This is a genomic window from Pseudoalteromonas sp. Of11M-6, from assembly GCF_022347905.1.
Taxonomy (GTDB): Bacteria; Pseudomonadota; Gammaproteobacteria; order Enterobacterales; family Alteromonadaceae; genus Pseudoalteromonas.
This window is the reverse complement of sequence record NZ_JAKRFW010000041.1, coordinates 1-57,671: the sequence shown is the minus strand read 5'-3', so window position 1 is coordinate 57,671 and position 57,671 is coordinate 1. Positions and strand designations below refer to the sequence as shown.

Sequence of the window (57,671 nt, the reverse complement as noted above, 5' to 3'; positions counted from 1 at the left end):
GCTAAAAGTGAGGTTTTTTTAAAATTGTGCTAGAAATTAGCGGTTTGACGAAGAGGTTTTGTACAAAAATGCTGGTTGAAGTGGTGCTTTTATGGTCTATTGAAACAAATGCTGACGAGAGCATGGCGGGTTGGGACGCCATGCTCTGTGCAGACTTACTTATACATAATCACGTCTTTTAACGCTAAGTGTTGACCACATACTGCCAACCACTTCGTCCAATTGATACGACGTTGTTTAGTTGGTTGTGTTTGGTTAAACGTGTTTTGTGATGGGCTGCAAGGTGCAGCTGAATTAAGCATGTCTGGCTCCTAATAAACTATGATTGAAAACAAGGCTATTTTGCACGCAATTTGTTTAAATTTAAAACGATAAAAATTGATGTTTTCGGATAAAAATAACTAATGAATTAATGGTTTGTTCATTTTTATTTTAATGGCTTTTTTGCATGGTTATGCATAAGTGTGATTGTCTTTATTAGGCTGCATCCCAATTAATACGGGTGTTTGTGGTTTTTGTTTTTTATTTTTGGTTTTAGTTTTGGTTTTTTATTCATATAAGTTGAGTTTTTGTATTTAAGGGTTTTTATGCTGGTGGTAGTCAACCCTTTAGCGGGTGCTGAGGGGAAAGCGCAAATTGCATGGTTAAAGCAACAATTAAAACAACAACAGTTGACGGCAACTTGGTTTAATACCACTGGAAACTTTGTCGCAGATAGGGACGCAATTGCTCAAGCAGCTACGGCGGAAGTGAGCGTGGTGGTGATTGGGGGGGATGGCACTTTGCATCTAGTCGCCAATGCCATTGCTGAACGGGATAACACGCTTGCGCTGCTGCCTGCGGGGACGGGCAACGATTTTGCTCGGCAGTTTCATTATTCTAAAGCACAGTGGCGAGCAGCTGTATTTTCAGACAAGATCTCGAGTATTGACTTGGGTAAAGTGGACGGGCGCTGGTTTGTCAATGTTGCTGGGATTGGCTTTAACGCGCATGTCATGAATAACTTAGGACAAACCAAACGGTTAGGAAAGCTGAGCTATACCTATGCGGGATTAATGTCGCTGTTTACTGCCAAGCTCATTCGCTATCACAGCAATGCGTGGCCTGAGCAGGGTATGATGTTGTTACTTGCGAATGGCAAACACTTTGGGGCAGGGTTAACTCCTGCTCCTATGGCTTGTCTTGATGACGGTCAGTTGGAGCTGCTGTGGTTCACGCCGCAAACGCATTGGCAGCGGATGGTATTGTTTGTCAATATGCTACTTAAACGCCACATGGGTACAAGAAATGTGCACCACGGCCGCATTGCAGAGCTTTATATCGCACAAGAGGGGTATGACATTGAGGCTGATGGCGAGATTGTTGGGCGCACGCCTGCGACGATAACTTGCTGTCGCAAAGCTCTGAACATAAAAAAAGCGCCATTATAAAATGGCGCTGAAAAGTAAGAAGCTAAAGCATTGGTAAGACTTCAACTTCTAACTGGGGACCGAATGGACAACCAAGCGTAGATGCGATCTAAAGGCGTGAGTACAATCGCATTACCTAGGATGACCAAAATAAATCCAATAAAGGTGTTTTGCTGCCACTCAAAGCCTTCAAATAAGGTACTCAAGGCCACGGCAACAAAAGGAAATAACACTATCAAATAACTCGCTTTCTCAGGCCCAATATTCTTGAGTAGTGAGAAATAACAACCAAAGGCAATGACGGTGCCAAACACGCTGAGGTAAATCAGAGACCACCAATATGATGCCGGCGCTTGGTTGATAAACTGATGTTCACTAAAGGCGACGTAGGTTGCTAACATGACAGCGCTGTATAGCATGCCCCACGCATTTCCTGCCATAACATCAATTTGCTGATTGGAATTGCGCACGCTCACCATATTACCGAGTGACGCGACCACTGTTCCTAATAGAGCTAATGATAATCCCAAGAAGGCCTCGCTTTGCAAATCAAATGCGACCAAATCGTGCCAAAACAAGCTGACTATCCCAAGCGTGCCCAGTGATGCGCCAAAGTAAATTCGCTTTGCAATAGGTTTGGCAAAAAATAACTTAGTATTGACGATGTTAACGACCAATAATAATGAAAACGCAATTGATGCCATTGCTGACGTTAAATGTGCCTGAGCCCAATACAAGAAGAGATAGTTAGCACCAAAATTACACAACGCTAAGAGGATGAAAAAGCCGTGATCTCGGCGAGAAAATCGCATTGGCACACGCTTATAGATGACAAACGCCCACATACAAACCGCGGCGAGGCCAAAGCGGTAAAACAGCGACACAAACTCGTTGATGCTGCCAAGTTGGTACTCAATGGCAAGCCATGTTGATCCCCAAATCAACACAGTGATGGCGTAAAGAAATAGATTTTTCATGATCGGCTCTAGATTCAAACAGCAGTGGAAGTCTGTAGTTTACGCTGTTATTCTGTATAAGCTATATACAGAATTTGCTAATTTATACCTATACAGATTATTGCTTATGAGTACCGTTATTCAACGCCAACATTCCGCCTTTCTCTATCAGCAGGTGATCCAAATGATCTTGTCGATGGCAGAACAAGAATCTATTTTACCGGGCGAAAAGCTTCCCTCATTGCGTGTTATGGCGCAAAACTTTAATGTCAGTATCCCAACGGTAAAGCAGGCCTATCAAGCACTTGAAGATCAAGGAAAAGTCATTGCCAAAGAGAAGTCCGGCTACTTTTTATGCCACAGAGCCTCGCACAACGACTCACCGAAGCGTGCACGATTGCCCGCCAAACCTGTGGTGGTGAACAAGCAGGCGTTGATTGAACAAGTGTATAAGGGGATCCATCAGCCGCATGCAATCCCCTTAGGTATCGCCAATCCCATCGCCATTGCTGGTACCGAGCAGGTGCTTGCCAAAATTATGCGCCGCGCAATGAAAGAAGCAGGGAATGAACTCATTAATTATGGTCCTATGGATGGTTTAGATAGTTTAAAAAAGCAAATCGTGCGGCGTTATTTGGATATGGGCTTAGCAATAGATATGGATGAAGTGGTGATCACCAATGGCGCGCAAGAAGCATTGGCGATTGCGTTACAAGCGGTGACCAAGCCCGGAGACGTGATAGCGATTGAATCCCCCTGTTATTTTGGCATTGTTGAACTGGCTGAAAACTTAGGGTTAAAGGCCATTGAAATACCGGTTTGCCCGGATGATGGCATTTGGCTGAGCGACCTTGAACGGGCACTTGAAAAGCATGATATTCTAGCGTGTGTGTTTTCTACTAGTATTAGTAACCCGCTTGGTAGCTTTATGCCAGATACGAGGCGTGCGCAGCTGGTGGCACTATTAGAGCAACGTGACGTGGTGTTGATAGAAGACGATGTGTATGGCGATTTATATTTTACCGAGCAGCGTGGCATACCAGCACAAGCATTTAGCCAAAAGGGCTTAGTGATCACATGTGCGTCATTTTCAAAAACCGCAGCGCCCAGCTATCGAGTGGGTTGGATGGTCGCCAGTCAATTTAGTGCAAAAGCAAAGCGCATAAAACGTGCGTTGAGTTGCTCATCATCTTTAATGAATCAATGGGCACTGGCGGACTTTCTCAGCTCCGGAGGCTACGAGCGCCATTTAAAGTTGGTCCGCAAACGGTTAATTGAGAATCGAGATCGTATGATCCAAGCGGTGAATGTTGCGTTTGGTAGTGAGGTAAGAGTCAGTCGCCCGCAAGGTGGTTGTGTGCTGTGGCTAGACTTAGGTAAGCACGTTGATGGTGCCTTGTTGTTCCAAAAAGCCTTAGAGCGCGGGATCAGTATTACGCCTGGTACGCTATTTAGTGCCAGCAAAAAGTATCAAAATTGTATACGTATCAGTTATGGTTTGCCGTGGGATGTGTCGGTAGAGCAAGCGATTAAAATGCTGGGGAAATTGGCCGATGCACAAAGGAAAGGGTTGGCATAACGTATCTTTAATTAGATGTAAGTTATGCCAACGTCAGATTATTTAAATTTAAACAGTTGGTACTCTGACATGGCGGGGATAGACCTTGCGACAATAGCTTCGTTTTTCGCTATTTGTTCAAAATCGCCACACAGTGCGTCGGCTTTTTTCTCAATAGATTCTGCCTGTTGTTCAACTTTGGTTTCGATTTGTGTTGCGAAGTTTTCCATACGTTGTTCAAAGCTGCTCATATCACCGTTTGCATCTGACATTTCGTTGCCAATCGCAACCAGTAAGCTACCTATCGATTGCATCATGGCACCTTGTACTGCGGTCTCGATTTTTTCTTCAAACTGATTATCAAAATTTTGGCCAAACTCATCAAAGGTTTGCTTGCCCATCACAAACGCACCTTGCTGATAAAACGTATTTTGCACTTCTGTTTCAAGATCATCGATCACAGCATGGATGCTATCTAAACTGGTTAAATTAAAGGTGTGTGCCACTTCATTAAGGGCGACGCCCGCTAGTTTTATGCCCTCAAAAGCAATATCAGCCACTTGTGGTAGGCGGCCTCTTAGTTCATCACCATATTGCGTGAGCATCGTTTTTTGCTGTGTATTAAGTGCGATGCGCTCGCCATTGAGTGTCAGTTCGCCAAGGTTGTTGATCTCAGCTGTTTTGTTTTTGGCCGTTGTGATCACCAAGTTATCAGGTGTGATCCTAACGTCATTCTGAAATTCTACTTCACAATTGTCACCGCTAAACGTGATGTTATTTTTTTCGTGTGCAGCGACGGTGGTTGTCATCATTGTTGCTGCTGTTAGTAGTAAAATTTTATTCATGGTCGATCCTTATTGGCTCAGTTTCATGATTGTTGTTACAAGAACAGTGCCAAATATAAACCCAAGTAAAATCAATATATTGTGTTATATTGTTGAAAGTTAATGTGCTCTAAAAGTGATGAAATTGACTAAAATATAGTTGTTTTTGTCAAAATGAATTAGGCGATAAAAAATTTTTATTGTAAGGATAAGAAACTCTCACTTTTCAGAATGACAATTTAGCGCTAAATAGTGATCTTGAGAGACGGCTCTCATTTTATTAATGACTATTTTATTTTGGAGTTAGTTGTGGGTAAGACATTCTCTTACGATGCGCTTGATGATGATTTTGCAGACGATGAATTTGAAAAGTTGGGTCGTAACCAACATGACAAGCAAAAGCGTAAAGTCAAAAGAAAGCTAGACGACTACTTAGAGCAAAAACGCCTACGTAGAAATCTAGGCGATGATGATTTCGACTATATTGATGACTGATCATTAAACGTCATCTACGAGTCTAGCACTGACAGTAATTCAATTTGGCTGTGTGATTAAGCAGGGCTGTGGGTTACTCAATGCGATGTCTGAGTTATTGTGTCGTTGGTGATAGCCAAGCAAGTGACGAGATATTCAGATAGTAAGCAGCCGCAAATATGCGGCTGTTTTGTTTTGATTAATCTTTAAAAGATTTATGGCAGTCTTTACAGCCTTTTGCCCAATCTTTAAATGCAGAAGCAATCAGCTTTTTGTCACCTGAGTCAGCTGCAACAGCCAGTGCTTGAGCATACTCGGCAAATTGCTTGGCTTTACCATCGAACTCAGCTCTGTTTGACCAAACGGCTGGTAGGGCATCAGTATTGCCTTTGTCAGAACCGTCGATAAATGCTTCCCAAGGCATTTGCGATAATTGCGCAGCATTGTGAGCACGTTGTTTAAATACTTCGGCATCAAATGGTACTTTGCCTTTTAGCATGTCGCCCATATTGCCAATTTGGAAACGGATCAATTGGAAAGACGCTTTGCGGTATTCAATTGCATCATCAGCCGATTCAAACATAGTGTTAGCTTGTGCTGTTGCTGCAAGACAGCTAAATAGTGTGACGGTAAGTAGTTTCTTCATAGTAAACCCCTAATATTTTTCCCTATTTTCAATGTAAATTACAAATATAATCAAACAATTGCGATAAGTGCCCTGTGACGGAGGCAACTAGTTTTAAATAATCAACTCTCGATGTCTTTGAATATCATGCCCCTGCGCATACTGCGGGTGGCTAAAAAGATTTCTCCCAGCAAAGAGATAAACGCGCCAATAAGCAGCACCATAGCGGCGATAAAACAAGACGATAAAGTAATACCCAATGGCATACTGTACAAGTGTGACATGAACAGCAGCATAACCACTGCACACACAAGCAACGCACTGAGTACACTCATGCTAAATGCAACGTGAATAAAACGAGACCGTTTTAATAGTGCGCGCATTTCACGGCTAAAGTGCATTTTGAGCTCTTCATCTTGCGTGGTATTGATCTTGCGATCAAGTAAACGCGCCCTATCCGTGATCCGTGCTAAGCGGTTTGATAGTACCCCTAAGGTCGCAGCAATACCCGTAATTAAAAATACAGGGGCAACGGCGGTTTGGATAACTTTGGCCATCGTGAGAATGCTAACGACTTCTGGATTCATATAGTTACCTCGTTAATTCCAGTTTAGTTTTGATAAGGTGTTGGGTTGCTCACCGAGGAGGGTTTGCATCACTCGGTTGCGCTCATCAAGCAAGATGACTCTAGGAATGCCTTTATTGGCATACGTGTTGTACATATCTCGATTGGGATCGGCAACAAAATGGATGGGCAATTGCATGGTTTCGTTGAACTGCTCAAGTGTAGTGTTAGTTTCTTCTCGGCCAATGGCAACGATGGTTAACTCGGCCTGGGTGAGTAATTCAGATTGTTTTAGTTCACTCAATAAACGCTGCGAATCAGAGCACCAAGTCGCAAATAAAATCACCAGCTTTTTGTGATTAGCATCGAACCTAACGGCTTGGTTTTTGATATCCGTAAATTGCAAATGTTTAAAGGAGTCGCCAGTGTGGATATAGGTCTGATAGCCATCGTCTGCTTGTGGTTGTGCTTCGTTAGAGGCCTTACAGCCACTTAATCCGGTGGTGAGAACGGCACTAAGTAGTAACATTTTTATTGTTGTTTTCATGTCTATTCCTTGTTTCCGTGTCAGTGTTTTTGAAGTCTTGCGCGCATTTCAGTATATTGCCCCACTTAGATGATTTCTTAAAGTCCAATTTCTTATAGCCGTTGATATGATTTATCTTTCTTTATTTGGGCTTGCTTTTATTGCCGCAACCTTATTACCTGCGTCGTCGGAACTGGCGCTGAGTGGGCTCGTTGTGAAACAACAGGGTGAATTAGTTTGGTTATGGTTGGCTGCGACAACAGGTAATTTACTTGGTAGCTGTGTGAACTATTATCTTGGCTGGTTTATCGCTAAGTGGCGGGATAAGCGCTGGTTTCCGGTTTCTCAACAGCAATATGATAAGGCTTGTGGACTATTTAATCGTTACGGCAAGTTTTCATTGCTATTTGCTTGGCTCCCCATAGTCGGAGATCCTTTGACTGTGGTAGCGGGGTCTCTACGGACCTCTTTTGGGTGGTTTTTTGTGTTAGTCGCGCTCGGTAAAGGCGTTCGTTATGCACTGGTGATTTACCTTGCCTTACAGGTGATTTCTTAACACCAGAAGGCAAGGAAGTGAATATCAGGATCTTATCGCTTAGCTTCTGTACCAATCGAGTGTGAGTGACACTGAATCAGCAAACCGTAAAGCGTGCGGTTTATCTACGGTGACTTTTGCATATGTCACGTCTTGATGCTGATGACATTCAGCGAGTATGTCGGCCACTAATTTCTCAAGTAACAAAAAATGCCCTTCTTCTACCAGTGTGATGACAGCTTTGGTCACCGTTTTGTAGTTAAGTGCGTGAGCCACGTTATCATGATCTAAACATGCCGTATCCGCTGGGTAGTGAATTTCAATATTGATCACGACATCTTGCTTTTTTTCCCGCTCCTCGGGATTAAAACCAATAAAGGTACGTAGCCTTAAATTCGTCACCTTAATAATGGCATTCGACATAGCGTGCTTATCCTTTCACTAACTGTAAAAATTCGTTGCGGGTTTTGGGGTCGCTTCTGAAGTTACCAAGCATGACAGACGTTCGCATACTAGAGTTTTGTTTTTCAACCCCACGCATCATCATACACATATGTTTGGCTTCGACGATCACGCCAACGCCTTTTGCGCCGGTGACTTCCTCAACGGCTTTGGCGATTTGATGAGTTAGCTGCTCTTGGATTTGAAAACGTCGGGCAAACATATCAACAATGCGGGCAAATTTAGACAAGCCAAGCACTTTACCGTTAGGTATATAAGCGATGTGACAACGGCCAACGAAAGGTAGAAGGTGATGTTCACACATAGAGTACAACTCTATATCTTGGACCAGCACCATATCATCGGCATCCGAGCTGAATACCGCGTTATTGGTGATTTCATCCAGTGTTTGACGGTAGCCCTGAGTCAAATATTCCATCGCTTTCGCTGCGCGCTTTGGCGTATCTAATAATCCTTCGCGGTCTGCATCTTCACCCACGGCGTCAATAATCGTTTTATAACTCTGTTGTAATTTGTCTTGCATAATGCGTTACCTCAAATGGCGGCCACCGTCGATTTGTACCGTGCGTCCTGTCATATAGTTGCTAGAGAGTATCATGTCGACACTATTGATAACTTCTTTGCTACCAGGCTCAATTCCCATAATAGACTTTTTCAAGGTTTTTGCCTTGTACTCGTCACTATCGTCTTGATTAAAGATGATAAGAGAAGGTGCAATGCTATTCACTTTGATGCTAGGTGCAAACTTAGCGGCAAATGACCGAGTTAAGTTATCTAATGCAGCTTTACTTGCGGCATAGGCAATGTGTTTTGGACTGCCTTTTTCTACTACATAGTCAGTAATATGGATCACATCGCTGACATTATTGCTAGCTGTCAATAAGTCGCTCAAGGCATGATTGATCAAATAAGGGACTTTAGCGTGGATCCGCATCATATTGTCGAATAATGCTGAAAAATCAGGGTTGTTGGCTTCACAATCCCAGCTCGATGCATTGTGGATGATGGCACTGAGTGCGTCGGTATGGGCACGAATTTGGTTGTTGAGTTGCGTGATTGCTTCTGGCTCGTCAAAATCAGCCTTGATACAAATGGCACCTAGCGATGCTAGTTCATCGATAACTTGATGTTTGGTGCGATACGTCAATATGACGGCTTGCTGTTTAGCGAGAAAGTGTTTCACCAAAGCAAGTCCAATGCGCTGTGCGCCACCAGTAATTAAAATAGGTGCAGCTGCGGGGCTCATACGTTAATCACCTTGTGAATTGAGAAATTAAGGTTGGCAGGATGAATAACTGGTTATCTCCTGCCAACAATACTATTGTTCGTCGTATACCGTAGGAATTGGTTGACGCTTGTGTTGGGTGCGCTGATAAATGGCAATAAGTTTGTCGTTTACTTCACTGCTAACAGGCTTACCTTCAAGGAAGTCATCAATATTGTCATAGCTTAGTCCTAGCGCTTCTTCATCGGAAAGGCCTGGGCGGTCGCATTCGAGATCGGCTGTCGGTACTTTATGTACTAGTCCCGCAGGTGCCCCGAGAAAAGCCGCTAGTGCGCGAACTTGGCGTTTTGACAGGCCAAACAAGGGCGCTAAGTCGCAGGCGCCGTCACCAAACTTGGTGTAAAAGCCCGTGATGTTTTCAGCGCTGTGATCGGTGCCGACGACTAAACCGCGAGTCAGGCCTGCTATTTCGTACTGCGCTACCATGCGCTGGCGTGCTTTTACGTTTCCTTTAATAAAATCCACGCTGGCTTGTGAAGGCAGTGGCACGCTTCCACCCGCCATGGCTGCAAGTGCTTGCTCGTGCATGGCATCCGCCGCAGGCTTGATGTTGACTGTTAAGCGCTGACTCGGTTGGATAAACTCAAGTGCAAGTTGCGCTTCATCTTCATCAGCTTGAACGCCATACGGCAAGCGCATGGCAATAAATTTATAAGCCCCAGTACCATGTTCAGCATTGAGTTCATCGATAGCTAGCTGACATAGACGTCCACAAGTTGACGAATCAACTCCTCCGCTTATGCCAAGCACAAGGGTGAAGCAGCCAGAGGCTTGTAATCGTGCTTTTAAAAATGAGACACGTCGTTTGACTTCAAATTCCGGGTCAATAATTGGCTGAACTTTCATTTCGGCCATGATTGCTTCACGCATACTGGTTCCTCAATACTATCGGGGCGATAAACTTCTATTATGTTGGTGCTGACGCGCTTTTTAAAGCCCTAAATGTGCTTTGATGGTGGCGAGCTCTTGTTTTAATTGCTCAATCTCGGCAATTAAGCTTTCGATTTCGCTGTCATTTTGGGTGCCGGTTATGGCTTTTGCAGGCGCTGTTGATTCAACGACTTGGTCACCAAACAAGTGTTGATAACGACTTTCTCGTTTTCCAGGCTCTCTGGCAAGCTTAACTACATAATCATGTTCTTGCATCGCACTTAATGTCGCTTCAACGTCCTGTACGGAGCTGAACTCTGCGAGGCGGCCGCTGCGGGTACGCAATTCACCTGGAGTTTGTGGTCCACGCAGTAACAACAAACAGATAATCGCTTTTTGTTTCGCGTTGACTTTAAGGTGGCCAAAATCACTGTTACAAAAGCGCTGGCTGTACTTGTCGACGCGGCCAGAGAGTGCTTCGTCGCAGGTAATTAAGCGTTTTTCTTGTAGGCGAGTCAGTGTGTCTAGCACATCATTTTGAGAGAGTTCCATTACCGGCTCGCGATTCGACTTTTGATTACACGCATTGGTGAGGCCGTTGAGTGACATGGGGTATTGTTCTGGGGTGGTGACTTGCTTTTCTATTAAGCTACCCAGTACGCGTTGCTCTTGAGTATCTAATTGCATCACTTTCCTTATTTTTGTTGTTGCTGATGAGATGTATAACATCATCTTGATAGTAGCAATATAATACCAATATTTACTGTAGCAAAGTGTGCGAGCTAACTTTGTTGGGCCGTAGACGAAGGTGCCTGCATTGTTTGCTGTGGTTTTACTTGCAGAAGTTTGGCTTTTAGCTCATCAAAGTCAATGGGTTTGGTGAGGTAGTCATCCATACCTGCATTGAGGCATTTTTCTCTATCACCTTGCATCGCGTTGGCGGTTAGTGCAACGATCACGCTATTCTGATGGTTTTTTCCGGCAACACCTTGGCGGATCTGCTGTGTTGCCTGATAACCATCCATCACCGGCATCTGACAATCCATTAGAATAACATCGTAAGGTTTGTTAATCGATTGCAAGTGTGCAAGTGCTAACTCTCCATTTTCTTGGCAGACTACTTTTGCACCTAAACGTTCTAACATGGTTATCGCAACGGTTTGGTTTATCCGATTATCTTCCACTAATAAGATTGAGCGTGCTAACAAGGGTTCAGCACTGACCGGTGAATCGGCTTTGACGGATTTCGGCTTGTCTGGATCTTGATAATCAGCGTTGAACACCTGAAGTGCTGCATATGGCGTAATGGGGTAGTACACCCGCTCACAAGAGGAAAATAGCGAGAGCGTTTCACTACTTTGTTCTTCAACGGCAACCACATGAGCGATCTGTTGTTGTGTTAGCTGCGTTTTGAGTGCTTGTTGCTTTTTCCGTGGTATGGCATTGAGTAACTTGGCATCCAAAATAACAGCAAGATGTGAGGATGGTTGTTGTAGCTGAGTCATGAGCATATCAAGTTGCTGCACGTGTAAGCACGTGATATGCCAAGGCTTCAGTAGTTTACTATAGTCTTCATTGATTTCGCTTAATATATATAACGTTGAATTATCAGACTTTTCATGCTCGGTAATGGGTTTGGCAGCAGTTAGTAGCACATTACAGGAGAACGTGCTGCCAACGTGTTCTTTACTAAATGCTTGTAGGTCGCCACCGAGCAATTGAGATAATTGCTTTGCAATGGTGAGACCAAGCCCTGTACCGCCATATTGCCGAGTGGTTGATATATCTGCTTGGGTAAATGAATCAAAAACTTTATTGAGCTTTTCCTTTGATATACCGATACCTGTATCTTCTACACTGCACCAAAGCCGAGTTTGCTCGCCCGTTTGTTCTGTATGGCAGCTTAATGTCACTGAACCATCATGGGTGAACTTAATTGCATTGCTTAGCAAATTATTGAGAATTTGTTTGAGGCGATTCGGATCAGTTTGCGCGGTATGGACTTTCATACCTGATAAATCGATATGCAGCCGGTTATTGTTGGCATCAGCGGCGCGCACAAACCCAGACAGCATATTACTGAGCATCTCGATAAGATCGCACTCAACAAATTCTATCGTTAGCTTACCAGCCTCGATTTTGGAAAAGTCGAGAATATCATTAATTATAGTGAGCAAAGATTTCGCTGAACTATGTGCCAAGGAGAGCTGGTGGTGTTGAGTCGAAGTGAGTTGTGAGTGCATGACAAGCTCAACCATACCCATTACACCATTAAGTGGGGTGCGTATCTCATGACTCATGCTGGCTAAAAACTCAGCCTTCATTTTTGCGGATTGCTCTGCTAAATCTTTATCAATGATGGCTTGATTTTTTGCCTTTTGGTGGGCTTTATTGATAAAAAGGCTTCCTAACATGGCGGCGATAGACTTCATTAAACGGAGATCGCTTTGACCCCAAGCTGGACTTATTATGTCGTACTCTGCACAAAGAACGCCTAAGGTTTGGTTTTTATGACTGATAGGGCAGCAAAGCATCGCCTTAATTTCAAAAGGCTCAAGGTACGTTGTGGTGAGGGCCATTGTTGTTGGGTGGTTTTCAGCTTGTTCCGCGGCAATTATTTGGCCACTCTCAATTTCATTGAATAACGCAGGCGCTATTGCTTTTCGCCAAGGAGGAAAGTGCTCTAAGTTATCCATCGCTGCATTTGAAAAACACACTGGGATCAGCTGGTTTTTATCCTCATTAAATTGCCAAATGCTAACTTTATTAACCTCCACTCCTTTGCTACAGGTATCTGCACAGAGTGTGAGTGCTTTGCTGAGATGGTTATTTAAGATGGCTTCGTGAGAGCTCAAATGGGCAAGGAGCTCATTATTTTTGGCGAATTTATCATGTTCCATCTCCATGATTTTGCGTTTATGAATATTTTGAATGGAACCAAAAATGTGGTTAGTGCGTTTGCCACTGCGAATAGCGCGTGCTTTCACCAGCACCCATAAGTCATCCATCTTTTGGGTTTGGATGATAAATTCTTCTTCGAACTCATGGCCGGTTTTTATAAGTTCATCAATACAGTCTTGCAAGCGCTTTCTGTGCAAACCTGCTTTGAAAAACTCTGTCGTATTCATCCAAGTAGGCTGAAATTGCCTTGGCACGCAGAAAATACTACGGGTGACGTCCGACCAAATAATATCACGGGTTTTGACGTTAATTTCCCATGCGCCAACTTCTGCGAGTATGCCCATATTGGTCAGTGATAAGGCATTGCGTTGAAGTTGTGATAGCAGTCGAGTGATAAAGATAAATGCGGCAATAAAGATGACAATCAGCGCGATGATTGCTAAGCGAAAAGGCCATACTGCAGTTACTGCTGGTTGCCAGCCAATGCGGGGCACGGCGTAGAGTTCCCACTCACCGGAGGGCACATTAACACTAAATGCGATGGGGGCAAGCGAATGTATATTACTGTTGCCATAAAAATAATCACCTTCTCGGCCTTTGCCATCCACGCCTTGAATCGCAATCAGGTATTGACTTTCTAATGCGGTAAAGTTTGCTTGTTGATAAAGGTTATCCATATCGAGCACGACAGAGAGTAACCCCCAGAAGTGGGTTTTATCAGTGTAAACTGGAACTCTTGCGATTAAACCAGTCCCGCCCTGAAGTAATTCTAGTGGCCCTGCCATCACGATTTCGCGACTTTCTTTGGCGAGTAATGCGCCGTATTTTTGCGTCGGATGGGTTTGATAGTTTAGGCCTATGGCTTTTTCATTGCCTTTTAAAGGATAAATATAGTCGAGCCGCATATTTGGGGCTGCTCCGATATTGCGAAGGGTTCGGCTACTATCGAATAAGGGTTTTGCGAGCTGTTCGAAGCGAGCTTGAGATAGCTCGGATTGACCTGAAAGGGCAATGCCTAGCCCTCTGACAAGTTGTACATTTTTTGCCAGAATACCCTCTATTTTAGTGCGGTAGACATTCACTTCCTCGGTCGAGCGACTCTTTTCTATTGCGATTAAGCGGCGATAGTTTACTTGATCGACATACCATGCCACCGCAATGATCACGACCAGCAGAAGCCAGAAGCTATATTTCACAAAGCGAAATTTAAGTGGTGATGTCGATAGTTCAGAAATCATGGTGCTTTTGTGTTGAAGACGATGATTTAACTATAGTTCAGTCCTCACAAAGCGAAATCTAATTGAGCAAAATAAAACGTTTTAACTTGATTGTCTTATAACTGTGACACAGTCGAGAATATTGGTTTATTGGCCGATGACATGATATACCTTCCAACTGTATATTTAGCACATTGTAAAGGATAGCCATGCTTACTTGGATTAAACGAATTGTTGTCGTACTGCTGTTGCTCGTATTACTAGGGACAGCGACCATCTATGGTCTGTTGGCATTGAGCTTGCCAGCTCTCGATGGAAAAGGTAGTGCTACGACAATTGAAAATACCGTGACGGTAGCGCGAGATGCGATGGGACAAGCAGTGGTATCGGCGGACTCGCGAGCAGATGCGTCCTATGGTTTGGGCTTTGCGCACGGCCAAGACCGATTTTTTCAAATGGATTTATTACGTCGTAATGCTGCGGGTGAGTTGAGCGAGTTATTTGGTTCCGCTGCAATAGGTTTAGATGAAAGGATGCGATTTCATCAGTTTAGAAAGCGAGCTGAGTTAATTGTACGGTCCTTACCGAGTGCTTATCGATTAACTCTTGAGCGTTATACTCGTGGAGTGAATGATGGTCGAGCGCAATCTGGGTTCACCAGTTTTGAATATTTGCTATTGGGATCAAAACCTAAACCTTGGCAGCCAGAGGACAGCTTGCTAGTTATTTTCAGCATGTATCTAGATTTACAAACAGCCAACTATGAGCGTGATGAAGCCTTGATAGCCCTTAAGCAGCAATATGGTCAAGGTATGCTCGATTTCATTTTGCAGCCCAGCCACCATCAAGCCGCATTAGATGGTAGCGTAATAACGGCACCAACTGCCGCTATTCCAATCTTAGAGCCGCATCTGGCGCAAATTCAGCCCCAGCATATTGAAGATGTACCGTTATATGGCAGTAACAACTGGGCGGTAACCGGTGCGCTGACGAAAACAGGAGCGGCTATGCTATCGGACGATATGCATTTGGGTTTAAGCGTACCATCAATTTGGTATCGCGCGCAGCTAAACTATCAGGAACAGGGTAAAGAGGTACAAGTCACAGGCGTGTCGTTACCTGGCGCGCCTGCCATCGTTGTTGGTAGCAATAATCACATCGCATGGGGATTTACGAATGGCTATCTAGATGCTGCTGATTGGATAGAGCTTAATAGCGACACCAAAACACAGCAGATCGCTGAAGAGATTATGTTACCTAGCGGTGAGGTGCATACCTATCAGTTGGAAATGAGTGCGTTTGGCCCAGTAAAGCAGTTGGGTGATAAAAAGCTTGCGCTGAGTTGGGTTGCTCACCAGCCCTATGCAGTCAATCTAGAGCTCATTCAGCTTGAGCTGTTCTCTGAAGTTGGAGAAGCGACTGCACATGCCAAAAATGTGGGCATTCCAATTCAGAATTTGGTCGTGGTGGATAGTCAAGGTAGTGCAGCGTGGACGCCGATTGGCGCTATTCCTGCTCGCAAGTTTGCTCATGATACTGCGGTGAAGCAGGAAGAGTATGAATCCTCTTGGCAAAATAACGAGAGTATTCGCCCGGTGGTACAAGACCCTGAAAGCGGTAAGTTATGGACTGCAAACGCTCGAGTCGTGTCTGTCGCGGATAATCAACGCTTTGGTGATGGCGGTTATGCGCCAGGTGCACGCGCAGCACAAATTCGTGATGGCCTGATTAGTAAGCAAGTTTTCACCGAAGCAGATTTCTATCAGCTGCAACTAGATAACCAAGCGAAGTTTTTAACGCCTTGGCATGAGCGTTTAGTCACGCTATTGCAAACGCAAGACCCAAGCTCCTTTGATAAAGACTTAAAGTTACTTAAAGACTGGCAGGGCTGCGCGTGTGCTGATTCAGTTGGCTACACTTTGGTGAAAGCTTATCGCAATGCCTTGATAGACACATTATATGCGCCGTTAGAGCAGTATTTACAAACGCAGAGCCTGTCGCTGAAGTCTGTTAAAGGTTATTTCGAACCCGGTCTTTGGCAGCTTTTAACTGAGCAGCCAAATAGCTGGCTTGGCAGCTATAGCAATTGGAATGAACTTGAGCTGGCGGCATATCAACTAGCCAAACAAAAACTCAGTGAACGCTATGGCAGTAATATGGCCGCTTGGCGTTGGGGAGATGTGAATGCACTTAAGGTGCAGCACCCATTCTCCAAACAAATGCCTATGCTAAGTGGATTGTTAGATATGCCAACCACACAAGCCTTTGGTGATACCTTTATGCCAGCAGTGCAAGGTAAGTCATTCGGTGCATCACAGCGCTTTATTGCACAACCTGGCCATTTAGAAAATGCGATTTTAACGGTTGCTGGTGGCCAAAGTGGACATCCGCTATCACCATTTTATCGTACGGGGTTTAATGACTATGCTGGAGGAGGTAACACCCCTTTGTTACCGGGCAAAATAACTCATCAGATCGTCATTTCACCTAAGTAAGGCTTTGCACTGAACGTATCGGAGGGGTTAACTTACGCCCTCCGATACACGCAAAATCGGTGCTGCGGTAACACGGTTTCGACCTGAATGTTTGCTGTCGTAAAGCGCAGCATCTGCATGTTGAATGACGACCTCAAAAGTTTGACTAAGGTCCCAATTTGCAACGCCAAAACTCATGGTGACTTTAAGTATTTCGTTTTCAAAACTGGTGGCTTCGACGGCTCGTCGTAATTTTTCCATGCGCTGCATTGCCTCTCCACTAGAGCAAGGCGCCAGCACAATTAAAAACTCTTCACCACCCCAACGAACGGCAATGTCTGCAGGCTGAATATGTGCTTTGATTGTTTCGGCCACGCTTTTTAAGATTTGATCTCCTTTGTCATGGCCAAAGGTGTCATTGATTTTTTTAAAGTGGTCGATATCCGCCATCACCAAACATAAAGGAGAGTGAGTAGAGATACAGTTTTCTTTAGCATGGGTGATTAATTCGCGCGCATAGCGACGGTTGAACATTTGAGTGAGCGGATCGTGTGCAGCGAGTTCTTCTAATTTGTCTCTTTGTTGCACCGTCATTTTACGTATGTGGCTGATTGTGTAGATCATTGGAATACCACATATGAGCACATTGGCAAAATGGACATAGGGAATTAACTGTTGATAGCGATATTGATAGGCAACATCACCAAACAATAATTCTAAGACTGCGAATAGCGTGATCAACACAACGGAATAAATCACGGCATTGCGTAACCTGAGTTGGTAGTCTAACAACATGAGGCAAGACACTGTCCAGAGATAGTACTGAAACCCGAGTGACATGCCGAGATAGGCACACACCAGCGTCGCATGGACGGCGACTTCAAGGCAGAAAACCCGCAGTGCAATAGAGGGCTTACTCGCATCAATGAGTTTAATGCCAACGTACCACATCAGCACACTACCCACGTTGACCCAAGCAAGTATGTTCACCTCTAAATGCCAAAATACACCAATGAGGCCAGCGTGTAGCCACATGCAATACGCGGCCACACGTCGTAATAATGCAAATTTTAATGCTTCTACTTGGTCTGGTTTGCTATAAGGGTGGTATTTAGTCAAACGTAAGCTCTTGTGGTATTCACAATAAAATAAAGTATAGAAGCTCTATTGTGATTTGCCGTCTATTTGACCTAAGCTCTGGTTATTCGCTCAGCATCCAGCAAGGTTGGCTGTAGTAGAGTGAGAGATAGATGATAAAAGCTTTGGAGTTGATATGTCTGTAGAAAAAGCGCGGATCACGCTATGTAACCTAGAAAAGTCTGACTACGATCAGGTTAAATCATTAATGGATGAAGCCTATCCTGATCTCGGTGGTGCGTGGCCTAGTCATACGATATTTAGGTTGATTGACCAGTTTCCTGAGGGACAGATCGGTGTCAAAGACGGTGAGCGTCTCGTCGGTATCGCGCTGAGTGTTCAAGTTGACTATCAAACCTTTTCTAACCCGCATACCTATGAAGACATTGTTGACGCGCATAGCCGAATTTTTAGTGATAGTAATGCTGATGCGCTTTACGGGCTGGACGTAGTGATAGCCAAAAGCCATCGTGGTCTACGTCTTGGTCGACGACTGTATGATGCCCGTAAAGAGCTTTGTCGTCAGTACAACTTGCGTGCGATTTTAGCCGGTGGCCGTATTCCGCTTTATAAGCAATTCCGTGGCAGTATGTCGCCAATGGAGTATATCAACAAAGTCGATCATAAAGAATTACACGACCCCATTCTAAGCTTCCAACTCGCCAACGACTTCCAAGTAAAGCGACTGCTTAAACAATATTTGCCGGAAGATCAGGACTCCGAAGGCTATGCGACCTTACTTGAGTGGAATAACATTCTCTTTGAGCCCACCGATACCGTGATCGAAAGTAAGAAAACCATCGTCAGAGTGGGGGCAGTGCAGTGGCAGATGCGCCGGGTGGAATCGGTAGAGGAGCTAATGAAGCAAGTTGAGTATTTTGTGGACACGGTTTCGGATTACCAAAGTGACTTTATCTTGTTCCCTGAGTTCTTTAACGCGCCACTAATGGGGCTCGGAAGCTATAGAAATCAGACCGAAGCTATTCGTGCGTTGGCGACGTATACCGAGCAGTTTAGAGCCGCTATGTCGCAAATGGCGATTGAGTACAATGCCAATATTATCACCGGCTCTATGCCGCTACTTGAGGGCGACAAGCTCTATAACGTCAGTTACTTGTGTCACCGCTCTGGCAAAGTGGATGAACAACGTAAAATTCATATCACCCCTCACGAAGATTACGATTGGGTTATCAAAGGCGGTGATAAAATTGAAGTGTTCGATACGGATGCGGGCCGAGTAGGGATCCAAGTATGCTACGACGTGGAGTTTCCAGAGTTATCGCGGATCATGGCTGAAAAAGGGCTGGATATTTTGTTTGTACCATTTTGGACTGACACAAAAAACAGTTATTTAAGGGTGAGGCACTGCGCGCAGGCTCGTGCGGTTGAAAACGAATGCTACGTGGTTATCGCAGGAAGCGTTGGTAACTTGCCACAGGTAGAAAGCTTAGATGTGCAGTACGCGCAGTCAGCGGTGTTGACGCCATCGGACTTTGCTTTTCCTCATGATGCCGCGCTCAACGAAGCAACACCAAATACGGAAATGCTGTTATTTAGTGACTTAGACTTAGATAAACTCAAAATATTGCATAGTGAAGGAACGGTGCGTAATTTACGAGACCGAAGAAAAGACCTGTATTCTGTGGAGTTGAAACAAAAATAGTATGGCGTGGGTTTATTTAATTATGGCTGGCCTGTTTGAAATAGGTTGGCCCGTTGGTCTGAAAATGGCGCAACAAGCCGATACTCGTTGGCTAGGCATAGTGATAGCCGTTGGTTTTATGGCCTTGAGCGGCTGGATGTTATGGTTGGCGCAAAAGCAAATTCCACTGGGTACCTCGTATGCGGTGTGGACGGGTATTGGCGCGGCAGGCACATTCTTAGTGGGTATCTTTTTCTACGGTGACCCAAGTAGTTTTATGCGCTACTTGGGCGTGTTACTTATCATCAGTGGGGTCGTGGTACTTAAGTTAGCATAACCAAAATAGCCGCAATGGCGATGAGTAAGAGTCCCATTGAATCGCGCTTCTTTACCGGCGCTTTGAGCCACAAGAATGAGATAAGCAAAGTGAAAAACACTTCGATTTGGCCGAGTGTTTTCACGTAGGCGACATGCTCAAGGCTCATTGCGCTAAACCAACCTATAGAACCGATGCAACTGCTAACACTAATTGCCAGCGTCAGTTTACGACGTTGCCACAGCACGCGCCAAGAGTGTGGTTCGCGTATCGTCAAATACATACTCAACATCACAGTTTGGCAAACCAGCACTAACAGCAACACCCAGGCTGCACTGTGGGGGAAAGGTAGGCCCGATGCGATACTGGCTTCACGCACCCAAAGAGAAGTGAGCGCGAAGCTTGTTCCACAGGCAAGTCCTACTAGAGCAGTTTGACCATTGAAAGCACGCAGGCTAAACCCACTCAATAACAACACCGCGATGGCGCCGATAAAGACACCAAACCAACCGAGTAAAGTTAAGCTCGAGCCAAAAAAGAGTACGCCCAAAATCGCCGCCACGAGTGCCTCACTCTTCGCAAGTCCAGCACCTATGGCGTAATTATTTTGCTTAAACAGCACCACCATTAACCCCGTCGCGATGATCTGCATGACACTGGCCCCCAGCACAAAGGCTAAAAAGTCATCGTTAATGACGAGCGATTCTGCAGGAGTGATCTGATAAAGGCTCCAAAGATATAAGCCTGCAAGTGGGCTGGCTAAAATAAATCTTGCTAAGGTGACGCTGGCTGTGGAGGCGCTTTCACTCAATTTGCTTTGAAAAGCATTTCGCCAAGCCTGAGAAAAAGCCGCTAGTAAGGTGAACAAAATCCACATGAGAGGTGACTCTACAATGCTCGAATGTGTATCAGCATACCGGATAGGAGCGAGTCTGAATAAATGCATTTTCGTGATAGTGAAAATAATTCAATGTGTATTCAAGGTGCTACGGAAGCATTCTTGTGGTTGGCGTACTGCGACAATTTGCCACATGTTCAATTTTCAGTATCACGATATGATTAAGGTCGATGCTACAAGATTGGGCCATAGGTTAGGGTATTACGTATTCACTTATGGCTTTTCTTTTTAACGCTATTCTGCTCTACTGAGTTGAATAATCAAAAGGTTGAAGGAGTATCTTGTGGGTATACTAATCATCTGTGCAATTCTTGCTATCTTACTACCTTATTTTGCCAAAATTCCTGTGGCAGTGGCGATGAACAAAGAAGGGGGCTATGACAACAAGCTCCCGCGTGAACAGCAAAAGAAGCTGACAGGGCTGGGGGGCAAGAGCATTAGCCGCACATCAAAACTGTTTTGAGTCATTAGCTGTTTTTGCTGTCGCCTTAGCCGTTGCGTTTGGCACCCAAACCTACACTTCTCTAGTCGAATGGCTAGCCATAGGCCATATTGTCGCTCGAGCATTATATTGTGTGCTGTATTGGGCGAATATTGACGTGCTGCGCTCCATCGTATGGGCGCTAGGACTCGGCTGTGCTATCGCCATTATTGTGGTGTGTGGTTTATAGTTGTCCTTTGCGTGACTCTACACTTAGGCTAATTTAATTAACTCTGCTGAAATCTCTTTCACTTCAGCGGAGTTAACCTCTAGCTGTGTCAATGCTAAGTTTGCGATACGCACTCGGTATAAGTCGATAACCCGATAACCACAGTGATGTGCCATTCTTCTGATCTGGCGATTGAGTCCTTGGCGTAACACTATTCTGAAGCGGTCATGTGCGATTTGTTCAACGGTACAGGGTAGGGTTATTTGGCCCTTCACTGGCACGCCGGCTGCCATTTTAAGGCAAAAACCTGGATCTAGAGGCTTGTCGACTTGCACCTCATATTCTTTCTCTTGATGATGGTCTGGGTGGATTAACTGCTGACACAGTGCCCCATCGTTGGTGAGTAGTAGTAACCCCCGGCTGTCTTTGTCTAACCGACCTATTGGATAAACACGACACGATTTAGGTAGTACATGATAGATACTAGCCGGGTCATCTGGATTCACTTTGCAGTCTATACCAACAGGTTTATGGTAAACAAAGAGCCTTCTTGCTTGCGGGGGCGCGACCAGTTCACCATCGACCATAATGGAATCGGTCAAATTGATGTGATCTATGTGATTGGCCAAGCGACCATTTACGGTCACTCTTGCGCTGTCAATTAAGCGAGACGCTTGTCGCCTAGAGCAAACACCGCAGTGGCTGAGATATTTAGCCAAACGCATCGGATAGGACATAGACATTCACATGATCAAAATGAGATAACAGCGCGTATTGTAGGGCAACAGACTGTTTGGATCCACGTATGGGGAATATCAATGGCCATTGCGTTTTCAAAGTTAAAACAACATCAGCCGCTGCAAAAGGTAATAGTGCATTCCATTGATTTAGCGCTTTATCAAGTCAGTGTGCTTATTAATAACGTGGAATATTATGTCACGGAAGAAAATGGTGAGTTTTTAAAAGCACATAACCCGCTGCAAATTCAAAAACGCCTGCTTGATATTAGCTACATGGAAATGGTGATTAGACATCAAAGTGCTTATGACGAGATGATAGGGCACCCAGTGTCAGCCAATGACAATACATTAGAAGTGCCCTTTGGTCGTAATAACCTCTTCTAAGCGTTATTTGTGGTTCGTGAGTACTTCACTCACCGCGGTTGCAAAATCGCGTTGGTGGGCGATCCCCATGTTAATCAATCTAGTGTCTTTTAGAGCACAATTTTGTGGTCTTGTGGCATCGTCACTCGGTTGGCTCAGCGGCATGAGATCTTGCGTCGGTAGCTGCAAAGCCTGCGCCATGACCTGCGCCATTTCATATTTAGTGAATGCTTGATTGCCACTGATATGAATAATTCCACCAAGGCTAGGCTGTGCGATAACATCCTTGAGGGTTAGCGCAATATCATTGACATGGGTTGGGTAGCGAATGGCCCAATGATCGTGACTTGAAGCAGGGTTGGTCAACAGCTGCTTGGCAATAACGGTTACCGCAGATTCTTCCAGCGTTTTTACCTCGCCATATAATACAGGCACTCGCACTATGGTGTGTAGTGCGCTGTCTGCCAGTATTGCACGCTCCGCAGCTTGCTTAGTTTGACCGTAGAAGTTCACAGGATTAGTGATATCTGTTTCAACATAAGGTGCTGAGGTGCCATCAAACACATAGTCGGTACTAATAAAGAAAAATCGAATATCTCTTTCGCGGCAGGCTTGGGCTAAGAACTCGGTTGCTGCAACATTAAGTGCAAGCGTTGCCGCTTGGTCTCGCTCACAATGCTCAGGCCTGCGCTCTGCGGCTGCGTGAATAAGTACTTCTGGGCTGTGACTATCTAAGAAGTCTAAAACCGAATTGTGGTCAGCCAAATCAAGTTTGTGAAGTGGCGCGGCAGCTCGGCTGAAGCCACATCCTAAAATTTCATGGGTACTACTTAGCTCTTGGCAAAGCGCGCGGCCAAGTAGACCAGTTGCGCCGGTGATCATAACTTTAGACATAGATAACAGCATCCTTTTTAAATGTGCTCGTACAGTAACAAAGGCAAATGAAAAACTACAGGTTTGTGTCGATTTCCGCTAGGTTAAATGAGGAGCAATTAAACAGAGAGTAACGATGAATAATAAAGTTCTGTTGGTCAGTATGTGGATGCTGTCTACATCAGCAAGCGCAACGCAAGTATTTATGAAAGGAAGTAACTGCCTGCTTACTGAAAAAACACAACAGATAGAATTCGTTGCGCAAAGTTCAGGCTCGATTTATGCGGTTGCTGGAAGAGAAGCAAGTAGTGAACAAGTCCGAAAAGTAGCGGGTAAACTGAGCGATGATGTAAAGATGAAGCTATTCGAAGCGCTGTCAACTAAAGCACAAGCTTATTCGTACGGCGTCATTGTTGATAGAGTGGTACTCAAAGAGCGTCTCAAAGGCACCTCAAAAGAAGTGAGTGTCTCTGGTCGGATTGTAGCTTACCCAGTCACTACCTGTGAGACTTCGGAAGCCATCACGGCTAAAAACTATAACATGATAACCGCAACATCGTTTTCTGGTAAAACTCAGCGGATTGCCTTTAACGTGGAGATAGACCCAAACCCTAATGTACATGTGCCTAAACAGACGCAAGTTGATGATATGGTAATTTCACAAAAGCAAATCTTTGGTATTAGGTTAGGCTATACCTATACTGAAGCAGAGAAAAAAGTGGGGCGCTTTACCCTTGTCTGGCCACTTAATGAACGGCAAAAGCTAGCAATCATTGGTAGAAATCATGCGTTACTATTCGAAAACAATCTGTTTGTTGGTTATCAATATGCTTTCAATTTGTTGCCTGTAAGTCTTGCTAATCTTATTAATATTTACGACATTAACCTAGCCATTCATATTCAAGATGAAACCGTTGAAATCACGAAGGTTACATTGAGTGAGAAGGTGATGATGGCTATCAAAAACACTTTTCCTAGCGTGACGTTTTATCAAGAAGGAAAATACACCAAAGAGCCAAAAACTAAACTTTCTGGCTTACAGATTGGTGAGTTTAATGTCACCAAACCAGCCGCACTTAGTTGCTATAAAGGTCAGATCGAGATAGACGAGTTTGTACAACATCACCAGCAAAGCCTAGTTCAATGGCAAAGCGTGGATGCGAAAACGGTGTTTTACACTGGTTGTAACCAGTTAATCGAATTAAATAAGCTTGGAAAGGTGACTTCGCTCAAGTTACTTGAGCCTTGGTCGCTAAGCAATGCAAATCTAATTGGGCTTGCTGATATGACAAGTGTGCTCTCACCCTGGGAGTTTTATGGAGTGCATTATTTAGACCCTGAAAATAAAGCTTCTTTGATAGGAGAGATTGAGGACTTTTACGGCACAATTGAGGTCACAGCCGAGCTGTGGGCTGGCCACTTCAAATCTTATGATGGTCAGCTTGTTTCTGCTGAATTTGAGAAGATGTAGAAGTCATCACTCCTACATCTCCAATTCGTTTAAGCCGTTTGTTCTGTCAGTGGCTTTTCAGATTGTTTTTCCCAATGCTTGGTTTTAAGACCAAGCACACCGACAAATACACCAATACCGATCGTAAATAATGCAATTTGCAGATAAAGGTTGGGCAAGTCTTCGATATTATTAGGATCAAAGCTACCAGCGAGTAGACCCGAGAAGATATTACCAATGGAGTAAGTCAGTACGAAAACCCCCATCATTTGCCCTGCAAAACGTTTGGGAGATAACTTACTTACTGCGCTTAATGCCACAGGACTTAAGCAAAGCTCACCCACGGTGTGCAAAAAGTAAGTGGTGATCAACCACATCGGTGCTACTTGTAGGCCTTGAGCTGCATATTGGGAAGCGAAAAACATCACAATAAATCCGCTCGCCATGATGATCAGACCAATCGCACATTTCACGCTATAGGTTGGCGTGATCATGCGCTTAGCCAAGTTAATCCATAGCGCAGCAAAGAAAGGAGATAACACGATAATGAAGAAAGCGTTGGCTGATTGGAACCAAGCGGTTGGAATACTAAAACTGCCGACTAATCTGTCAGTGTAATCGCGGGCAAATAGATTAAGCGATGAGCCCGCTTGTTCAAAACCAGACCAAAAACAAGTGGAAGCAACGCAAACCAAAAAGAGAGCCCACATTCGGCGCTTTTCATTTTCATCTAGGTTTCCAGCAAAGTAGATATAACCATAGTACAAGAAAAACGTAATGGTGAAAGCGAAGGCTACATACTTTGCCAGTACCACAGGGTTTATCACTAATACGCCAGTAAATGCAGCAATGGTAACTGCTGCGACAGCCGCAATTGCAAGGCCTATAGCACTCCATGCTTTTACGCTCTCTTTTCCTTTCATGGGGTTAGTTGGCTCGTTACCGACAGTGGCAATATGTTTGCCTGTTAAACGATACGTGATAAGGCCGACTGCCATACCGACAGCCGCTGCGCCAAAGGCCCAGTGCCAACCAACATTTTCCATAAAGTAGCCGCACACCATATAACCAATCACAGAGCCTAAATTGATCCCCATATAATAAATGGCGTAACCACTGTCACGACGATTATCCTCATCATTATAGAGCTGCCCAACCATGGCACTGATGTTTGGCTTTAATAAGCCCGTACCACTGGCAACAAAGATAAGGCCCACAAAAAAAGAAAACTCGCTAGGAATGGCGAGAATAATGTGGCCACACATGATGATGATCCCGCCGTACCAAACCGCGCGTTGACCACCAAGGAGGCGGTCGGCTATCCATCCGCCAGGTAACCCTAAGAAATAAACCGAACCAGTGTAGAGGCCATATATTGCGGCTGCAGATGCGACAGTAAAACCAAGGCCTTCTTGTTGTAAGGTTGCCGTCATGAAAAGCACTAACATGGCACGCATGCCATAATAACTCATTCGCTCCCACATCTCGGTGAGAAACAGTGTAAACAGACCTTTTGGATGACCAAAAAAGCCTGTGTCACTTGTTGTGTCCTGTGATGACATATTTCACTTCCATTATTATCGTTTTTTGGAAGTCAATATTAGTACGTTATTCAAGCACCGAATGCAACCACATGAAAGGAAACATTACATCATCTTTTTTAACATTTGTATGTCATCGATTTCCACATTGGCTAATCCTTTGTACTGGTATGGTGCAAAGTGATTGCGAAGCCAAACACTAGGGCAGCCAGCACGGTGTGCTCCTTGTACATCGGTATCTAAGCTATCGCCAACATGCAGAAGTTGATGTGGTGCAAGGTTAAAATGCTGGCAGGCAAGCTGGTAAAGCTCAGGGTGAGGTTTAGCGCGGCCATCAATTCCAGCGCGAAGCACTAAGTCAAAACTATCGCGAAGATTAAATTTATCTATCTCGACATTACCATTAGTGATAGCAATAATGTGATATTGACTGCGTAACTGAGCAAGCAGGCTGATGACGGCGTCGCTGACCGTGATATTACTGCGGGCATCGGCAAAGGCTTGGTAGGCACGTAGTGCGTGCTGTCTACTTGTTGCGGTATCAAAGCCCAGTACCGTGAAGCCCCATTCAAGTGCCACTTGACGCCACTTTGTCACATCTTCTGCGAGCGCACTGTTTTGTTTGAGTGCTTCGTTTCGACACTGAGACCAGAATGATCGCCCCCTCGCTTGCCACTTGGGAATAGCATCCAGGTGCGCTGTCATGGCGTTAACGGCCGCAATGATAATAGGCCTGTTGTCGTATAGTGTATCGTCTAAATCAAAACTGATGGCGGCAATGTCTGAAATGGGCTTATTGAATCTCATTGTTACTCGTCTTTTTGCTTTTTCGCTCTTGGGTGAGCGCTATCATACACTTTTGCTAAATGTTGAAAATCTAAATGGGTGTAGACCTGAGTGGCTGATAAGCTGGCATGTCCAAGCATCTCTTGTACCGCGCGCAAGTCACCGCTGGATTCTAGCATGTGGCTGGCGAACGAGTGCCTCAGTTTATGGGGGTGAATAGGTGTACTAACCCCTTGTTTCAGACCCCATTCTTTCATTCTTGCGCGGACATGGCGAGGACTGATCCGGCGCTTTAATTTGCTCACAAAAAGCGCGGGTTCTTCCAATGTTGCAAATTGCGGCCTTATTTTGAGCCAATCAGCTAGTGCGTTTAGCGCTTTACCACCGACAGGCACAACACGCTCCTTGCCGCCTTTACCAAGCACGCGTATTTCACCGTCTTTGACATCCAATAGGTTTACACCAACCAACTCGCTTAATCGCAAACCACTAGAGTACATTAATTCCATCATGGCTTTGTCACGAATAGCAAGCGCATCATCTGCCTGTATCTCAAGAAGTTGTCCCATTTGGTCCACATCAAGGTTCTTTGGGAGTGGTTTTTGAAACTTAGGCCCTCGGATCCCCTGCGCGGGATTGACGACAGCCTGTTGCGATTGTGACTTGAGCTTGAGAAATTTATATAAGCTCCGAATACAACTGAGCTTAAGGTTGATGGTTCTTGGGCTGTAATTTTGACCGCGAAGCTTCATGCTGTAGCGGCGAATTTGCTCGCCACTGACTTCTAGCCAAGAGGAGGCGTGGTCACAAAAATATTGCGCTGCTTGGAGCAGCTGAGAGTTGTATTGGGTTAGTGTATGTTCTGAGTAGTGCTTTTCGTGGCGCAAGTGTGCCATAAAGGCGGTTACTGGTTGCGTCCAATCTTCCGATAGTGGTGTTAGGCTCATGCCAGCGCTTCGAGCTTAAGCGATAATGTTTGAATAAAAGCCGTGATCAACATATTGTCATGCTGTGGCGAAAAGTGTTCTGGTGAGCGGCTGGCAAAGGCCAGAATAAAGCGATCTTTGTCTGACGCATCAACGCGGTAAAGTGCTACCGATCCTACTTCAATATCGGCAAACAAGAGTTCAGCTTGTGACTGACTGAGTCGTCCTAAGTAGCAGTTGTTACTGCTCAGTTTAGCTGACACGAGTTCCAAAAGCGTATCATCGATGTTGATGAGTTTACATGCTTGGATGTCCGGGTGGTCCTCAAAGCGCTGTGCTAACGTATGATTGATTGCACTCAACTCAGTACAACGCATGATAGCCAATTGGCATTCACTCAGCTGCTTGAAAACCAGTTCGTTGGCTTTTGCGTAATGGACCATGTCTTTGATCTGCTGCTGTAGTGAGTTGACTTCGTCGCGGAGCATCCGCTGTTGGTGCAAAGCAAGGTTTGGAAGCCCTTGCTGCTGGTGGTGTAGCTGCAAATCCAATAGCACATAAGGGTGCCTGAGCAAAAAATCAGGATGCTTGCGCAGGTACTCAATGACTAATTGTTCAGTCGAATTTGCTTCTTTTATGGTCATATTGCGATTTGCCCATCAAAAACATGCTCCGCCGGTCCGGTCATTTTCACTACTTGACCTTGACCGCCCCAACGCACTTGAAGACTGCCACCTGGTAGGTCGACCCTAACGGTTTCTTCTAACTTGCCTTGCATTATGCCTGCAACTACGGCAGCACATGCTCCTGTGCCACAAGCAAGCGTTTCGCCAGCGCCGCGCTCCCAAACACGTAGCTTAACGTATTCACGAGAAATCACTTCCATAAAGCCAATATTGGCCTTTTGTGGGAAACGTTCATGGTGTTCAAGGAGTGGTCCAAGTGTAGCTACCTCTGCGGTTTCTACACTATCGACAATAATCACGCCATGAGGATTGCCCATAGAAACCGCGCTACAAAACACCGTATGTTCGTCGGCTCTTAAAATATAGGTGTTTTCTTGTTTGTTTGCACGAAACGGAATGGCTTGTGGGTTAAAGTTTGGTTTGCCCATATTCACGGTAACTTGGCCGTCTTTTTCGGTATAAAGGGTGATATTGCCGCCCTTTGTAGAGACACAAACCTTGTGTTTGTTCGTTAAGCCCTTCATGCGGACAAAACGAGCAAAACAGCGAGCACCGTTACCACACTGCTCAACTTCGTTACCATCGGCATTGAAAATACGATAATGAAAATCTAAGTCCGGGGAATAAGGCGCTTCAACCATCAACAGCTGATCAAAGCCAATTCCAAAGTGGCGATCTGCTAACTTCTTAATTTGGTCTCGAGACAAAAACACATTTTGGGTGACATTATCTATCACCACAAAGTCGTTGCCTAAACCATGCATTTTTGAAAAGTTTATAAACATAGAGTGGTTATCTTTTGGTATAAAACCATGGCCTCACTTTACTAATACTTTGCCATGGATACCTCGACTAGGGAAGCTGCTTGGCATTAAGCCTTGTTTTGCACCCCTAGGATGTATCCAAGTCGGATTATTGTGGCAGTAGTTGCTCAAATTGCCATAGAGATTCTAACGGCTCTCTTTGGCGGATTAGGTGGTGTTGGTTGTTATCAACCATGACCTCTGCACAGCGGGGGCGTGAGTTATAATTTGAACTCATGGTAAAGCCATACGCGCCTGCACTGCGCTGTACTAATAAGTCGCCAGCCTTAATTTTAAGTACTCGGTCTTTACCTAGAAAGTCACCCGTTTCACACACTGGACCAACCACGTCGTAATTTATCGCGTCAACGTCGTCTCGCGGTGTGGCTGGTACGATATTTTGCCAAGCCTGATAAAGCGATGGTCGTAACATGTCGTTCATACCAGCATCAACAATGGCAAAATGCTTATGCTCGGTTGGCTTAATAAATTCGACTTTAGTCACCAACACACCGGCATTGGCAGCAATCGCTCGACCAGGCTCAAAAATGAGTTCTAGATCATTGAACTGCGCCAATCGCGCTTTAATCTCTGCAGCGTAAGCACTCGGATGCGGCGGTTTTTCACCGTCATAGGGCACGCCAAGACCGCCACCGATATCGAGGTGATGCAAGTAAATTCCCGCTTTTTCAAGTTGAGAGATTAGAGTCAGCACTTTATCTAACGCCGCTAAAAATGGATTAACCTCAACCAACTGAGAGCCGATATGAAAGTCGATCCCAACCACTTTTAAACCCGGAAGGGCATACGCGAGCTGGTAAACATCAAATGCGGCTTTGATATCAATACCAAATTTGTTCTCTTTTAACCCGGTTGAAATATAGGGGTGAGTTTTTGCATCGATATCTGGGTTTACACGCAATGAAATTGGCGCAATTTTATCCAGTCTGGTTGCCACTTCACTGATGCGGTGAAGCTCTGCAATTGACTCAACATTAAAGCATTTAATCCCAGTCTCAAGCGCAAACGCAATTTCATCTTCCGTTTTCGCAACACCAGAAAAAACGACTTTTTGAGGATCTCCCCCTGCTTTTAGCACTCGCGCAAGTTCACCCTTCGACACGATATCAAAACCAGAACCAAGCTGAGCCAAGACGTTCAATACGGCGATATTTGAATTCGCCTTTACTGCGTAGCACACTAAGTGGGGATGACCGGCTGCGGCATCCGTAAAAGCGTGATAATGCCGCGCTAAAGTCTTCTTCGAGTAGACATAGCAAGGAGTGCCATATTGCTCGGCGATTGTGGTTATGGCGACATCTTCAGCGAATAGTTCGCCATCTTGATAATTGAAATAATCCATTTTAACGCTCCTGTTGTTCTGCTTCAGGCTGGTTTGCTTGTGCTGCTTTCGGTTGGTTTGATTTTTTAGCCTGTTGTTCAGGCAAATAAAGCGGACCGCTTTGACCGCAACCCGATAATCCGATTAAAGTAGTAAAAACAAGTGCCGTTACGCTAAATTTATAAGGTGTCGCTTTCATTAGATAATTCGTGTCAGTGCCTTTATAATCGCAGAGTAACAGAATTGATAAAAAAAGCAGCTTTTCGCTATTGAAATTTCGTCTTCATCAAATTGCTCAAATAGCGAGTTAAGCTTAGGCACCATGCCGCAGTGCGTCAGTAAGAGGAAATCACGATGACAGAAAGTGAATATCATGAGTTAGCCGATGCGCTAATGTTGACTATTGAAGAGCAGATCGATGATTGTGACGCTGATTTAGATTACGAATCAGCATCGGGAATTCTAGAAATTATTTTCCCTGACAAGAGCAAAATTGTTATCAACAAACAAGCACCATTGCACCAAGTCTGGGTGGCGACTAAGTTTAATGGTCATCACTTTGAGTTGCGTGGCGATCAGTGGATTGATAATCGCTCCGGTGCTGAGTTTTGGCAATTTATGAGCGACGCGGCGACTAAACAAGCAAATATCGCAATAGAGTGGCAGCACGATTAATGTTGGAGTTTGTAGATTATCCTGCCAAAGGACAACATAAAGCGAGTATTATTTGGCTTCATGGTTTAGGCGATTCAGGTAACGGCTTTTTACCCATTGCATCTGAGTTAAACCTGCCTGACGAATTGGGTGCACACTTTATTTTTCCACATGCACCAGAGCAGCCGGTCACCATAAATGGTGGTATGGTGATGCGTGCATGGTATGACATTAAATCATTTGATCTGGATAAAAGAGCGGATGAGCAAGGTGTGCGAGACTCATCAGCTCAGGTTGAAGCGTTAATTCAGGCACAGTTAGATAAAGGTATTCCAGCTAACCGTATTATCCTAGCTGGATTTTCTCAAGGGGGCGTGATTGCGCTCCATCTTGCACCGCGTTTAACTGTTAAATTGGCTGGTGTCATGGCACTATCAACTTATATGTGTGTGCCTGAAAAGCTCAGTGCAGAAGCACAGCAAAGCGAGCTTACTATTTTTATGGCGCATGGCAGTGCTGATCCTGTCGTGCCGATGTTTGCAGGTGAGCACGCATTTAACACGTTACAACAGCAAGGCTATGAAGTGAGCTGGCAAGACTACCCAATGGAGCATCAGGTCTGTCTTGACGAGTTAAAAGCCATTCGCGCTTGGTTAATTACGAGACTGAGCGATTAATATTAAGTGGTATAAGGTACTGGTGACAGATACAGGAGCAAAGCAATGTCACAAAAGATTGTCATAAAAACGTCGGTGAGTAAGCAACCCTCAGAGCCCTCAGCGGTGACCTATCAATGGCACTGGAAACGCATTTTTATGGCAACGGCAGCATTTGCTGGCATTGCGACCGCGGGGGTTTATGGTGTCGTGAATAACGTCAATGCAGATGAAGATGATACCCAAGTGGCAATATCAATGCATGCCACCATTGCAGAAACTGATACATCGCTGAATGACTCTCCTGCATCAGTAGACTCTAACGAAGAGCGTGAGGGCGAGCAGCCAAGTGCGGATACCTCACCCGATAGCGTTTTAACGACGCCCGAACTCACCCCTGCTGGTGCCGCGACGACCTCAATAGAGGTTGCTCAAGTCATTGCGTTAGACCAAGTGCAACAACAAACTTCTGAAGAAACAGAAACAGAAACAGAAACAGAAACAGAAACAGAAACAGAAACAGAAACAGAAACAGAAACAGAAACAGAAACAGAAACAGAAACAAGGGCTGAAGCTAAAAATCAATTTGATGCTGAAGCGCGCATCGCCAGTGTCGCGCTAGGGGCAAAAATCGACACGCAATTTATCAGCCGCGCTGTACTCACTACCATGATTGACGACCGCGAACCAACGAACGTGTTGAAAGACGTAATTGCGACCACTCAGTTTAGTGACAAGCTGTACTTTTTCACTGAAGTGCACGCGCTTAAAGATCAAGTGGTGTCGCACCTGTGGTTTCATCAAGACGAGCTGATGGCAGAAGTGGAGCTGCCGATCCAAGCCGCGCGCTACCGTACTTATTCAAGTAAGAACGTCATGCCGAGTCAAACCGGAGATTGGCGTGTTGAGGTGGTGACGCAGTCTGGACAACTGCTTGCCCAAAAGACGTTCCGCATTGTGGATAATAGTCAGCAATAATCTTACTCGCAGTATTGTGTATGGCAGCATGTGACTGACTGCCATCACCACATAGTTAACTCTTTGCAGCGGCAATAACGCTGCAATAAATGAAAGGCAAATCATGACAGAACAAGTTTCCATATTACGTATTGCAACGCGCAAAAGTGCTTTGGCGCTATGGCAAGCCGAATTTGTTAAGGCAGAGCTTGAAAAACACCATGCGAATCTAAAAGTAGAGCTCGTACCGATGTCGACGAAAGGCGACAAGATCTTAGATACGCCACTGGCAAAAATTGGCGGGAAAGGGTTGTTCGTCAAAGAGCTTGAGCAGGCCATGTTAGAAGGGCGCGCAGATATTGCAGTGCATTCAATGAAAGATGTACCTGTTGATTTCCCTGAAGGGCTCGAGCTGCATACTATTTGCGAACGCGAAGACCCAAGAGACGCGTTTGTGTCTAATACTTATACCTCACTTGCAGAGTTGCCTGAGGGCGCTGTGGTTGGCACATCAAGCCTGCGTCGCCAATGTCAAATTCGAGCAGCGCGTCCGGACTTAGTCATTAAGGATTTACGTGGTAATGTGAATACTCGCCTAGCCAAGCTAGATGCGGGTGAGTTTGATGCCATTATTTTGGCCGCGGCGGGACTTATCCGTTTAGAAATGGTGGATAGAATCGCAAGTTATATTGAACCTGAAGATTCATTACCGGCCAATGGCCAAGGCGCTGTCGGTATCGAATGTCGTAGCGATGATGCTCAAACCAAAGCATTCCTCGCACCGTTGGAGCACACTGATACACGTATTCGTGTACTTGCCGAGCGTGCAATGAACCGCCGTTTGGAAGGGGGATGTCAGGTTCCAATCGGTGCTTATGCAGAAGTCTCGGGCGATCAGGTACACTTGCGTGGCTTAGTGGGTGCTGTCGATGGCAGCGAAATTTTGCGCGGCGAATGCTCTGGTACGGTTGCAGAGGCTGAGCAACTTGGAATTCAATTGGCAGAATCCTTACTTGCGCAAGGTGCAGATAAAATTCTTGCTGAGGTTTATAGGGACGCTTAAATGAAAGTTGTGCTAACTCGACCCGTTGGCAAATCAGAACCTTTATCTGAGTTACTGACACAGCAGCAAATTAGCTCAGTGATTTGCCCAGTATTGCAGCTTAACGAAGTGGCGGTGAGTGACACTGCCAAAGCAATGATAAGCGAAGCCGAGTTAGCTGTTTTTGTCTCGCCAGATGCGGTGCGATACTTTCACCAATTAGAAGTTCCATTAGCCGGACATTGCGCAACTTTTGCTGTTGGCGAAGGTACGGCCGATGCTATCCAGCAGACCCTAAATATCAAGGCTAAATACCCTAAACAACCTGATTCCGAAGGCTTGCTTGCACTCCCGCAGCTGTCCTCTGTTGAGGGCAAGCGTGTATTGTTGGTCAAAGGGAAAGGCGGGCGTCCCGTTATTGCGCAAACTTTAAAAGCGCGGGGAGCCATCCTTGACAGTCTGGTGGTTTATGAACGCGTTGCCGTAAAAGACAATGCAGATAGCTGGTTAGACCACTGGCGAAGCCAGCAGATTGAAGGTATAGTCATTACCAGTAATAGTGCAGCGGATGCGATTTTTAATACGCAGTCGTCAGCAAGTAAAGATTGGTTGGCTCAGCGCACTTTCTTTGTTGTGAGCCAACGTATTGCTGAGCATGTACAGCAATCCTATAACATCGAACAGTCTCAAATTGTGGTATGTCATGGCCCTGATAATCGTGCCATCGCAGGGAGTATCATCGACTATACCAAGCAGCAAGGGCGCAAAATGACTCAGTCTGAATCGCAAACAAAGAATACAAATACCCAGCAAGCTGCAAAAGCAGCAGAGCAAACCGTAACGCCACATCACGCTAAGGCTGGTGTGAGTAAGGTTGCGCTCCTTGCATTATTAGTGGCACTGGGTAGTGGCGCTGGTGCTGGCTATGTTTATTTGCAACAGCAACAACAGTTGCAACAAGCGTTGTTAGCTAACCAAGCGATTAACGCTGAAAATCAGCTACTAAACACACAGCTGAGTGGCGCTAAATCGCAACTTCAGCGAGTAGAAAATGTGCTGGATTCGCTACAAGACAATGTCGCAAAGCGATTGGCTGAGCAGCAGCAACATGTGGAAACCCAGCTAACGCAGACGCTTGCCAAGGCGCAGCAGCAAGTAAGCGGTGCCGTGGCCTCTGAGGCATTGTATTTACAGCGCCTTGCTGCATTTAAGGTCGCGGCAGAGCAAGATTATCTTGGCGCAATCGCTATTCTGCAGCGCTTGCAAGAGAGCTTAGAGTCTGAGTCCAACACGGCTGCTGTTAAGCAGGCGATTGCTACAGATATTGCGGCTTTGAAGGCCTTACCTAAGCCACAAACGGAGTCACTTTACTTTGAGCTTCATGGTTTATTGTCTCAAGTTGATACGCTAACGATCAAAACCAAGCAGATTCCGCAAAAGGCAGCGAGTGAAGATGCTGCGCTATCGCAACAGGTTGATGATTGGCAAGCGAACTTAAAGCGCTCTTGGCGGGGGTTGGTTGATGCCTTTATTACCATACGCCACCATGATGAAGTGGTGATAGACCCACTCTTAGATAAAAACGAGCAGCTGCTTATACGCACGCAGCTGCGTGCTTATTTAACCCAAGCACAAACCGCATTAATAGATCAACAGGCGAGCATTTACTTCAGTGCGCTTGATAGTGCAGCCGACACATTGGCGCGTTATTTTGATACGCAACACGCGCCTGTGAGCGCGATGCAGCAGGCTTTAAACAAGCTGAGCCGCAGTGAAGTTCAGCGCCAAGAGTCGATTGAGCTTGCCACCCCAGCAGCAGTAAAAGGGTGGCTAAAATGATGGCAAAAATCATCACCTTCGCGCTTATCTTTATCGCGCTAGCCGCCAGTCATTTGCTCATTGATGAGAAAGGCTATGTGTTGATCTCTTTCAATCAAACCACGATTGAAGGCAGCATAGTGTCTTTCACTATCTTGTTGTTGCTTGTCATCACCGCTTTAGTGTTGTTGGGTAAGGTAGTGCGTTGGTCGTGGCATCGCCTAGTCAATACGAAAGGTCATTTTTCCAGAAAGCGCAAACTAAAAGCGCAACAAGCATGGAACGAAAGTTTGTGGCTATTTATTAACGGCGAAGTGGAACAAGCCGCAACTTTGTTGACGAAAACGCCGCAGCCGGATGAACGCCAAGACTATGTGCGTGCCATCGCAGCCAAAGCGGCGTTAAAACAAGGAGATGTTGTCAAAGCGAATACGGAGCTAGAAGCAATATCAGATGACAACCAAGGGCAGCTCGCGGCACTATGGCTAGAGGCAAATAATAGTGAACAGGCGTTGGCTTTACTTGATGATAAAATGTCTGCGGCTAAACCAACTTCTGCGGTGCTTAGCGGTTACATTTTAGCTTGCCTACAGGCTAAGCAACCCGAGCTGGCCGCTGCACAAATCGCGAAGTGGCACAAAAAGCTCAATTGGAGTGATACGCAGTGGCAGAGTGTGTTCGAGCGCATGTTTGTGATAGCCCCAGAGCAAGCAGACACTTTGTTTAATATGCTACCTAAGGCAGTAAAAGCGCATGCAATACCTGCTCTTAATAAGGTGAAGCTGCAACAGGGGCGCATAGCGGAAGTGTTGGGCGAGCTCAAGAAGCTGCTTAAACAAGGTCAATATCACCAGTTGGCGGACTATCTGCAACACAGCACGCAAAGTAGTAATGAACTCAAATTAGCACTGCAGCAGCAATTGAAAAAACATCCAGATGACAAGGAGTTGCTGTTCTCATTGGCTTGCCTTTGCAATGCTGAGGGGGATTATGAACTTGCTGCGAAGATCTTTGATTCTTTAAGCGCAAACCCTTGGGAAGCGCGCTGGAGTAAGCAAGCTCAGCTCGCCTACGAAAAAATGCATACCTACGAGAAAGCGTATTTAATCGCAAAATCGTAACGAAAAGCCTGCGCAGCAATGTGCAGGCTTTTTTGTACTAAAGTTAGCTATACTCAATTCTGACATATGTCCTTGCTATCTCAGTTTAGGTGCGTATGATCCCAGAAATTTTAACTGCAAATCGAGTCTCTTATGATCAATAACACACTCCCACTATTAGATTTACATCGCCACTTAGATGGTAACGTTCGTGCTACAACGATTTTAGAACTTGGCCAGCAGTTTAATATGGATTTACCAGCAACGGATCTCGAAGGTCTACGCCCGCATGTTCAAGTGTTGGACAATGCACCTAATCTAATGGCGTTTCTTGAAAAACTAGATTGGGGCGTAAAGGTACTAGGTGACTACGATGCTTGTCGCCGTATTGCGATTGAAAATGTTGCCGACGCAGTTGCACAAGGTATTGATTACACTGAGCTAAGGTTTAGCCCTTACTACATGGCAAAAACCCATAATCTACACCCGCAGGGCGTTGTTGAAGCCGTAGTCGACGGTGTACAAAGTGCAGTTAAAGGCCAAGACATTAAGGTTAACCTGATCGGGATTATGTCACGCACATTTGGTGTTGAGAAATGCCAATATGAGCTAGACGCGCTACTTGCCTTTAAAGAGCAGTTGGTTGCGATTGACCTCGCGGGTGACGAGCTGGGCTTCCCGGGCGAGCTGTTTATTGAACATTATAAGCAGGTTCGCGATGCTTACCTTGGTGTGACGGTACATGCTGGCGAAGCTGAGGGCGCGGTAAGTATCTGGCAAGCCATTAAAGAACTTGGTGCAACACGTATCGGTCACGGAGTTAAAGCAATCCATGACCCAGCTCTGATGGACTATTTACGTGATAATCGTATCGGGATCGAGTCTTGCCTAACCAGTAATATCCAAACAAGTACTGTCGAAAGTTTAACCACGCATCCATTGAAAGCATTTTTAGATCATGGTGTATTGGCAACCATCAATACCGATGACCCTGCGGTTCAAGGTATCGAGTTGGACAACGAGTATAGCCATGCAGCTGCGGCGGCAGGTTTAGATTTGAGTGATATCCATAAAGCGCAGCGCAATGCGGTTGAGATTGCCTTTTTAAGCGAAGCTGATAAAAAAGCGTTGCTTGCAAAGAAAGCGTAGGCTGAAATTGCTGTGTGGGATCACCCCGCACAGCTAAGATAACTCTCTTTTAGCGCCGCAACGACTTGGCTGCGTGTCACAATTCCAATCACTTTGCCTTCATTGAGTACGGGATAAACCTTAGGACTGTTTTGCTGCATACGTTGTGCAAGGTCGACAACGGTTGTTGCAGCTTCGATACTGAGGGCTGGCGTTGCCAGTAAATCTCTCAGCTGTACTTTACCATCACAAAAGTAGCTGGAATTAAGCAAAGGCTTGAGTAGCTGTTGCTCTGAAATAAATCCAACAAGATGACGCTGTTCATCTACCACTGGCGCACCAATTAAATGATGCTTTTGCAGTAAACTAATCGCGTCGGTTAGTTCGGTCTCGGCGGTTAACAGTGGGAAATCAGGTGACATGATGTCACGAACATAGAGTTTACTCATCATATTTCTCGCGGTGTTTGTGTGTAATATGAGAGTAGCGGGTGAGAGTGTTTTGGTAAAATGGATTGTTTTGATTGGTTTATTCTGTTTTTTCAATGTGTGACTAAACACCTGCCACACATTGGATAAATTGCTATTAAATAACTTGGCTTAAGTTACTTAACCTACGCACCAATAGCTGGCTATTGGAAGTGAATTCAACGCAGTTAGCGCTAAAACTGGCTGCTAGAAAGGCATTAATTATCCGCAGCTCAGGTTACTTAATAAACGCAAAAGCGTCGGCGTACATAAAGTCGCGCTCAGCACCATGATTGATAAAGTCATCACGCACGATACCTATCATGTCAAAGCGGCCAGCCATATAAATACTGTACGGTTCTAAAGAAACGATATCTTTCATCACAGCCTGATGAACGAAGCCGCGATGGCCTTGCCATGCTTCACTGGCATTTTCTACCACAGGAATAAACTGAAAGTGTTTATTTGAGGCGGCCCAAGCTTCCATCTCCGCTTTTGCATATAGCGCAGATTCTTCTTTTACACCCCAATAAAATAAAACAGGTTGGTCGTAACCTGTTTCAGCCAAGTGATCGGCCATAGATTTGACATAAGAAAACCCAGTGCCGCCGGCAAGTAGAACTAGTGGACGCGCTTGATCAACACGGATCTGAGATACGCCAAGGCCAACTTCTAATGTAACGGTTTGCTTTGTATCAAAAGCGTTACGTAGGTGATCTAGTGATTGCATGGCATAAGAGTCTGCGCCAGAAGCACCGATATGTAACTCTAACTGCTCTGTTTTTGAAGGGCTGCTGGCAATCGAGAAAGCACGTTTGTCTTTTTCACCAAGTACCAATTGCAGATACTGGCCGGCTTCGAATTGCACCGCTTCTTCAGGTTTTAATATAACTTTGTGAACAAATTCCGTAAGAGGTGTAATTGAGACAACCTCTGCTGCTAATACTTGCATGTGTTACCTTTATTAAGCACGTGGCTAAAGTCTGTGCACTCTAGCATAGCTGAGTGCACAATGTTAGATGATATATGTCATTTGATGGTGATCCCTAGGGTATCCCAAATTTCGTCAACGCGTTGTTTAACCTTGGGATCCATAACGATAGGCTCGCCCCATTCACGGTCGGTCTCACCCGGCCACTTGTTGGTTGCGTCCATACCTATTTTAGAACCAAGCCCGGACACAGGGGAAGCAAAATCGAGATAATCAATAGGCGTGCTTTCAACTAAGGTGGTGTCTCTTGCGGGATCCATACGTGTTGTTATCGCCCAAATCACATCATTCCAGTCGCGAGCATTTACATCATCATCACAAACAATGACAAACTTGGTGTACATAAATTGTCTAAGGAAAGACCATACGCCCATCATCACGCGTTTAGCATGACCCGGATACTGCTTTTTCATGGTGACGACCGCCATGCGGTATGAGCAGCCTTCTGGTGGAAGGTAAAAATCGACGATTTCCGGAAATTGCTTTTGTAAAATCGGCACGAATACTTCGTTGAGGGCAACACCAAGAATAGCTGGCTCATCAGGCGGGCGGCCCGTATAAGTGCTGTGATAAATAGGATCTTTGCGATGTGTCATATGAGTGACAGTCATTACAGGGAAGTCGTCAACTTCATTGTAGTAGCCGGTGTGATCGCCATATGGGCCTTCTGGCGCGAGCTCGCCCGGTTGAATATATCCTTCTAAGACGATTTCGGCACTCGCTGGTACTTGCAGTTCGTTTGAAATTGATTTAACGACCTGCGTCTTACTACCACGCAGTAGACCTGCAAATGCGTATTCGCTCAAAGTATCGGGAACCGGAGTTACCGCACCTAAAATCGTCGCGGGATCAGCGCCAAGTGCAACAGATACCGGATACGGTTCGCCGGGGTGCTCTTTGCACCACTCCTGAAAATCAAGCGCACCGCCACGATGTGATAGCCAGCGCATAATAATTTTGTTTTTACCCAATAGCTGTTGACGATAAATCCCTAGGTTCTGACGCTTTTTATAAGGACCTTTGGTTACCGTTAACCCCCATGTAATTAAAGGTGCGGCATCACCAGGCCAGCAATGTTGAATAGGTAGTTTAGTGAGATCAACCTCATTATCGCTCAGTACAACTTCCTGACATGGGGCTTTTTTCACTTCTTTGGCTGGCATATTCAACACTTGTTTGAATACCGGTAGCTGGCCAATGGCTTCTTTAATTCCCTTTGGTGGATCGGGTTCTTTTAAAAAAGCGAGTAACTTGCCGACTTCTCTTAGTTCACTGACATCGCTTTGTCCCATCCCCATTGCGACGCGTTTTGGTGTGCCAAATAGGTTAGCCAGTACCGGAATGTCATAACCAACAGGGTTTTCAAATAGGATAGCGGGTCCACCTGCTCGCAGCGTTCGGTCTGCAATTTCAGTCATTTCTAGTTTGGTGGAAATGGGCTGCTTGACGCGAACAAGTTCTCCTTGTTTTTCAAGCTGGGCTATAAAATCTCGTAAGTCTTGGTATTTCATCGGCGCACTGTGAGTTGAGTTTGGCCTAGTATATCAACTAGGCATATTTTTCCTAGCTGTACGGATGGGATGGTGAAAAGGTTTAGTGACTCACTTTTGCGTCTAGACTATTGCGAAATAGACTACACTTTCAGAGCGTATCGGCTTGTCAGTACGCCGGAGCAAGTGTATAAATTGTTATAAAAAGATGTGTGTGTTGAGTTGTTTTGATATGAAACAAGCAAAAATCGACTTTCGATGTAGCTCACATACCCTTTGCGCTATAGTCGCCGCGGTTGCATAAAACGATATCCTGAGGGGTCTGAGTTTGAAGTTGATGTCAAAATTGCTCGGGGGGCTGCTGTTGCTGTTTTGTATTTCAGCACCAGCTAACGAGTTACCATATTATACTTTTTCTAATCATAGCGCGGTGATGTTGATCATCGAGCCCACGTCTGGAAAAATTTTGGATGCCAATAAGGCTGCTGCCGCATTCTATGGTTATAGCGAGGCGGTACTAGAATCAAAAGTCATTCAAGATATCAACTTATTTACCGCCGAGCAGGTTGCCAATGAGCGTCAAGCGGCATTAAATGAAGGCCGCAATTATTTTATCTTCCAACATCAAACTGCAGACGGTAGTACTAAAACAGTGAGTGTTCACTCAACGCCGTTTGAAGATAGCGATGGTAAACCAAGGTTACTTTCTATCATTCAAGATATGAGTGAGCAGCGTAAGCTACAGCAAGATCTTTGGCATTACCAAGCCAATCTTGAACAACAGGTCATGCTGCAGACTGAAAAAATCAAGCAAGCCAATATGGTACAGGTCATTTTGTTAACTGCGGTAATTGCTGTGCTTATTCTATCGATGGCGGTATTGATGACCGTTTTGGTCAGGCTAAGGCGCTCCAATCAGCGAGCACAAGACCAAGGTGCGAAGCTCAGTGCCATTTTTGATGGTATTAAAGCATATCTGGTGTTTACGGATGAAACTCATCACATTGAAGCCGCTAATGGCTCAGTGTTAAAGGATTTTGATAGTTTAGAAGCGTTAAAATCAAAATCTATTTATACCTTATTTGATGTGCTTGATAGTGAAAAGCTGCTAACGGAAGGAACGCTTGAGTGCCAACTTGATGCGCGTTTTGGTTATCGCAATGTGCGGGTTTCTTGTGCCCCGGTGGTAAGTGAAACACAAGCAAAACTTGGTTTTATCTATGTTATTCAAGATATTACGGAAGAGCTTGAGAACGAAAGAGAACAGCGCTTGGCAAGTACGGTATTTTCGACAACCTCTGAAGGTGTGTTGGTCTCCGACAAACATAATCAAATCCAAATGGTAAATCGTGCATTTAGCGAAATTACAGGCTTTGGCATGGATGAAGTGATAGGGGAGACTCCATCAATCCTGAACTCTGGACGTCACGATGAGCGCTTTTTCAACGCGTTATATGATGACTTGGTTAACAAAGGCCATTGGGAGGGAGAGATTTGGAACAAGCGCAAAAATGGTGAAATTTATCCGAGTTGGCTGCAAGTATCTGCAGTATTTAACGATGCTCGGGAAATTGATATGTATGTTGCGTTATTCAGTGATATTACCTCGAGAAAACGTAACGAACAGTTGATGTGGCAGCAAGCCAACTTTGATAGTTTGACAGGTCTTGCAAACCGCCATCATTATCACGTTAAATTTGATTTAGCGTTAAAACGAGCAGCTCAGCTAGAAGAGCGCTTTGCAATTTGTTTTATCGATCTTGACCGCTTTAAAGCAGTGAATGACACGCTTGGACATCATATTGGTGATCTACTACTCAAAGAAGCTGCAAACCGTATTAATGAGTGCGTGCGCAGTTCTGATACCGTTGCAAGATTAGGTGGGGATGAGTTCGCGTTATTGCTACAAGATATAAGTTCTATCAGTGATTTAGAGCAGGTTGCGACTAAGATTTTACGTGCACTAGCCAACCCTTTTCATTTGGAAGGGCACGAAGCTTATGTATCCGGTAGTATGGGGATCACGCTTTACCCAGATGACGGCACCGATCGAAAAATCTTGCTACGTAATGCCGATAGTGCAATGTATAAAGCGAAGGAGCATGGTCGCGACTGTTTTCAATTCTATACTTCAGCGATGCATCAACATGCCAAAGCGCGTAGCGTGTTAGAAAGTGCCTTGCACAAAGCGCTGTCTAATCGAGAATTATCATTGGTGTACCAACCTATTTTTTCACAGCTTGGTAGAGGCGACCTCGTTGGCTGCGAGGTGTTGTTAAGATGGAAAAGTGAGTTGCTAGGCCATGTTTCTCCAGAGCAATTTATTCCCGTTTGCGAAGAACTAGGGCTTATCTTACCCATTGGAGAATGGGTGCTGTATCACGCTTGTTCTCAAGTTAAAGCTTGGCAAGACAACTACGGTAGACCCTTATTTATTGCAGTTAACGTTTCTAGTATCCAGTTTAAACGCCAAGATATGGTTGCATTAGTAAGAAAAGTACTTAAAGACACCAGACTAGAAGCTAAATATCTGACATTGGAAATCACAGAGTCAGTACTAGTTGAAAACTCAGACAAAATATTGTCACAATTAAAAGCATTAAGAGAAATCGGTGTAGAACTGGCGATTGACGACTTCGGTACTGGATATTCGTCGTTGAGTTATCTCAAGCGCTTCCCGCTTTCTAAATTGAAAATTGATAGAACCTTTATTCGTGATTTACCTGAAGATGAAGAAGATAAAGCGCTCGTCAGTGCGATTATATTGATGGCGCATAAATTGAACTTAAGGGTCATTGCAGAAGGGGTTGAAACCCCCGCACAATGCATGTTTTTAAAGAATTTACTGTGTGATATGACACAAGGCTACTTTCATTCTAAACCGGTGGCACAACAAGAGTTTGAAGCAAACGTTTTGACTGTGCAGTATCACAAGCAAAGTCACAGTTAACAGGGGTGGTCTTGGCATAACTTAGCCAGGGCTGTCTGTGCTTTATGATTACCTTGCTCTGCGGCAAGTTTAAGCCAGTGGATCGCTTTTTTAATGTCTTTTGCACCGCCTTCACCGTCGCGAAGCATTGTCCCATAGTTATATTGTGCCCAAGGGTTGCCGGTTTTAGCTGCTGCTGCAAATCCCGTTTTTGCTTCTTCAAAGTTTCCTTGGCTGTAAGCGTGAATTGCTTCTTGGTTCTGTGCAGAGATCTTAGGTCCATTATATAGTGGCTTCGGCTTTTTAAATCTTTGTCTAACAACGCCGCCGAGTACATGGATCCCTACAGGCCTGTATACGGAGACTATGGTTTCATCGTCAAGTAAGTCTAATAGATTGTCTTTTTCTAGCGTCAGCCTTTGTGGCTTAAAATAATGATCGGTCATTAGCATGCTGACACGGATATCTCGGGTGATGTTACGCATTGTTCGATAAGTGTAGGCACTTTCCTTCACTTCAATGTTGTCATCTGTCAGCTCAGTAATTTGTAATATCTGAAAAGCAGGATCATAAACTTGCCCAGTGTTCTTGCCAGCGTCAAAAATAATCAGGTCATCGATTTGTGGGGATGCTAAGTATGTTTGATAACTAGCGATTTGTTGTTGATGCTGGTTATAAAAGTAAAATGCAATAGTGACCACAATTAGTGCCGACACGGCAACTTTATATTTACTGATGAAGTTGAATATTGTGTCGTAAAAGGAAAAAAATACGCTTTTGATTTCCATATTCTATTAGTTAGGTGTGGGTATGTCTAAGGTAGGCAACTTGAGTGTAGGGGACAAGTGTACTTGTCCCCATAAGTGTAAGATTTTATTTCCCTGCCATTTTCGTTTTGGCATCGGCTGCCATTAAGGCAAATACGGCGTATGCCGCGGTATTTTGCTTTAGTTTTTCTGGATCGACTTTATCAAGCGTGTCATCAGCTGTGTGGTGATAATCAAAATAATCGGTTCCATCTTGGTGTAAAGCGAAGATTGGCGCTGATGTAGCATTTTTCAGCGGAATTAAGTCAGGACCACCATGTGCGCTATTCTTGCCAATATAAGTAACGCCAAGTGGCGCCAATTGTTTTGCAATCTCACGCACAACCGGTAAGGAAGCTGCATTTACGTTTGATTCAAACGCATACACTACATCTGCACCAAAATCGGACTCGGATGCGGCTACGATGCGGTCTAATTCTGCCTGATGCTTTTTAAAATAAGCTTTTGCTCCCCAAAGACCGAGTTCTTCTGCTGCAAATAGGACTACGCGGACACTACGTTTAGGGCGTTTTACATCGGCAATATGCTTAGCTGCCGCCATCGTTAATGCAACACCAGCACCATCATCGAGTGCACCTGTACCCAGATCCCAAGAGTCTAAGTGACCACCAATTAAGACATATTGCTCTGGAAATTCGGTGCCCGTGAATTCACCGATGACGTTGTAACTGGTTCCTTCACCTAAGTCCTCGGTTTGAATATTTAGCGCGACTTTAACGGCATGACCTGAGTTGATAAGGCGTGCTAGCTGATCCGCATCTGGGTTGGCAACTGCTGTGGACGGGATTTTTGTCACGCCCGCTTTATAGTGACTGCCGCCAGTGTGCGCGAAGCGGTGGTGGCTGGTGCTGACCGAGCGCATCATATAGGCGATAGCGCCTTTTTTAGCCGCTTCTACGGCGCCGCTATTACGAGCTCTTACTGCCGGTCCATAGCCATTACCATCAATATCGCGGTTCATGCGGTAATTAATAAAAGCTATTTTACCTTTTAAGCTGTTGTCTGGCGCAGCAATCAGCTCATCGAGAGTTTCAAACAACACTACTTCGCCACTTAAGCCATCTTTTGGTGTACTGACACTGTTACCGAGCGCTGTAAGGTGTAGCGGTTGTTCGCTCGGTATCAGGATTTTTGCAGACTCATGGTAGCGGCGCCATTCAGGAAAGGTCGCTTCCTCAAGCCAGACTTTGTCAAAGCCCAATTGCTCAAGTTGTTTCTTTGCCCAAGCTACCGCTTTTTTATCATTTTCGGTACCCGGTAAGCGTGGGCCTACTTCTGTGGTGAGGGATTCTAGTAATTGCCAACTTAGGTTGCTGTGGCTTGCGGCTTCTCTAACTTGTTTAACTTGTTCTAATTGTTGTGTAGTAAATTCTTCGGCTTGCAGTGCTGTACTCAAACCTGCGCTTAATAAACCAAATGCCAATAGTGATTTAAACTTCATGATAATCCTTGGTAAAAATGGAGTTACCGAGAGATTAAAGCATAAATTGTGATGTAAGTCCGTGTATTGCGATGAGGATAATTCATCCACAATCTAGGGGCGCTTTATCTTGGAATAATAGAGTAAAGCGGTTAGCGAATTTACACATTTGGTATAAAATACGCGATTAAGATAGCGAATAGGAAAGCACTGTGTCGATCACTTCATTTTCTCAATTACCTCTAAACCAAGCGCTTGCTCAGCGCCTTGTAGATCTTAACTACATGGTGCCAACAGCAGTACAGTCTGTGAGTTTAGCGCCGGCGCTGACCGGACGAGATTTAGTCGTGAAAGGGAAAACTGGATCTGGTAAAACACTGGTGTTTTCACTTGCGCTGCTGAATAAGTTGCAGCCCGAGTGCAATGAGGTTCAGGCTTTGGTGTTATGTCCAACGAGAGAGTTGGCTGATCAAGTCGCACAAGAGATCAGAAAAATTGCGGCTTTAATTGGTAACGTCAAAGTGCAAACACTCTGCGGAGGAACGCCAATTGAACCTCAAACACGGGCGTTGCAACACGGTGCGCATATTGTTGTTGGTACACCTGGTCGAGTTGAAGAGCATGTTTTTAATGGCTCACTCATGCTAACTGAAACGCAGACTGTGGTATTCGACGAAGCTGATCAGATGCTGGATATGGGCTTTACTGAAACGCTAGAAAGCATTTTAGTGTATGTCCCTGAAGTTCGACAAACACTAATGTTTAGTGCGACTTACCCAGATAAGATCATGAAACTGGCGAAGCAATATATGCGTGAGCCAGAGTTTGTTGAAGCAAAAGAAGAACAAGCACACCACAGCATTAAGCAAACCTTTTATAAGTTAGACAACAATAAAATGCGCTTTAACGCGCTGAGAGTGCTGTTAATGCAGCACCAGCCGCAAAGCTGTATCGTTTTTTGTAATACCAAAGCTGAGACTAAGCGACTATTCGAAGAATTACGCCAAACCGGACTTGCTTGTGTCGAGTTACATGGCGATTTAGATCAAGGTGAGCGTGAGTGGTCATTGCTCACCTTTGCTAATAAGAGTGCCAATATTTTGGTTGCCACTGACGTGGCCGCTCGAGGGCTCGACGTTGAGGAAGTTGAGCTTGTGGTTAACTATCATTTGGCGCTTGAGCCACAGACGCATATTCACCGTGTTGGTCGTACGGGCCGGGGTGAGCACAAAGGTATCGCAGTATCTCTTTATGGAGAAAAAGAAGCCTTCAAAATAAAACAGTTGGCGGAAATATATGGTCAAGAGCTAAAACATGGCACGTTGCCGGGCCATTCACTGCTCGAAAAACCAGCCTATAAGTCGAATATGGTGACCCTCATGATTGAAGGTGGAAAGCAACAAAAGCTTCGCAAAGGAGATATCGTCGGCAGCTTGACAGGTGAAGAGGGCATTAACTTTAAACAAATTGGTAAAATCAATATATATGATGTACAAACCTTCGTGGCTGTAAAACGCGAGGCAGTAAAGCCTGCACTACGAAAGCTTAACAATAGCAAAATTAAAAATAAGCGCTATAAAGCCCTACGTGCTTAAGGTCTGCTTAAGTATCTCATACTCGTTCATTAAGCGTTTGAAAGCCTCCTCATCACCTGATTTATCTGGGTGATGAGTCAGGGCCAGTTTTCTCCAACATTGACTTAACATCCTGCGATCATATCCGTTAGGCAGTCGCCAGCGTGTTTTAATCGCGTTTAATTCGTCAGCCTTGATATTAATTCGCTGGCGAGCGCCATTGAATGCAAAGCGCTGCCAAAAGTTATCCAACAGAGCACTCACTTCTTCACTGCTGGTTTCATAGTGTTGCCAATCTAAATAGTAGCTTCTGAGCGGATCATCTAATGCTAATTGATGTTCACCTAGTCGTGGAGCTAGATAAACATTGAGCGCTTCAACATGCAGGTATTGACCCTCAGCGAATACTTCTTGCTGAAGTTGGTACAGGGCATTCATGATCAGAAAGTTGCGCTTGAAGAGATTTTTATTTTCATCTTCATCAAGGTGAGGTAGTTGCTGTTGTTCCATCAGAGCGGCGGCAATAGTGTGTACTTTTAAAGATTGATTTTGACAAATTAATTTAAAAATAACATCTGTAAGCGGATTGAACATTGTCGCCTCTTTAGTCTTGGTGTATCTTCACACTACCACGCAGACTAAATGATAAGCAATGGAGAGCAACAATGAATTTATCGAGGCTACTAAAGCCCAGATCTGTGTTTGCGTGTTGTTTTTATCTCTCTACTACTTTTCATGCGGAATATGCAGTGAGTAATACTTCACTCACTGAACGCATTACGGAAATGAAGCTGATTACGAATTGGCAACAAAAACAAATTCTAGGCAAGGAACTTCTCGCTGAGAAAAAGCTCGGAAAAGAGAAAAAAGTGGACATTTTGTTTAGCCTTGGTAAGTCTGCTTATAGTCACAATCAGTTTAAAGATGCACTAGCTTTTCTTAGCCAGCTAGAATTAATCACCCAGTCAGAGCCCTTAACTGACAACCACTTTACTGCTGTTAAGCTACAAGGGATCTGTAATTTCTATCTCGGTCAATACCAACAGGCAATAGAGTTTTACTCTCGTGCTTTAGCGCTGGCTGAACAGCGTAATATCCCTATTGAAATGGCTAACTTACACAGCAACCTAGGGTTGGCCTACTTTAAAAACTTTACTTTAGATCTTGCACTACAAAACTATTTAAAAGCGGACGAGCTCTATCAGGAGTTTGGCAATGCTCAAGATCACGCTGACATTCTACTCAATATTTCAGGGGTTTATATTCGTCAAGCTGCCTACGATAAAGCGGAGGAGATGCTACATACCGCGCTTAAAGCTTTTAATGAATTGGGTGATGAATATGGTGTCGCGCTTGCTCATGCAGATCTTGGAGTCCTGTATACGGAAACGAAAAAGCCTGAATTGGCTAAAGCTTCTTATCAGGCCGCCATTACGTATTATGAAGCTCAAAATGATGTTCGCCATTTATCGTACGAATACGTTAACCTCGCACTTCTTAGCTATTCCTTAGATCAGCTTGACGTTGCTGAAAAAGAGGCGAATTTTGCACTTTATTACGCTGAAAAGGCTCAAAACCCCGCTAATGTTATGGAGGCGCAATATACATTAGCACAAATATTTTTTGCACAAGGCAGACTTGTAGAAGCCTTAGCGAATGCTGAGCAAAGTTTAGCTGCCAGCCGATTGATGCACGAGCAGAAGAAGGAGCGAATGTCGCTACGTTTACTAGCGCTAATTGAGGCTGCTCAAGGTAATATACAACAAGCTAGAGAATATGACTCGCAAAATCTGGAAGCGCAAAAGCGCTTAATGAATGATGACGTGCTTAAGCGAATCAATGATTATCGTGCTAAGTATGAAGCGAGTGAGCTTTCTCGAGAAGTTGAAGTGCTCAAGCAAGAGCAAAAATTACAGCTACTGAAAGAAGAGCAGCGCAGCCAGTTACAATTGTTGGGTGTTATCATTGCACTATTAACCTTACTGACAACTTTCGCACTTTACCGACGTAAGGTTGAGCAAAGAGCAAAACTGGAGCTAAGTCAAAAAGTCGCACTCAGAACATCTGAGCTTCAGCAAAAAGCGGATGAGTTAAAAGCGGCAAATCAAGTGAAAAGTCAATTTCTAGCAAACATGAGCCATGAAATCAGAACGCCACTTACTACGGTGCTGGGACATGCAGAAGACTTGTTGGTCGAACAAGATTTAAATGCTCAGGCACAAGCTTCAGTCAGAACTATCTATAATCAAGGGTTACACTTACGAGATCTCGTCAATGATATTCTTGACCTAAGTCGAATCGAAGCTGAGCGCTTAGAGCTTGAATCAACAGAGTTTTCGGTAAGCAGCTTACTTGCGGACTTATGCGATATGTTTCAACAAAATATCCAGAGTAAGCAATTAGAGTTTATCGTTTGTGACCAGGTCAGGGCTAACGCTTACGTGCGTTTAGATTACATTCGAGTAAAACAAATACTAATAAACTTGCTAAGTAATGCCCTAAAGTTTACCGAAAAAGGCCGTATTGAATTAGAAGTATCTGAAACGCACCATGGCTTACAGTTTGTGGTGAAGGACACAGGTATTGGCATGACTGAGCAGCAGATAGGCCGAATTTTTGATAATTTCCAACAAGCTGACAACAGCATAACAAGGCGCTTTGGTGGCTCTGGGCTCGGATTAAGTTTGTCGAGCCAGCTTGCGCATATGATGAATGGTGAAATAAAAGTTCAAAGCATTATTGATAAAGGCAGTATCTTCTCTTTTCATGTACCTTGTACTGTGTATCTCAATGTCGCGGCCACTGAAGCGCAAGAACCTCAGCTAAAGCAACCTTTGTTATCAGGTACTGTGTTGGTTGTAGAGGATCACCCTGAAAACCGCCAATTATTCTCTCGTATGATCGAGCGGACGGGGGCGACGGTCATTGTAGCCGAAAATGGTGCTCGAGCGGTTGAACAGTGTCTTAGTGACTTTCCTGATTTGGTGCTTATGGACATTCAAATGCCAAGAATGGATGGTGTCGAAGCATTAAGGATTATTCGTTCTGCTGGCTATTCTGGGCCGATATACGCGCTAACCGCTAATGTACTGATGGAGGAAGTCAAATCATATATTGATTCTGGATTCAATGGACATATTGGCAAGCCGATTAATAAAAATGAATTGCTGGGAGTTCTGAATACGCATTTGAACTTTGAGCATGGCAAAGCATATGAGCTTAATATCGATTTATCGGACTTAAGAGATAGCTTCGCAAGTACTTTTGAACAAGAGCGTTATTTACTAATTGATGCTTGGCAAAATAAAGAGCTGCTCACACTTCAGGCTATTTGCCATAAGTTGGCGGGGGCGGCATCTATGTTTGAATTTCCCGAACTGGCAAGTATAGCCATAGAATTTGAAAAAGTGTTAAAGCAAGGAAATGAAGATCAGTTTCAGTCTTTGTTCTTAGCGATGTGCGATCAGCTAAAATCTAAAGAGTCTTTAGCGTCCTAAAATAGTTCTATACCATCAGCATTCCCCACATTTGAGTTTTCAGGTTGCTCAATATTACTGATTGATACCCGTGAACTGTCTTTTCTGGTGTCTAGTTCCGGGGTGTAATCTGAAATCTTAAACATGGATAACTTGGAATGAATACTTTGCGATAGTGCTATGAGGTCACGATTGGAGACAGCCTGTATTCTTGTACTTGAAAGTGCATCTGAATTCAGGTGCACCATTGACTCTATGCTCTCTTGAGCTTCGTCAGAGGCTTGCTTCTGTTCTCCAACTTGTCGATGAATATCGTGAGACATTTGGTTGATGGAGAGCATCGCGTTTTCTATTTCATCAACCTCTTTTGTAGAGGCTTCGCTTAATTTTACCGTGTTATCTGTTTCCTCTAGTGCTGCTTGCATGAGTGCGTAAACAGAATCTGTACCGGATTGAATTTTTCTGATAACCAGACTTACTTCTTTTGTAGATTGGCTTGTTCTTGCCGCTAAATTACGAACTTCATCAGCAACGACGGCAAAGCCTCTGCCTAGCTCGCCAGCTCGTGCTGCTTCAATCGCAGCGTTTAGCGCAAGTAAATTGGTCTGCTCTGCAATAGCATTAATAACTTCAAGCACTGAGCTAATTTCGTTGCTGTCTGTTTTGAGCAACTCTATTTGTTCATTGGTTTTTTTGATGTTATCTGCAAGAGTTAGCAGGCTTTTTTGGCTTTTGTCAGTATCTAATCTGGTCTGCTTCACTGCCGTTGTAGCGTTTTCTACAGATGCGTAGATCTGCTCTAAGCTAGTATCTAAACGCGCGGAAATCTCTAACATAGACTGTATCGAGGTGGCTAAGTATTCTCCGTGAGTATGTTGTAGCGTCGCTTTTTGCGTCATGGATGCGTAGGTATCTCTTAAACTATCTGCCATTGGGTGAAGTCGAGAAGAAGATGCGTATACTTCACTAATTATATGTTCTATAACGGCGAAGCAATCATTCATTAGTAGGCAGGACTTAGAAATATTTTTATCTTGTTCGTTAAAGCGATACGTTAGGTCGACACCATTGTCGTTGATAAAGTTGCGAACGAGATGTTCCATATGCTTTTCAGCGGAAGAGGTTTTCTTAAAGCATAAAAGCTGGAAGAGCGCCCCCAGTGCTAGAGCTCCGAGAGCAACAGCTATTTTGGCTGTATCAGAAGATAGCAAGGTGATTGCGAGTGTTACCGAAGCCAGATTAAACAGTGTGACAGCGGCAATAATACGACTCGGCTTCATTCTATATCCCTAGGTTCATTATTCAAACTTGGTTTAAATTCACTAGGTAAGGTATAGAACAAAAACAGGTAGTTGGCGAACCTGAAACGCAAAAAGCCAGTATAAGCTGGCTTTTCAATAATTAGACTCAGAGTCTACTTACTTACGACGCATTGAGTCGAAAAACTCATCGTTTGTTTTGCTCATGGAAAGCTTGTCAATAAGGAATTCCATGGCATCGATCTCACTCATTTCATGCACAATCTTGCGCAAGATCCACATCTTTTGAAGCTCATCAGTCTTCGTTAGTAGTTCTTCACGACGAGTACCAGAGCGGTTGAAGTCGATAGCTGGGAATACACGTTTTTCCGCAATCTTACGGTTTAGGTGTAGTTCCATGTTACCCGTACCTTTAAACTCTTCGTAGATAACTTCATCCATCTTAGAGCCGGTATCGATAAGTGCCGTTGCGATGATGGTTAAGCTTCCGCCTTCCTCAACATTACGTGCAGCACCAAAGAAGCGCTTAGGTTTGTGAAGTGCATTGGCATCAACACCACCAGTTAATACTTTACCTGAGGAAGGAATAACCGTGTTGTATGCTCGAGCAAGACGTGTGATTGAGTCAAGTAGAATAATAACATCCTTCTTATGCTCAACTAAGCGCTTTGCTTTTTCGATTACCATTTCTGCTACTTGAACGTGGCGGTTGGCAGGTTCGTCAAACGTAGAAGCAATTACTTCACCTTGAACAAGACGCTGCATCTCAGTTACTTCTTCCGGACGTTCATCGATTAGTAGTACCATCAATGTTGCATCTGGGTTGTTGTATGTGATGGACTGAGCAATGTTTTGAAGCAACATTGTCTTACCCGCTTTTGGTGGTGCAACGATAAGTGCACGCTGACCTTTACCAATTGGAGAAGCAAGGTCTAATACTCGAGCGGTAATATCTTCTGTACTACCGTTACCTCGCTCCATTACCATACGCTCATTAGCATGAATAGGCGTTAGGTTTTCGAATAGGATTTTGGTACGAGAGTTTTCAGGCTTATCGAAGTTAACTTCATTAACTTTCAATAATGCAAAGTATCTTTCGCCATCTTTTGGTGGTCTGATTAAACCACTGATGGTATCACCGGTACGCAGGCTGAAACGTCTAATCTGGCTCGGAGAAACATAAATATCATCAGGGCCAGCTAGGTAAGATGCTTCTGAAGAACGTAAAAAGCCGAAGCCATCTTGTAAAATTTCTAAAACACCGCCGCCGTATATATTCTCGCCGCTTTTCGCGTGCGCTTTCAAAATAGCAAAGATAATATCTTGTTTTCTTAAACGAGCTACGTTTTCAAGTCCCATGGACTCAGCAAGTTTTACAAGTTCATTGATTGACTTGTCTTTTAATTCGCGTAAATGCATATTGGTGGGTTCTTTATTACAGTTGTCATTCTCGTTAGTTTCACGAGAGAGGTTGATTTGATAAAGCTTAAAGGTTTGTGGCTTTATAAGTTAGCAGCTAGGCGTCAGGTCGTCCAGTGTTTATACAAATTTTATTCTATTAAAAATGATATAGATCAGGTCTACAACTGCGGCAGTGATGCCGCAGAGTATGTAACAGCCTGAATTACAGGTTGTTTTCTAGGAACTCAACAAGTTGAGTCTTAGATAGAGCACCAACTTTGGTTGCTGCTACTGCACCATCTTTAAACAGTAATAGTGTTGGAATACCACGGATACCGTACTTAGGTGGAGTTCCAGCATTTTGGTCAATATTCAGTTTGCCGATCGCAACGCGGTCACCGTGTGATTCTGCAACTTCATCAAGGATAGGCGCAATCATCTTACAAGGGCCACACCATTCTGCCCAGAAATCTACTAGTACAGGCTTGTCAGATTTGATTACGTCAGCTTCAAAGCTGTCATCAGTTAGTTGGATAATTTTGTCGCTCATTACGCTCTCCGTTAGAATTAGGCGAAATATTTAATGCGTATTTAAACACTCTTGTTTCTTATTGCAAGTTTAAACGTTATGCTTTATTGCTATGACTAAGACACATTTGACCAATAAAACATTCAACGACTTTGCTTTAGCGCCGGAAGTGGTCGCCGGTTTACAGGAAAATGGCTTCGAATTTTGTACGCCAATCCAAGCAAAGTGTATACCTTACATCTGTGAAGGCCGCGATATCGCGGGTCAGGCACAAACTGGTACGGGCAAAACCCTTGCGTTTTTGACCGCGACCTGTCATCGCCTATTGCAGACTAAAAAGGATAAAAAAACGCAACCTCGTGCAATTATTATGGCACCGACTCGAGAGTTGGCTATCCAAATACATAAGGACGCGCAAGTCATTGCGCCACGTTGTGATCTTAAGCTTGCCCTTGTATATGGTGGCGAAGATTACGAAAAACAACGGGCTCAACTGGAAAAAGGTGCGGATATACTAATCGGAACGACTGGGCGTTTAATCGATTTTTATAAGCAGGGTGCTTATAACCTCAATGATATCGAAGTGGTTGTGCTAGATGAAGCAGACCGAATGTTTGATTTAGGTTTTATCAAAGACATTCGTTATTTGTTTAATCGCATGCCAGGTCGTGAAGAGCGATTAAATCTATTATTCTCTGCAACACTGTCATACAGAGTGCAAGAGTTAGCATTCGAACACATGACCAATCCTATTCATGTGCAAATTGAGCCAGATGTTAAAACGGGCAAGCGTATTCAAGAAGAGCTATTTCACCCGTCAACAGAGGACAAAATACCTTTACTGCTTACTTTGATTGAGGAAGAGTGGCCCGAGAAGGCAATCATTTTTGCTAATACTAAGCACAGCTGCGAAAACGTATATGCATGGCTGAAAGCGGATGGTCACCGTGCTGGTTTGCTTACTGGCGATGTGAACCAAAAGAAACGCCAATCGATATTAGCGCAGTTTACGCGTGGTGATGTTGACTTGCTGGTTGCGACTGATGTTGCAGCACGTGGTTTACATATTCCTGAAGTAAGTCATGTGTTCAACTTTGACTTGCCGGATGACAGAGAAGACTATGTTCACCGCATTGGTCGTACGGGTCGAGCTGGTGCATCTGGGCATGCGATTAGTTTCGCGTGCGAGCAATATGCCTACAATTTACATGAGATAGAAGAATACATAGAACATGCAATTCCTGTTTCTCATTATGATAAAACAGCACTATTAACTGACTTGCGTGCGCCTCAAGTAAATAAACGTCGTCATTCAGGCCATGGTAATAGTGGTAACAAGCAACGTGGTGGCGGTCGCCGAACTGGTGGCTATAGAAAACCACAATCCAAATAAACTTGGATAGTAAAGTAGTAAGCGCTTAATGCGATTTGTTGAGGTTTGAAAAGTGGCAAAGACTGCTTCGAAGGAAGATATTTACGCTGTAATAGACTTAGGTTCTAACAGCTTTCATATGTTGATAGCGAAACATATGGCAGGCGGTATTCACACAATCGGCCGTGTGAAAAGGAAGGTGCGGCTGGCATCTGGGCTTAATGACCAAAATGAATTGTCGCTTGAGGCGATGCAAAGAGGATGGGAATGCCTTGCTTTGTTTGCTGAGCGCTTACAAGATATCCCCAAGCAAAATGTCAGTATTGTAGCGACTGCGACATTGCGTTTGGCTATTAACGCTCACACATTTATCGAAAAAGCGGAGCAGATCCTTAATCATCAGGTAAATGTGATCAGTGGAGAAGTGGAAGCTAAAACGATTTATAAAGGTGTCGCTCACACATCCGCCTGTCAAGGTAAGCAACTCGTTATTGATATTGGCGGCGCGAGTACCGAAGTTGTGATCGGAAAAGGCTTTGATGCCTTACTGTATAAAAGTTTAAATATGGGTTGTGTGACTTATCTTGATAGATATTTCAGCGATGGCCTATTAAGTCTGAAAAACTTTGACGCTGCAGAGCTGGCTGCAAAACAGGTTATCCAGCCTATTCAAGCCAAATATAAAAAGCTTGGCTGGGAGTTAGCCATTGGTGCGTCAGGTACTGTTCAAGCCATTCAGGAAATTTTCGCTGCGATGGGCGAGAATGAACAACTGACTCTGAGCAAGTTGGAAGAAGTAAAGCTTAAAGCAATTGAATGTGAAACGGTGGCTGCGCTAACTTTACCTGGGCTAATTGAAGAACGCCGCTTAGTCTTTGTATCGGGCCTTGCAATTTTGATTGCACTATTCAAGTCATTGGATATTCAATCTATGGGTCTTGCCGGTGGCGCACTTCGTGAGGGTGTACTTTATAGTATGATCCCTGATTTTCAGGCTGTCGATATCTGTCAGCGCACATTGGATGGTTTCACTCAGCGTTATCATGTTGATACCGAGCAGGCGCTGCGAGTATACGAAGTGGTGTCTGATATTATCGCCCAAGTGTCATCAAGCTGGAGTCTCGATGAACAAGCGAGTCTTCACTTGGCAAAGGCAATCGCATCTCTTCATGAAGTAGGCTTGCTGATTGACTATAAACAGTACCATAGACACAGCGGCTATATATTGGCGAATACTTCAATGCCTGGATATAGCAAAGCGCAAAAAGATATTATCGTTGCTATCGTTAAAAATCATAGAGCTGACCTTGTTGCCAAAGATTTTGATCGATTAGGTTGTCACTTTGGATACGCTAAGTTGTTATGCGTCGTAGTTCGACTTGGTGTTTTGTTATCTATGCGTAGAAAAGACGATGTTCTACCTAAAGTAACAGTGCAAGCCAACAATAAAGAGAATAAGTCCCTGACTATGCAAATGCCCAATCCTTGGCTATCCCTTCATCCGTTGATGTTAGCGGAGCTCATTCAAGAAGCAGCTTACCTATCAAAATTCGGTTGGGAATTAAAAATAGAGCGCATTTAGCGCTCTTTTTGTTTGTAAAACATGCAAAAACAACTGTCTTAGAGTGATTTCTATCCAAACGATCTGTTTTTCGCAATTTTCTTTAAAAAAAGGGTTGCACTAAAATCGGATCGCCCTATAATGCGACCCCACTGACACGGGGCGCTACGCTGAAAAGCAAAGCAG

At 44.5% G+C, this 57,671-nt stretch carries 53 protein-coding genes and 1 pseudogene; 22 read left to right on the top strand and 32 right to left on the bottom strand.

Going from position 1 to position 57,671, the window contains the following annotated elements; translation table 11 throughout:
• Positions 1 to 155 precede the first annotated feature (155 nt).
• Entirely contained in the window at positions 156 to 302 is a 147-nt protein-coding gene (locus tag MHN32_RS17760) for a hypothetical protein (RefSeq protein WP_017219379.1), read from the bottom strand.
• 285 nt (positions 303 to 587) lie between these two features.
• Here MHN32_RS17760 and MHN32_RS17755 point away from each other — a divergent pair, with 285 nt between their 5' ends.
• A complete protein-coding gene (locus MHN32_RS17755) occupies positions 588 to 1,430 on the top strand; it encodes a YegS/Rv2252/BmrU family lipid kinase (RefSeq protein WP_239422430.1) in 843 nt (280 codons plus the stop codon).
• Positions 1,431 to 1,471: 41 nt separating this feature from the next.
• Here the strand turns inward: MHN32_RS17755 and MHN32_RS17750 are convergent, their stop codons facing one another.
• Complete coding sequence (locus MHN32_RS17750; RefSeq protein ID WP_039490974.1) at positions 1,472 to 2,386, bottom strand: DMT family transporter; 915 nt, start codon at positions 2,384 to 2,386, stop codon at positions 1,472 to 1,474.
• Here MHN32_RS17750 and MHN32_RS17745 point away from each other — a divergent pair.
• Positions 2,385 to 3,944, top strand: a complete 1,560-nt coding sequence (locus tag MHN32_RS17745; protein ID WP_239422429.1) for a PLP-dependent aminotransferase family protein — start codon at positions 2,385 to 2,387, stop codon at positions 3,942 to 3,944. The genes MHN32_RS17750 and MHN32_RS17745 overlap by 2 nt on opposite strands.
• Positions 3,945 to 3,982: 38 nt before the next feature.
• Here MHN32_RS17745 and MHN32_RS17740 read toward each other — a convergent pair whose 3' ends face one another.
• Positions 3,983 to 4,768: a DUF2884 family protein gene (locus tag MHN32_RS17740; protein ID WP_239422428.1), complete on the bottom strand. Its 786-nt coding sequence runs from the start codon at positions 4,766 to 4,768 to the stop codon at positions 3,983 to 3,985.
• A gap of 288 nt (positions 4,769 to 5,056) precedes the next feature.
• Between MHN32_RS17740 and MHN32_RS17735 the strand changes: the two genes are divergently transcribed.
• Positions 5,057 to 5,242 carry a hypothetical protein gene (locus MHN32_RS17735; RefSeq protein ID WP_010604204.1) on the top strand — a complete coding sequence of 62 codons (186 nt, stop codon included), beginning with the start codon at positions 5,057 to 5,059 and terminating at the stop codon, positions 5,240 to 5,242.
• A 178-nt stretch (positions 5,243 to 5,420) separates the two neighbouring features.
• On the opposite strand, the gene MHN32_RS17730 is transcribed toward MHN32_RS17735, so the two are convergent.
• The 3 genes from MHN32_RS17730 to MHN32_RS17720 form a co-directional block, all read right to left on the bottom strand.
• Complete coding sequence (locus tag MHN32_RS17730; RefSeq protein WP_102055819.1) at positions 5,421 to 5,867, bottom strand: cytochrome c; 447 nt, start codon at positions 5,865 to 5,867, stop codon at positions 5,421 to 5,423.
• Positions 5,868 to 5,968: 101 nt separating this feature from the next.
• Positions 5,969 to 6,433, bottom strand: a complete 465-nt coding sequence (locus MHN32_RS17725) for a DUF2721 domain-containing protein (protein ID WP_010604205.1) — start codon at positions 6,431 to 6,433, stop codon at positions 5,969 to 5,971.
• A 12-nt stretch (positions 6,434 to 6,445) separates the two neighbouring features.
• Positions 6,446 to 6,958, bottom strand: coding sequence for a thioredoxin-like domain-containing protein (locus tag MHN32_RS17720; RefSeq protein ID WP_239422427.1), 513 nt, complete (start codon positions 6,956 to 6,958; stop codon positions 6,446 to 6,448).
• Between the two features lie 106 nt (positions 6,959 to 7,064).
• Between MHN32_RS17720 and MHN32_RS17715 the strand changes: the two genes are divergently transcribed.
• A complete protein-coding gene (locus tag MHN32_RS17715) occupies positions 7,065 to 7,493 on the top strand; it encodes a YqaA family protein (protein WP_239422426.1) in 429 nt (142 codons plus the stop codon).
• Between the two features lie 39 nt (positions 7,494 to 7,532).
• Here the strand turns inward: MHN32_RS17715 and folX are convergent, their stop codons facing one another.
• The 6 genes from folX to MHN32_RS17685 all read right to left on the bottom strand — a co-directional run bounded on the left by folX (position 7,533) and on the right by MHN32_RS17685 (position 14,228).
• Positions 7,533 to 7,895: a dihydroneopterin triphosphate 2'-epimerase gene (gene folX / locus MHN32_RS17710; RefSeq protein WP_010378103.1), complete on the bottom strand. Its 363-nt coding sequence runs from the start codon at positions 7,893 to 7,895 to the stop codon at positions 7,533 to 7,535.
• 7 nt (positions 7,896 to 7,902) lie between these two features.
• Positions 7,903 to 8,457, bottom strand: coding sequence for a GTP cyclohydrolase I FolE (gene folE, locus MHN32_RS17705; protein ID WP_239422425.1), 555 nt, complete (start codon positions 8,455 to 8,457; stop codon positions 7,903 to 7,905).
• Between the two features lie 6 nt (positions 8,458 to 8,463).
• Positions 8,464 to 9,180 (bottom strand): dihydromonapterin reductase, encoded by a 717-nt coding sequence (gene folM / locus MHN32_RS17700; protein WP_130163249.1) that lies wholly within the window; start codon positions 9,178 to 9,180, stop codon positions 8,464 to 8,466.
• Positions 9,181 to 9,252: 72 nt separating this feature from the next.
• Positions 9,253 to 10,089, bottom strand: coding sequence for an ammonia-dependent NAD(+) synthetase (gene nadE, locus MHN32_RS17695; RefSeq protein WP_039490991.1), 837 nt, complete (start codon positions 10,087 to 10,089; stop codon positions 9,253 to 9,255).
• A 60-nt stretch (positions 10,090 to 10,149) separates the two neighbouring features.
• Entirely contained in the window at positions 10,150 to 10,776 is a 627-nt protein-coding gene (locus MHN32_RS17690; RefSeq protein ID WP_239422424.1) for a DUF480 domain-containing protein, read from the bottom strand.
• Between the two features lie 95 nt (positions 10,777 to 10,871).
• Positions 10,872 to 14,228: an ATP-binding protein gene (locus tag MHN32_RS17685; RefSeq protein WP_239422423.1), complete on the bottom strand. Its 3,357-nt coding sequence runs from the start codon at positions 14,226 to 14,228 to the stop codon at positions 10,872 to 10,874.
• Between the two features lie 188 nt (positions 14,229 to 14,416).
• On the opposite strand from MHN32_RS17685, the gene MHN32_RS17680 reads away from it, so the two are divergent.
• The gene (locus MHN32_RS17680; protein WP_102055825.1) at positions 14,417 to 16,702 is read left to right on the top strand and encodes a penicillin acylase family protein; all 2,286 of its coding nucleotides are present in this window, start codon (positions 14,417 to 14,419) and stop codon (positions 16,700 to 16,702) included.
• Positions 16,703 to 16,729: 27 nt separating this feature from the next.
• Here MHN32_RS17680 and MHN32_RS17675 read toward each other — a convergent pair whose 3' ends face one another.
• On the bottom strand, positions 16,730 to 17,800 hold the full coding sequence (locus MHN32_RS17675) for a GGDEF domain-containing protein (RefSeq protein WP_239422422.1): 1,071 nt from the start codon (positions 17,798 to 17,800) through the stop codon (positions 16,730 to 16,732).
• Positions 17,801 to 17,954: 154 nt separating this feature from the next.
• Here MHN32_RS17675 and MHN32_RS17670 point away from each other — a divergent pair, with 154 nt between their 5' ends.
• Complete coding sequence (locus MHN32_RS17670; RefSeq protein WP_010378119.1) at positions 17,955 to 19,481, top strand: bifunctional GNAT family N-acetyltransferase/carbon-nitrogen hydrolase family protein; 1,527 nt, start codon at positions 17,955 to 17,957, stop codon at positions 19,479 to 19,481.
• Between the two features lies 1 nt (position 19,482).
• A complete protein-coding gene (locus MHN32_RS17665) occupies positions 19,483 to 19,797 on the top strand; it encodes a multidrug efflux SMR transporter (protein ID WP_010604216.1) in 315 nt (104 codons plus the stop codon).
• On the opposite strand, the gene MHN32_RS17660 is transcribed toward MHN32_RS17665, so the two are convergent.
• Positions 19,784 to 20,653, bottom strand: coding sequence for a DMT family transporter (locus MHN32_RS17660; RefSeq protein WP_239422421.1), 870 nt, complete (start codon positions 20,651 to 20,653; stop codon positions 19,784 to 19,786). The two genes, MHN32_RS17665 and MHN32_RS17660, sit on opposite strands and share 14 nt — an antisense overlap.
• Before the next feature lie 304 nt (positions 20,654 to 20,957).
• Here MHN32_RS17660 and MHN32_RS17655 point away from each other — a divergent pair.
• A pseudogene (locus MHN32_RS17655) lies at positions 20,958 to 21,345 on the top strand (MAPEG family protein).
• A 23-nt stretch (positions 21,346 to 21,368) separates the two neighbouring features.
• On the opposite strand, the gene MHN32_RS17650 reads toward MHN32_RS17655, so the two are convergent.
• A complete protein-coding gene (locus tag MHN32_RS17650) occupies positions 21,369 to 22,061 on the bottom strand; it encodes a pseudouridine synthase (RefSeq protein WP_174171021.1) in 693 nt (230 codons plus the stop codon).
• Positions 22,062 to 22,142: 81 nt separating this feature from the next.
• On the opposite strand from MHN32_RS17650, the gene MHN32_RS17645 reads away from it, so the two are divergent.
• On the top strand, positions 22,143 to 22,448 hold the full coding sequence (locus tag MHN32_RS17645) for a DUF6482 family protein (RefSeq protein WP_010604220.1): 306 nt from the start codon (positions 22,143 to 22,145) through the stop codon (positions 22,446 to 22,448).
• A 3-nt stretch (positions 22,449 to 22,451) separates the two neighbouring features.
• Here MHN32_RS17645 and MHN32_RS17640 read toward each other — a convergent pair whose 3' ends face one another.
• Positions 22,452 to 23,321: an SDR family oxidoreductase gene (locus tag MHN32_RS17640; protein ID WP_239422420.1), complete on the bottom strand. Its 870-nt coding sequence runs from the start codon at positions 23,319 to 23,321 to the stop codon at positions 22,452 to 22,454.
• A 115-nt stretch (positions 23,322 to 23,436) separates the two neighbouring features.
• On the opposite strand from MHN32_RS17640, the gene MHN32_RS17635 reads away from it, so the two are divergent.
• A complete protein-coding gene (locus tag MHN32_RS17635) occupies positions 23,437 to 24,771 on the top strand; it encodes a hypothetical protein (protein WP_239422419.1) in 1,335 nt (444 codons plus the stop codon).
• 29 nt (positions 24,772 to 24,800) lie between these two features.
• Here the strand turns inward: MHN32_RS17635 and MHN32_RS17630 are convergent, their stop codons facing one another.
• The 7 genes from MHN32_RS17630 to MHN32_RS17600 form a co-directional block, all read right to left on the bottom strand.
• Entirely contained in the window at positions 24,801 to 26,312 is a 1,512-nt protein-coding gene (locus MHN32_RS17630) for a peptide MFS transporter (RefSeq protein ID WP_174170999.1), read from the bottom strand.
• Positions 26,313 to 26,396: 84 nt separating this feature from the next.
• Entirely contained in the window at positions 26,397 to 27,098 is a 702-nt protein-coding gene (locus MHN32_RS17625; protein WP_239422418.1) for an HAD-IA family hydrolase, read from the bottom strand.
• A gap of 2 nt (positions 27,099 to 27,100) precedes the next feature.
• A complete protein-coding gene (locus MHN32_RS17620) occupies positions 27,101 to 28,024 on the bottom strand; it encodes a tyrosine recombinase XerC (RefSeq protein ID WP_239422417.1) in 924 nt (307 codons plus the stop codon).
• The gene (locus MHN32_RS17615; protein ID WP_239422416.1) at positions 28,021 to 28,647 is read right to left on the bottom strand and encodes a DUF484 family protein; all 627 of its coding nucleotides are present in this window, start codon (positions 28,645 to 28,647) and stop codon (positions 28,021 to 28,023) included. Before MHN32_RS17615 ends, MHN32_RS17620 begins: the two co-directional genes overlap by 4 nt.
• A complete protein-coding gene (gene dapF, locus MHN32_RS17610) occupies positions 28,644 to 29,474 on the bottom strand; it encodes a diaminopimelate epimerase (protein WP_174170997.1) in 831 nt (276 codons plus the stop codon). Before dapF ends, MHN32_RS17615 begins: the two co-directional genes overlap by 4 nt.
• A 127-nt stretch (positions 29,475 to 29,601) precedes the next feature.
• Positions 29,602 to 30,855 carry a diaminopimelate decarboxylase gene (gene lysA / locus MHN32_RS17605; protein WP_239422415.1) on the bottom strand — a complete coding sequence of 418 codons (1,254 nt, stop codon included), beginning with the start codon at positions 30,853 to 30,855 and terminating at the stop codon, positions 29,602 to 29,604.
• Between the two features lies 1 nt (position 30,856).
• Positions 30,857 to 31,033 (bottom strand): lipoprotein, encoded by a 177-nt coding sequence (locus MHN32_RS17600; RefSeq protein ID WP_010604229.1) that lies wholly within the window; start codon positions 31,031 to 31,033, stop codon positions 30,857 to 30,859.
• A gap of 155 nt (positions 31,034 to 31,188) precedes the next feature.
• Here MHN32_RS17600 and cyaY point away from each other — a divergent pair, with 155 nt between their 5' ends.
• The 7 genes from cyaY (at position 31,189) to add (ending at position 38,210) form a co-directional block, all read left to right on the top strand.
• Positions 31,189 to 31,509: an iron donor protein CyaY gene (gene cyaY, locus MHN32_RS17595; RefSeq protein WP_010378141.1), complete on the top strand. Its 321-nt coding sequence runs from the start codon at positions 31,189 to 31,191 to the stop codon at positions 31,507 to 31,509.
• Positions 31,509 to 32,165 (top strand): alpha/beta fold hydrolase, encoded by a 657-nt coding sequence (locus MHN32_RS17590; RefSeq protein WP_239422438.1) that lies wholly within the window; start codon positions 31,509 to 31,511, stop codon positions 32,163 to 32,165. Before cyaY ends, MHN32_RS17590 begins: the two co-directional genes overlap by 1 nt.
• Before the next feature lie 45 nt (positions 32,166 to 32,210).
• Positions 32,211 to 33,122, top strand: a complete 912-nt coding sequence (locus MHN32_RS17585; RefSeq protein WP_239422414.1) for a DUF2914 domain-containing protein — start codon at positions 32,211 to 32,213, stop codon at positions 33,120 to 33,122.
• Positions 33,123 to 33,225: 103 nt separating this feature from the next.
• A complete protein-coding gene (gene hemC / locus MHN32_RS17580) occupies positions 33,226 to 34,164 on the top strand; it encodes a hydroxymethylbilane synthase (protein WP_017219407.1) in 939 nt (312 codons plus the stop codon).
• Entirely contained in the window at positions 34,165 to 35,982 is a 1,818-nt protein-coding gene (locus tag MHN32_RS17575; protein ID WP_239422413.1) for a uroporphyrinogen-III C-methyltransferase, read from the top strand.
• The gene (locus MHN32_RS17570; protein WP_039491018.1) at positions 35,979 to 37,082 is read left to right on the top strand and encodes a heme biosynthesis HemY N-terminal domain-containing protein; all 1,104 of its coding nucleotides are present in this window, start codon (positions 35,979 to 35,981) and stop codon (positions 37,080 to 37,082) included. The genes MHN32_RS17575 and MHN32_RS17570 overlap by 4 nt, the downstream gene beginning before the upstream one ends.
• A 132-nt stretch (positions 37,083 to 37,214) precedes the next feature.
• Complete coding sequence (add, locus tag MHN32_RS17565; RefSeq protein WP_039491021.1) at positions 37,215 to 38,210, top strand: adenosine deaminase; 996 nt, start codon at positions 37,215 to 37,217, stop codon at positions 38,208 to 38,210.
• A 20-nt stretch (positions 38,211 to 38,230) separates the two neighbouring features.
• On the opposite strand, the gene MHN32_RS17560 is transcribed toward add, so the two are convergent.
• The 3 genes from MHN32_RS17560 to ubiD all read right to left on the bottom strand — a co-directional run bounded on the left by MHN32_RS17560 (position 38,231) and on the right by ubiD (position 41,158).
• Positions 38,231 to 38,638, bottom strand: a complete 408-nt coding sequence (locus tag MHN32_RS17560) for a CBS domain-containing protein (RefSeq protein WP_239422437.1) — start codon at positions 38,636 to 38,638, stop codon at positions 38,231 to 38,233.
• Positions 38,639 to 38,894: 256 nt separating this feature from the next.
• Entirely contained in the window at positions 38,895 to 39,608 is a 714-nt protein-coding gene (fre, locus tag MHN32_RS17555; protein WP_095727054.1) for an NAD(P)H-flavin reductase, read from the bottom strand.
• A gap of 77 nt (positions 39,609 to 39,685) precedes the next feature.
• On the bottom strand, positions 39,686 to 41,158 hold the full coding sequence (ubiD, locus tag MHN32_RS17550) for a 4-hydroxy-3-polyprenylbenzoate decarboxylase (RefSeq protein ID WP_239422412.1): 1,473 nt from the start codon (positions 41,156 to 41,158) through the stop codon (positions 39,686 to 39,688).
• Positions 41,159 to 41,474: 316 nt separating this feature from the next.
• Between ubiD and MHN32_RS17545 the strand changes: the two genes are divergently transcribed.
• Positions 41,475 to 44,087: an EAL domain-containing protein gene (locus tag MHN32_RS17545; protein WP_211867441.1), complete on the top strand. Its 2,613-nt coding sequence runs from the start codon at positions 41,475 to 41,477 to the stop codon at positions 44,085 to 44,087.
• On the opposite strand, the gene MHN32_RS17540 is transcribed toward MHN32_RS17545, so the two are convergent.
• Complete coding sequence (locus tag MHN32_RS17540; protein ID WP_102055841.1) at positions 44,084 to 44,854, bottom strand: tetratricopeptide repeat protein; 771 nt, start codon at positions 44,852 to 44,854, stop codon at positions 44,084 to 44,086. The genes MHN32_RS17545 and MHN32_RS17540 overlap by 4 nt on opposite strands.
• Positions 44,855 to 44,939: 85 nt before the next feature.
• Positions 44,940 to 46,334, bottom strand: coding sequence for a M20/M25/M40 family metallo-hydrolase (locus MHN32_RS17535; protein WP_239422411.1), 1,395 nt, complete (start codon positions 46,332 to 46,334; stop codon positions 44,940 to 44,942).
• Between the two features lie 191 nt (positions 46,335 to 46,525).
• Here MHN32_RS17535 and dbpA point away from each other — a divergent pair, with 191 nt between their 5' ends.
• The gene (dbpA, locus tag MHN32_RS17530) at positions 46,526 to 47,908 is read left to right on the top strand and encodes an ATP-dependent RNA helicase DbpA (protein WP_102055843.1); all 1,383 of its coding nucleotides are present in this window, start codon (positions 46,526 to 46,528) and stop codon (positions 47,906 to 47,908) included.
• On the opposite strand, the gene MHN32_RS17525 is transcribed toward dbpA, so the two are convergent.
• On the bottom strand, positions 47,897 to 48,481 hold the full coding sequence (locus MHN32_RS17525; RefSeq protein ID WP_239422410.1) for a DNA-J related domain-containing protein: 585 nt from the start codon (positions 48,479 to 48,481) through the stop codon (positions 47,897 to 47,899). The two genes, dbpA and MHN32_RS17525, sit on opposite strands and share 12 nt — an antisense overlap.
• 155 nt (positions 48,482 to 48,636) lie before the next feature.
• On the opposite strand from MHN32_RS17525, the gene MHN32_RS17520 reads away from it, so the two are divergent.
• On the top strand, positions 48,637 to 51,384 hold the full coding sequence (locus tag MHN32_RS17520) for a response regulator (RefSeq protein WP_239422409.1): 2,748 nt from the start codon (positions 48,637 to 48,639) through the stop codon (positions 51,382 to 51,384).
• On the opposite strand, the gene MHN32_RS17515 is transcribed toward MHN32_RS17520, so the two are convergent.
• The 3 genes from MHN32_RS17515 to trxA form a co-directional block, all read right to left on the bottom strand.
• Positions 51,381 to 52,643 (bottom strand): methyl-accepting chemotaxis protein, encoded by a 1,263-nt coding sequence (locus tag MHN32_RS17515; RefSeq protein WP_239422408.1) that lies wholly within the window; start codon positions 52,641 to 52,643, stop codon positions 51,381 to 51,383. The two genes, MHN32_RS17520 and MHN32_RS17515, sit on opposite strands and share 4 nt — an antisense overlap.
• 138 nt (positions 52,644 to 52,781) lie before the next feature.
• Positions 52,782 to 54,041 (bottom strand): transcription termination factor Rho, encoded by a 1,260-nt coding sequence (rho, locus tag MHN32_RS17510; protein WP_010604247.1) that lies wholly within the window; start codon positions 54,039 to 54,041, stop codon positions 52,782 to 52,784.
• Positions 54,042 to 54,246: 205 nt separating this feature from the next.
• Entirely contained in the window at positions 54,247 to 54,573 is a 327-nt protein-coding gene (gene trxA, locus MHN32_RS17505; RefSeq protein WP_010378172.1) for a thioredoxin TrxA, read from the bottom strand.
• A 91-nt stretch (positions 54,574 to 54,664) separates the two neighbouring features.
• Between trxA and rhlB the strand changes: the two genes are divergently transcribed.
• Together rhlB and gppA are read left to right on the top strand one after the other, a co-directional pair.
• Positions 54,665 to 55,945 carry an ATP-dependent RNA helicase RhlB gene (gene rhlB / locus MHN32_RS17500; protein ID WP_010604249.1) on the top strand — a complete coding sequence of 427 codons (1,281 nt, stop codon included), beginning with the start codon at positions 54,665 to 54,667 and terminating at the stop codon, positions 55,943 to 55,945.
• A gap of 52 nt (positions 55,946 to 55,997) precedes the next feature.
• Positions 55,998 to 57,506, top strand: a complete 1,509-nt coding sequence (gene gppA, locus MHN32_RS17495; protein ID WP_239422407.1) for a guanosine-5'-triphosphate,3'-diphosphate diphosphatase — start codon at positions 55,998 to 56,000, stop codon at positions 57,504 to 57,506.
• Positions 57,507 to 57,671 lie beyond the last annotated feature (165 nt).

Coding starts and splice junctions, on each gene's coding strand:
- MHN32_RS17760 (WP_017219379.1), bottom strand. CDS start 302: ATGCTTAATTCAGCTGCACCTTGCAGCCCATCACAAAACACGTTTAAC.
- MHN32_RS17755 (WP_239422430.1), top strand. CDS start 588: ATGCTGGTGGTAGTCAACCCTTTAGCGGGTGCTGAGGGGAAAGCGCAA.
- MHN32_RS17745 (WP_239422429.1), top strand. CDS start 2,385: ATGATCGGCTCTAGATTCAAACAGCAGTGGAAGTCTGTAGTTTACGCT.
- MHN32_RS17750 (WP_039490974.1), bottom strand. CDS start 2,386: ATGAAAAATCTATTTCTTTACGCCATCACTGTGTTGATTTGGGGATCA.
- MHN32_RS17740 (WP_239422428.1), bottom strand. CDS start 4,768: ATGAATAAAATTTTACTACTAACAGCAGCAACAATGATGACAACCACC.
- MHN32_RS17730 (WP_102055819.1), bottom strand. CDS start 5,867: ATGAAGAAACTACTTACCGTCACACTATTTAGCTGTCTTGCAGCAACA.
- MHN32_RS17725 (WP_010604205.1), bottom strand. CDS start 6,433: ATGAATCCAGAAGTCGTTAGCATTCTCACGATGGCCAAAGTTATCCAA.
- MHN32_RS17720 (WP_239422427.1), bottom strand. CDS start 6,958: ATGAAAACAACAATAAAAATGTTACTACTTAGTGCCGTTCTCACCACC.
- MHN32_RS17715 (WP_239422426.1), top strand. CDS start 7,065: ATGATTTATCTTTCTTTATTTGGGCTTGCTTTTATTGCCGCAACCTTA.
- folX (WP_010378103.1), bottom strand. CDS start 7,895: ATGTCGAATGCCATTATTAAGGTGACGAATTTAAGGCTACGTACCTTT.
- folE (WP_239422425.1), bottom strand. CDS start 8,457: ATGCAAGACAAATTACAACAGAGTTATAAAACGATTATTGACGCCGTG.
- folM (WP_130163249.1), bottom strand. CDS start 9,180: ATGAGCCCCGCAGCTGCACCTATTTTAATTACTGGTGGCGCACAGCGC.
- nadE (WP_039490991.1), bottom strand. CDS start 10,089: ATGCGTGAAGCAATCATGGCCGAAATGAAAGTTCAGCCAATTATTGAC.
- MHN32_RS17690 (WP_239422424.1), bottom strand. CDS start 10,776: ATGCAATTAGATACTCAAGAGCAACGCGTACTGGGTAGCTTAATAGAA.
- MHN32_RS17685 (WP_239422423.1), bottom strand. CDS start 14,228: ATGATTTCTGAACTATCGACATCACCACTTAAATTTCGCTTTGTGAAA.
- MHN32_RS17680 (WP_102055825.1), top strand. CDS start 14,417: ATGCTTACTTGGATTAAACGAATTGTTGTCGTACTGCTGTTGCTCGTA.
- MHN32_RS17670 (WP_010378119.1), top strand. CDS start 17,955: ATGTCTGTAGAAAAAGCGCGGATCACGCTATGTAACCTAGAAAAGTCT.
- MHN32_RS17665 (WP_010604216.1), top strand. CDS start 19,483: ATGGCGTGGGTTTATTTAATTATGGCTGGCCTGTTTGAAATAGGTTGG.
- MHN32_RS17660 (WP_239422421.1), bottom strand. CDS start 20,653: ATGTGGATTTTGTTCACCTTACTAGCGGCTTTTTCTCAGGCTTGGCGA.
- MHN32_RS17650 (WP_174171021.1), bottom strand. CDS start 22,061: ATGTCCTATCCGATGCGTTTGGCTAAATATCTCAGCCACTGCGGTGTT.
- MHN32_RS17645 (WP_010604220.1), top strand. CDS start 22,143: ATGGCCATTGCGTTTTCAAAGTTAAAACAACATCAGCCGCTGCAAAAG.
- MHN32_RS17640 (WP_239422420.1), bottom strand. CDS start 23,321: ATGTCTAAAGTTATGATCACCGGCGCAACTGGTCTACTTGGCCGCGCG.
- MHN32_RS17635 (WP_239422419.1), top strand. CDS start 23,437: ATGAATAATAAAGTTCTGTTGGTCAGTATGTGGATGCTGTCTACATCA.
- MHN32_RS17630 (WP_174170999.1), bottom strand. CDS start 26,312: ATGTCATCACAGGACACAACAAGTGACACAGGCTTTTTTGGTCATCCA.
- MHN32_RS17625 (WP_239422418.1), bottom strand. CDS start 27,098: ATGAGATTCAATAAGCCCATTTCAGACATTGCCGCCATCAGTTTTGAT.
- MHN32_RS17620 (WP_239422417.1), bottom strand. CDS start 28,024: ATGAGCCTAACACCACTATCGGAAGATTGGACGCAACCAGTAACCGCC.
- MHN32_RS17615 (WP_239422416.1), bottom strand. CDS start 28,647: ATGACCATAAAAGAAGCAAATTCGACTGAACAATTAGTCATTGAGTAC.
- dapF (WP_174170997.1), bottom strand. CDS start 29,474: ATGTTTATAAACTTTTCAAAAATGCATGGTTTAGGCAACGACTTTGTG.
- lysA (WP_239422415.1), bottom strand. CDS start 30,855: ATGGATTATTTCAATTATCAAGATGGCGAACTATTCGCTGAAGATGTC.
- MHN32_RS17600 (WP_010604229.1), bottom strand. CDS start 31,033: ATGAAAGCGACACCTTATAAATTTAGCGTAACGGCACTTGTTTTTACT.
- cyaY (WP_010378141.1), top strand. CDS start 31,189: ATGACAGAAAGTGAATATCATGAGTTAGCCGATGCGCTAATGTTGACT.
- MHN32_RS17590 (WP_239422438.1), top strand. CDS start 31,509: ATGTTGGAGTTTGTAGATTATCCTGCCAAAGGACAACATAAAGCGAGT.
- MHN32_RS17585 (WP_239422414.1), top strand. CDS start 32,211: ATGTCACAAAAGATTGTCATAAAAACGTCGGTGAGTAAGCAACCCTCA.
- hemC (WP_017219407.1), top strand. CDS start 33,226: ATGACAGAACAAGTTTCCATATTACGTATTGCAACGCGCAAAAGTGCT.
- MHN32_RS17575 (WP_239422413.1), top strand. CDS start 34,165: ATGAAAGTTGTGCTAACTCGACCCGTTGGCAAATCAGAACCTTTATCT.
- MHN32_RS17570 (WP_039491018.1), top strand. CDS start 35,979: ATGATGGCAAAAATCATCACCTTCGCGCTTATCTTTATCGCGCTAGCC.
- add (WP_039491021.1), top strand. CDS start 37,215: ATGATCAATAACACACTCCCACTATTAGATTTACATCGCCACTTAGAT.
- MHN32_RS17560 (WP_239422437.1), bottom strand. CDS start 38,638: ATGAGTAAACTCTATGTTCGTGACATCATGTCACCTGATTTCCCACTG.
- fre (WP_095727054.1), bottom strand. CDS start 39,608: ATGCAAGTATTAGCAGCAGAGGTTGTCTCAATTACACCTCTTACGGAA.
- ubiD (WP_239422412.1), bottom strand. CDS start 41,158: ATGAAATACCAAGACTTACGAGATTTTATAGCCCAGCTTGAAAAACAA.
- MHN32_RS17545 (WP_211867441.1), top strand. CDS start 41,475: ATGTCAAAATTGCTCGGGGGGCTGCTGTTGCTGTTTTGTATTTCAGCA.
- MHN32_RS17540 (WP_102055841.1), bottom strand. CDS start 44,854: ATGGAAATCAAAAGCGTATTTTTTTCCTTTTACGACACAATATTCAAC.
- MHN32_RS17535 (WP_239422411.1), bottom strand. CDS start 46,334: ATGAAGTTTAAATCACTATTGGCATTTGGTTTATTAAGCGCAGGTTTG.
- MHN32_RS17525 (WP_239422410.1), bottom strand. CDS start 48,481: ATGTTCAATCCGCTTACAGATGTTATTTTTAAATTAATTTGTCAAAAT.
- MHN32_RS17515 (WP_239422408.1), bottom strand. CDS start 52,643: ATGAAGCCGAGTCGTATTATTGCCGCTGTCACACTGTTTAATCTGGCT.
- rho (WP_010604247.1), bottom strand. CDS start 54,041: ATGCATTTACGCGAATTAAAAGACAAGTCAATCAATGAACTTGTAAAA.
- trxA (WP_010378172.1), bottom strand. CDS start 54,573: ATGAGCGACAAAATTATCCAACTAACTGATGACAGCTTTGAAGCTGAC.
- rhlB (WP_010604249.1), top strand. CDS start 54,665: ATGACTAAGACACATTTGACCAATAAAACATTCAACGACTTTGCTTTA.